Source organism: Bacillus sp. Xin1, assembly GCF_013314535.1.
Classification (GTDB): Bacteria; Bacillota; Bacilli; order Bacillales; family Bacillaceae_G; genus Bacillus_A.
In genome coordinates this window covers 1-57671 of sequence record NZ_JABUAE010000015.1, presented here as the reverse complement: position 1 = coordinate 57671, position 57671 = coordinate 1, and the positions used below count along the sequence as shown (strand labels likewise).

General features: G+C 36.4%; 55 protein-coding genes and 2 pseudogenes (1 of these 57 running past the window's edge). 38 read left to right on the top strand and 19 right to left on the bottom strand.

Annotation, left to right across the window (positions count from 1 at the left end; all coding sequences use genetic code 11):
• Both glpK and glpD read left to right on the top strand, forming a co-directional pair.
• Nucleotides 1-1489, top strand: partial view of a glycerol kinase GlpK gene (gene glpK, locus HRG09_RS14940; RefSeq protein WP_174101541.1) — the 3' portion only. Its footprint begins 2 nt before the window's first position; 1489 of the gene's 1491 nt are visible here — the last part of the coding sequence; the start codon is cut by the window's left edge — 1 of its three bases falls inside, at nt 1; its stop codon occupies nt 1487-1489.
• 132 nt (nt 1490-1621) lie between these two features.
• The gene (glpD, locus tag HRG09_RS14935) at nt 1622-3307 is read left to right on the top strand and encodes an aerobic glycerol-3-phosphate dehydrogenase (protein ID WP_174101540.1); all 1686 of its coding nucleotides are present in this window, start codon (nt 1622-1624) and stop codon (nt 3305-3307) included.
• Between the two features lie 360 nt (nt 3308-3667).
• Here the strand turns inward: glpD and prsA are convergent, their stop codons facing one another.
• Entirely contained in the window at nt 3668-4516 is an 849-nt protein-coding gene (gene prsA, locus HRG09_RS14930; protein WP_174101539.1) for a peptidylprolyl isomerase PrsA, read from the bottom strand.
• Between the two features lie 645 nt (nt 4517-5161).
• Nucleotides 5162-5356 carry a hypothetical protein gene (locus HRG09_RS14925; protein WP_098338972.1) on the bottom strand — a complete coding sequence of 65 codons (195 nt, stop codon included), beginning with the start codon at nt 5354-5356 and terminating at the stop codon, nt 5162-5164.
• A gap of 119 nt (nt 5357-5475) precedes the next feature.
• Here HRG09_RS14925 and HRG09_RS14920 point away from each other — a divergent pair, with 119 nt between their 5' ends.
• A complete protein-coding gene (locus tag HRG09_RS14920; protein ID WP_174101538.1) occupies nt 5476-5811 on the top strand; it encodes a DUF1878 family protein in 336 nt (111 codons plus the stop codon).
• 6 nt (nt 5812-5817) lie between these two features.
• Here HRG09_RS14920 and HRG09_RS14915 read toward each other — a convergent pair whose 3' ends face one another.
• Both HRG09_RS14915 and HRG09_RS14910 read right to left on the bottom strand, forming a co-directional pair.
• On the bottom strand, nt 5818-6375 hold the full coding sequence (locus HRG09_RS14915) for an HTH-type transcriptional regulator Hpr (protein WP_174101537.1): 558 nt from the start codon (nt 6373-6375) through the stop codon (nt 5818-5820).
• Between the two features lie 300 nt (nt 6376-6675).
• Entirely contained in the window at nt 6676-7038 is a 363-nt protein-coding gene (locus HRG09_RS14910; protein WP_174101536.1) for a YtxH domain-containing protein, read from the bottom strand.
• A 79-nt stretch (nt 7039-7117) separates the two neighbouring features.
• Here HRG09_RS14910 and yhzF point away from each other — a divergent pair, with 79 nt between their 5' ends.
• Nucleotides 7118-7309 (top strand): membrane protein YhzF, encoded by a 192-nt coding sequence (gene yhzF, locus HRG09_RS14905; RefSeq protein ID WP_174101535.1) that lies wholly within the window; start codon nt 7118-7120, stop codon nt 7307-7309.
• A 1-nt stretch (nt 7310) separates the two neighbouring features.
• On the opposite strand, the gene HRG09_RS14900 is transcribed toward yhzF, so the two are convergent.
• A complete protein-coding gene (locus tag HRG09_RS14900) occupies nt 7311-7745 on the bottom strand; it encodes an HIT family protein (protein ID WP_174101534.1) in 435 nt (144 codons plus the stop codon).
• A 585-nt stretch (nt 7746-8330) separates the two neighbouring features.
• Here HRG09_RS14900 and ecsA point away from each other — a divergent pair.
• The 6 genes from ecsA (at nt 8331) to HRG09_RS14870 (ending at nt 13557) form a co-directional block, all read left to right on the top strand.
• Nucleotides 8331-9074 (top strand): ABC transporter ATP-binding protein EcsA, encoded by a 744-nt coding sequence (gene ecsA, locus HRG09_RS14895; RefSeq protein WP_174101533.1) that lies wholly within the window; start codon nt 8331-8333, stop codon nt 9072-9074.
• On the top strand, nt 9067-10278 hold the full coding sequence (locus tag HRG09_RS14890; protein ID WP_174101532.1) for an ABC transporter permease: 1212 nt from the start codon (nt 9067-9069) through the stop codon (nt 10276-10278). Before ecsA ends, HRG09_RS14890 begins: the two co-directional genes overlap by 8 nt.
• A 13-nt stretch (nt 10279-10291) precedes the next feature.
• Entirely contained in the window at nt 10292-11011 is a 720-nt protein-coding gene (locus tag HRG09_RS14885) for an EcsC family protein (RefSeq protein WP_174101531.1), read from the top strand.
• A gap of 397 nt (nt 11012-11408) precedes the next feature.
• Complete coding sequence (locus tag HRG09_RS14880) at nt 11409-11591, top strand: hypothetical protein (protein WP_174101530.1); 183 nt, start codon at nt 11409-11411, stop codon at nt 11589-11591.
• A gap of 87 nt (nt 11592-11678) precedes the next feature.
• Nucleotides 11679-12155, top strand: a complete 477-nt coding sequence (locus HRG09_RS14875) for a PH domain-containing protein (protein WP_174101529.1) — start codon at nt 11679-11681, stop codon at nt 12153-12155.
• Nucleotides 12148-13557 (top strand): PH domain-containing protein, encoded by a 1410-nt coding sequence (locus HRG09_RS14870; RefSeq protein WP_174101528.1) that lies wholly within the window; start codon nt 12148-12150, stop codon nt 13555-13557. Before HRG09_RS14875 ends, HRG09_RS14870 begins: the two co-directional genes overlap by 8 nt.
• Nucleotides 13558-13600: 43 nt before the next feature.
• Here the strand turns inward: HRG09_RS14870 and HRG09_RS29680 are convergent, their stop codons facing one another.
• The gene (locus tag HRG09_RS29680) at nt 13601-13726 is read right to left on the bottom strand and encodes a DUF4029 domain-containing protein (protein ID WP_174101605.1); all 126 of its coding nucleotides are present in this window, start codon (nt 13724-13726) and stop codon (nt 13601-13603) included.
• A gap of 576 nt (nt 13727-14302) precedes the next feature.
• On the opposite strand from HRG09_RS29680, the gene HRG09_RS14860 reads away from it, so the two are divergent.
• The 3 genes from HRG09_RS14860 (at nt 14303) to HRG09_RS14850 (ending at nt 17358) form a co-directional block, all read left to right on the top strand.
• Nucleotides 14303-14755, top strand: coding sequence for a VOC family protein (locus tag HRG09_RS14860; RefSeq protein WP_174101527.1), 453 nt, complete (start codon nt 14303-14305; stop codon nt 14753-14755).
• 411 nt (nt 14756-15166) lie between these two features.
• Complete coding sequence (locus HRG09_RS14855) at nt 15167-16615, top strand: transglutaminase domain-containing protein (protein ID WP_174101526.1); 1449 nt, start codon at nt 15167-15169, stop codon at nt 16613-16615.
• 356 nt (nt 16616-16971) lie between these two features.
• On the top strand, nt 16972-17358 hold the full coding sequence (locus HRG09_RS14850) for a VOC family protein (RefSeq protein ID WP_254610090.1): 387 nt from the start codon (nt 16972-16974) through the stop codon (nt 17356-17358).
• 510 nt (nt 17359-17868) lie between these two features.
• Here the strand turns inward: HRG09_RS14850 and HRG09_RS14845 are convergent.
• From HRG09_RS14845 to HRG09_RS14835, 3 genes are all read right to left on the bottom strand, one after another.
• Nucleotides 17869-18045, bottom strand: a complete 177-nt coding sequence (locus tag HRG09_RS14845) for a hypothetical protein (RefSeq protein WP_174101524.1) — start codon at nt 18043-18045, stop codon at nt 17869-17871.
• Nucleotides 18046-18303: 258 nt separating this feature from the next.
• On the bottom strand, nt 18304-19302 hold the full coding sequence (locus HRG09_RS14840; RefSeq protein ID WP_174101523.1) for an HAAS signaling domain-containing protein: 999 nt from the start codon (nt 19300-19302) through the stop codon (nt 18304-18306).
• A complete protein-coding gene (locus HRG09_RS14835; RefSeq protein WP_174101522.1) occupies nt 19289-19633 on the bottom strand; it encodes a PadR family transcriptional regulator in 345 nt (114 codons plus the stop codon). Before HRG09_RS14835 ends, HRG09_RS14840 begins: the two co-directional genes overlap by 14 nt.
• A gap of 273 nt (nt 19634-19906) precedes the next feature.
• Between HRG09_RS14835 and HRG09_RS14830 the strand changes: the two genes are divergently transcribed.
• The 5 genes from HRG09_RS14830 to HRG09_RS14810 all read left to right on the top strand — a co-directional run bounded on the left by HRG09_RS14830 (nt 19907) and on the right by HRG09_RS14810 (nt 25340).
• Complete coding sequence (locus HRG09_RS14830; RefSeq protein ID WP_174101521.1) at nt 19907-20383, top strand: PH domain-containing protein; 477 nt, start codon at nt 19907-19909, stop codon at nt 20381-20383.
• A complete protein-coding gene (locus tag HRG09_RS14825; protein ID WP_174101520.1) occupies nt 20376-21797 on the top strand; it encodes a PH domain-containing protein in 1422 nt (473 codons plus the stop codon). The genes HRG09_RS14830 and HRG09_RS14825 overlap by 8 nt, the downstream gene beginning before the upstream one ends.
• Nucleotides 21798-22031: 234 nt before the next feature.
• Nucleotides 22032-22706, top strand: a complete 675-nt coding sequence (locus HRG09_RS14820) for a response regulator transcription factor (RefSeq protein ID WP_174101519.1) — start codon at nt 22032-22034, stop codon at nt 22704-22706.
• Nucleotides 22703-24037, top strand: coding sequence for a HAMP domain-containing sensor histidine kinase (locus tag HRG09_RS14815; RefSeq protein WP_174101518.1), 1335 nt, complete (start codon nt 22703-22705; stop codon nt 24035-24037). Before HRG09_RS14820 ends, HRG09_RS14815 begins: the two co-directional genes overlap by 4 nt.
• Nucleotides 24038-24215: 178 nt before the next feature.
• Nucleotides 24216-25340: a hypothetical protein gene (locus HRG09_RS14810; RefSeq protein WP_174101517.1), complete on the top strand. Its 1125-nt coding sequence runs from the start codon at nt 24216-24218 to the stop codon at nt 25338-25340.
• Nucleotides 25341-25413: 73 nt separating this feature from the next.
• Here HRG09_RS14810 and HRG09_RS14805 read toward each other — a convergent pair whose 3' ends face one another.
• Nucleotides 25414-25887 (bottom strand): antibiotic biosynthesis monooxygenase family protein, encoded by a 474-nt coding sequence (locus tag HRG09_RS14805; RefSeq protein WP_174101516.1) that lies wholly within the window; start codon nt 25885-25887, stop codon nt 25414-25416.
• Between the two features lie 129 nt (nt 25888-26016).
• Here HRG09_RS14805 and HRG09_RS14800 point away from each other — a divergent pair, with 129 nt between their 5' ends.
• From HRG09_RS14800 to hemY, 4 genes are all read left to right on the top strand, one after another.
• Nucleotides 26017-28134 (top strand): transglycosylase domain-containing protein, encoded by a 2118-nt coding sequence (locus HRG09_RS14800; protein WP_174101515.1) that lies wholly within the window; start codon nt 26017-26019, stop codon nt 28132-28134.
• 176 nt (nt 28135-28310) lie between these two features.
• Nucleotides 28311-29357 (top strand): uroporphyrinogen decarboxylase, encoded by a 1047-nt coding sequence (hemE, locus tag HRG09_RS14795; protein WP_174101514.1) that lies wholly within the window; start codon nt 28311-28313, stop codon nt 29355-29357.
• A 14-nt stretch (nt 29358-29371) separates the two neighbouring features.
• Entirely contained in the window at nt 29372-30307 is a 936-nt protein-coding gene (gene hemH / locus HRG09_RS14790) for a ferrochelatase (RefSeq protein WP_174101513.1), read from the top strand.
• Between the two features lie 24 nt (nt 30308-30331).
• Nucleotides 30332-31753 (top strand): protoporphyrinogen oxidase, encoded by a 1422-nt coding sequence (hemY, locus tag HRG09_RS14785; protein ID WP_174101512.1) that lies wholly within the window; start codon nt 30332-30334, stop codon nt 31751-31753.
• Between the two features lie 314 nt (nt 31754-32067).
• Here hemY and HRG09_RS29520 read toward each other — a convergent pair.
• The 3 genes and pseudogenes from HRG09_RS29520 to HRG09_RS14770 form a co-directional block, all read right to left on the bottom strand.
• Nucleotides 32068-32208 (bottom strand): annotated as a pseudogene (locus tag HRG09_RS29520) (NUDIX domain-containing protein); the annotation flags it as partial.
• 69 nt (nt 32209-32277) lie between these two features.
• Nucleotides 32278-32586: a carboxymuconolactone decarboxylase family protein gene (locus HRG09_RS14775; RefSeq protein WP_174101511.1), complete on the bottom strand. Its 309-nt coding sequence runs from the start codon at nt 32584-32586 to the stop codon at nt 32278-32280.
• Nucleotides 32583-32999 carry a tautomerase family protein gene (locus tag HRG09_RS14770; protein ID WP_174101603.1) on the bottom strand — a complete coding sequence of 139 codons (417 nt, stop codon included), beginning with the start codon at nt 32997-32999 and terminating at the stop codon, nt 32583-32585. Before HRG09_RS14770 ends, HRG09_RS14775 begins: the two co-directional genes overlap by 4 nt.
• Before the next feature lie 112 nt (nt 33000-33111).
• Here HRG09_RS14770 and HRG09_RS14765 point away from each other — a divergent pair, with 112 nt between their 5' ends.
• Complete coding sequence (locus HRG09_RS14765; protein ID WP_174101510.1) at nt 33112-33984, top strand: LysR family transcriptional regulator; 873 nt, start codon at nt 33112-33114, stop codon at nt 33982-33984.
• A 65-nt stretch (nt 33985-34049) separates the two neighbouring features.
• On the opposite strand, the gene HRG09_RS14760 is transcribed toward HRG09_RS14765, so the two are convergent.
• Nucleotides 34050-34883, bottom strand: coding sequence for a LysR family transcriptional regulator (locus HRG09_RS14760; protein WP_174101509.1), 834 nt, complete (start codon nt 34881-34883; stop codon nt 34050-34052).
• A gap of 121 nt (nt 34884-35004) precedes the next feature.
• Here HRG09_RS14760 and HRG09_RS14755 point away from each other — a divergent pair, with 121 nt between their 5' ends.
• The 3 genes from HRG09_RS14755 (at nt 35005) to HRG09_RS14745 (ending at nt 40479) form a co-directional block, all read left to right on the top strand.
• Nucleotides 35005-35745 (top strand): SDR family NAD(P)-dependent oxidoreductase, encoded by a 741-nt coding sequence (locus tag HRG09_RS14755; RefSeq protein ID WP_174101508.1) that lies wholly within the window; start codon nt 35005-35007, stop codon nt 35743-35745.
• Nucleotides 35746-36577: 832 nt separating this feature from the next.
• Entirely contained in the window at nt 36578-37816 is a 1239-nt protein-coding gene (sstT, locus tag HRG09_RS14750) for a serine/threonine transporter SstT (RefSeq protein ID WP_174101507.1), read from the top strand.
• A gap of 296 nt (nt 37817-38112) precedes the next feature.
• Nucleotides 38113-40479, top strand: coding sequence for a DUF6359 domain-containing protein (locus HRG09_RS14745; protein WP_174101506.1), 2367 nt, complete (start codon nt 38113-38115; stop codon nt 40477-40479).
• 228 nt (nt 40480-40707) lie between these two features.
• Here the strand turns inward: HRG09_RS14745 and HRG09_RS14740 are convergent, their stop codons facing one another.
• Both HRG09_RS14740 and HRG09_RS14735 read right to left on the bottom strand, forming a co-directional pair.
• Nucleotides 40708-41565 carry a hypothetical protein gene (locus HRG09_RS14740; RefSeq protein WP_174101505.1) on the bottom strand — a complete coding sequence of 286 codons (858 nt, stop codon included), beginning with the start codon at nt 41563-41565 and terminating at the stop codon, nt 40708-40710.
• Nucleotides 41566-41705: 140 nt separating this feature from the next.
• Complete coding sequence (locus HRG09_RS14735; RefSeq protein ID WP_174101504.1) at nt 41706-42158, bottom strand: hypothetical protein; 453 nt, start codon at nt 42156-42158, stop codon at nt 41706-41708.
• 270 nt (nt 42159-42428) lie between these two features.
• Between HRG09_RS14735 and HRG09_RS14730 the strand changes: the two genes are divergently transcribed.
• From HRG09_RS14730 to HRG09_RS14690, 9 genes and pseudogenes are all read left to right on the top strand, one after another.
• Nucleotides 42429-43001: a TetR/AcrR family transcriptional regulator gene (locus HRG09_RS14730; protein ID WP_174101503.1), complete on the top strand. Its 573-nt coding sequence runs from the start codon at nt 42429-42431 to the stop codon at nt 42999-43001.
• A gap of 291 nt (nt 43002-43292) precedes the next feature.
• The gene (locus HRG09_RS14725; protein ID WP_174101502.1) at nt 43293-45662 is read left to right on the top strand and encodes a YhgE/Pip domain-containing protein; all 2370 of its coding nucleotides are present in this window, start codon (nt 43293-43295) and stop codon (nt 45660-45662) included.
• 250 nt (nt 45663-45912) lie between these two features.
• A complete protein-coding gene (locus tag HRG09_RS14720; RefSeq protein WP_217448044.1) occupies nt 45913-46896 on the top strand; it encodes a LacI family DNA-binding transcriptional regulator in 984 nt (327 codons plus the stop codon).
• Between the two features lie 104 nt (nt 46897-47000).
• Nucleotides 47001-48449: a sucrose-specific PTS transporter subunit IIBC gene (locus HRG09_RS14715; RefSeq protein WP_174101500.1), complete on the top strand. Its 1449-nt coding sequence runs from the start codon at nt 47001-47003 to the stop codon at nt 48447-48449.
• Nucleotides 48450-48513: 64 nt separating this feature from the next.
• Nucleotides 48514-49986: a glycoside hydrolase family 32 protein gene (locus HRG09_RS14710; RefSeq protein ID WP_174101499.1), complete on the top strand. Its 1473-nt coding sequence runs from the start codon at nt 48514-48516 to the stop codon at nt 49984-49986.
• Between the two features lie 17 nt (nt 49987-50003).
• On the top strand, nt 50004-50987 hold the full coding sequence (locus tag HRG09_RS14705; protein WP_174101498.1) for a carbohydrate kinase family protein: 984 nt from the start codon (nt 50004-50006) through the stop codon (nt 50985-50987).
• Nucleotides 50988-51140: 153 nt separating this feature from the next.
• Nucleotides 51141-51442, top strand: a pseudogene (locus HRG09_RS14700) (DUF2087 domain-containing protein).
• Nucleotides 51443-51598: 156 nt separating this feature from the next.
• Nucleotides 51599-52021: a YfmQ family protein gene (locus HRG09_RS14695; protein WP_174101497.1), complete on the top strand. Its 423-nt coding sequence runs from the start codon at nt 51599-51601 to the stop codon at nt 52019-52021.
• Nucleotides 52022-52087: 66 nt separating this feature from the next.
• A complete protein-coding gene (locus HRG09_RS14690) occupies nt 52088-52600 on the top strand; it encodes a P-loop NTPase family protein (protein WP_174101496.1) in 513 nt (170 codons plus the stop codon).
• 85 nt (nt 52601-52685) lie between these two features.
• Here the strand turns inward: HRG09_RS14690 and HRG09_RS14685 are convergent, their stop codons facing one another.
• Together HRG09_RS14685 and HRG09_RS14680 are read right to left on the bottom strand one after the other, a co-directional pair.
• Entirely contained in the window at nt 52686-53210 is a 525-nt protein-coding gene (locus tag HRG09_RS14685; protein WP_174101495.1) for a DinB family protein, read from the bottom strand.
• A gap of 94 nt (nt 53211-53304) precedes the next feature.
• Nucleotides 53305-54246 carry a helix-turn-helix transcriptional regulator gene (locus HRG09_RS14680; RefSeq protein WP_174101494.1) on the bottom strand — a complete coding sequence of 314 codons (942 nt, stop codon included), beginning with the start codon at nt 54244-54246 and terminating at the stop codon, nt 53305-53307.
• A 196-nt stretch (nt 54247-54442) separates the two neighbouring features.
• Between HRG09_RS14680 and HRG09_RS14675 the strand changes: the two genes are divergently transcribed.
• Entirely contained in the window at nt 54443-55456 is a 1014-nt protein-coding gene (locus tag HRG09_RS14675; RefSeq protein WP_174101493.1) for a LacI family DNA-binding transcriptional regulator, read from the top strand.
• 40 nt (nt 55457-55496) lie between these two features.
• Here the strand turns inward: HRG09_RS14675 and yhfH are convergent, their stop codons facing one another.
• A complete protein-coding gene (gene yhfH, locus HRG09_RS14670; protein WP_000567010.1) occupies nt 55497-55625 on the bottom strand; it encodes a protein YhfH in 129 nt (42 codons plus the stop codon).
• Nucleotides 55626-55826: 201 nt separating this feature from the next.
• Between yhfH and HRG09_RS14665 the strand changes: the two genes are divergently transcribed.
• Together HRG09_RS14665 and lplA are read left to right on the top strand one after the other, a co-directional pair.
• Complete coding sequence (locus HRG09_RS14665) at nt 55827-56561, top strand: MBL fold metallo-hydrolase (RefSeq protein WP_174101492.1); 735 nt, start codon at nt 55827-55829, stop codon at nt 56559-56561.
• 9 nt (nt 56562-56570) lie between these two features.
• Complete coding sequence (lplA, locus tag HRG09_RS14660) at nt 56571-57560, top strand: lipoate--protein ligase (RefSeq protein WP_174101491.1); 990 nt, start codon at nt 56571-56573, stop codon at nt 57558-57560.
• Nucleotides 57561-57671 lie beyond the last annotated feature (111 nt).

Here is a 57671-nt window from a genome sequence, read left to right as displayed (position 1 = left end):
GAAAAAATATATTCTTTCATTAGACCAAGGAACTACAAGTTCACGTGCAATCCTTTTTAATAAGGAAGGAAAAATTGTTCATTCAGCTCAAAAAGAGTTTACACAACATTTTCCAAAGCCAGGTTGGGTAGAGCATAACGCGCACGAAATTTGGGGATCTATTTTAGCAGTTATCGCAACTTGTTTAAGTGAAGCGGATGTAAAACCAGAACAAATCGCGGGTATCGGAATTACAAACCAACGTGAAACAACGGTTGTATGGGATAAAGAAACGGGTAAGCCAGTTTATAATGCAATCGTATGGCAATCACGCCAAACAGCTGAAATTTGTGATGAGTTAAAAGAAAAAGGCTATGGCGACATGGTTCGCGAAAAAACAGGTCTTTTAATTGATGCGTACTTCTCTGGTACGAAAGTAAAATGGATTTTAGATAACGTTGAAGGTGCAAGAGAAAAAGCAGAGCGCGGCGAATTATTATTCGGTACAATTGATACATGGCTTGTATGGAAACTATCTGGCGGTAAAGCGCACGTAACAGATTACTCAAATGCATCACGTACATTAATGTTTAATATTCATGACCTAGAGTGGGATGATGAGCTTTTAGACATGTTAACAGTGCCAAAGAGCATGCTTCCAGAAGTACGTCCATCATCTGAAGTATACGGTCATACAATTGATTATCATTTCTTTGGTCAAAATGTACCAATTGCAGGTGTTGCAGGTGATCAACAAGCAGCGTTATTTGGACAGGCTTGCTTCGGTGAAGGGATGGCGAAAAACACATACGGAACTGGTTGCTTCATGTTAATGAATACAGGTGAAAAAGCAGTTGCGTCTGAGCACGGCCTATTAACAACAATTGCATGGGGTTTAAATGGTAAAGTTGAATATGCATTAGAAGGAAGTATTTTCGTAGCAGGTTCAGCAATCCAGTGGTTACGTGACGGCATGCGTATGTTTAAAGATGCAAGTGAAAGTGAAGAGTACGCAAATCGCGTAGAATCAACAGATGGCGTATATGTTGTTCCAGCATTCGTAGGACTTGGAACACCGTACTGGGATAGTGAAGTACGCGGAGCGGTATTTGGTGTAACGCGCGGAACAACGAAAGAGCACTTTATTCGTGCAACGCTAGAGTCGTTAGCATACCAAACGAAAGATGTATTATGCGCAATGGAAGCTGATTCAGGTATTCAGCTGAAAACATTACGTGTAGACGGCGGAGCAGTTAAGAATAACTTCTTAATGCAGTTCCAAAGTGATATGTTAGATGTGCCAGTAGAGCGTCCAGTAGTGAATGAAACAACGGCTTTAGGTGCAGCATATTTAGCTGGTCTTGCAGTTGGGTATTGGGAAAACCAAGATGAAATTAAAGCGCAGTGGAATATGGATCGAAGCTTTACACCAGCAATGGAAGCGGGAACAAGCGAAGAGCTATATGCTGGATGGAAAAAAGCAATTGAAGCAACAAAAGCTTTTAAATAATCATAAACAGTGTTATAATGGTGACAAGTTAATAATTCGGTAGGAGATATGGAGAGACCACAACACGCTATAGAGGAGAAATCTATAGCGGAGTTTGTGGTCTCTTTTTTCGTATAATAGGGAGGAATTACCATGAAATTTTCAAGTAAACAACGTAAAGACGTATTAAACGGAGTAAATAAACAAGAATTAGATGTGATCGTAATTGGTGGAGGGATTACTGGTTCTGGTATTGCATTAGATGGGGCAACACGTGGTTTATCAACGATTGTGTTCGAAATGCAAGACTTTGCAGCAGGTACATCAAGTCGTTCAACGAAACTTGTACACGGTGGTTTACGTTATTTAAAACAACTTGAAGTGAAGATGGTAGCAGAGGTGGGGAAAGAGCGTGCGATTGTATATGAGAACGGTCCCCATGTAACAACACCAGAATGGATGTTATTACCGTTCCATAAGGGCGGCACATTCGGTTCATTTAGTACATCAATCGGTCTTCGTGTATACGATTTCCTAGCAGGTGTAAAACGAAGCGAGCGTAGAAAAATGTTTAGCCGCGAAGAAACAATGAAAAAAGAACCGCTTGTAAAACAAGAAGGTCTAAAGGGCGGCGGTTACTACGTAGAATATCGTACAGATGACGCACGTTTAACAATTGAAGTAATGAAAGAAGCAATTGAGCACGGTGCAAAAGCAGTCAACTATGCAAAAGTAGACGGTTTCTTATATAAAGATGGAAAAGTATGCGGTGTACGCGTTATCGACTTACTAGACGGTGAAGTATACGAAGTATATGGTAAGAAAATTGTAAACGCAGCTGGTCCTTGGGTAGATACACTTCGTGAAAAAGATAATTCGAAAAAAGGAAAAGTACTGCAATTATCGAAAGGTGTTCACTTAGTTATCGATCAAAAACGTTTCCCACTTGGTCAAGCGATCTATTTTGATACACCAGACAAACGTATGGTGTTCGCGATTCCGCGCGGCGGGAAAACATATGTAGGTACGACTGATACGTTCTATGATAAAGACGCAGCAGTACCACAAATGACAACAGAAGATCGCACATACATCATCAATGCGATTAACTATATGTTCCCGACTGTGAAGATTACAGAGAAAGATATTGAATCAAGCTGGGCTGGTGTTCGTCCATTAATTTATGAAGAAGGAAAGAATGCATCTGAAATTTCTCGTAAGGATGAAATTTGGACTTCTGAATCAGGTTTAATTACAATTGCGGGTGGTAAGTTAACAGGATATCGCAAAATGGCTGAAATGGTAGTTGACTATGTAACATCTCTACTACAAAAAGAAGGGCATAGCGCATATCCGAAAAGTGAAACGAAACATATGCCAATTTCAGGCGGTCATGTAGGTGGTTCTAAACAGTTACCAACATTCATTGCGAAAAAAGCACAAGAAGGAACGAAATACGGCTTAACGACGCAACAAGCAGAAGAGTTTGCGAAATTCTATGGCTCTAACGTTGATATTCTCTTTAACTTAGCAAAAGAACTGAAAGCAGATGCAAAAGAGTATAACATGCCGCTAGACGTACTTGTACCGCTTGTATACGCGATGGACTATGAAATGACAGCAAAACCAGTTGACTTCTTCGTACGCCGCAGAGGAGCTGCATTCTTCAACATTCACTGGGTATACGATTGGAAAGAAAACGTAATTGCGTATATGGCAGCAAAATTAGGCTGGAGTAAAGAAGAACAAATGAAATACACAGCTGAACTAGAGAAAGCATTAAGAGACGCTGTCGTGCCTGTAGATCAACAGGAGCAAGCAGCAGCGTTAGCATATTAGTGTATGTATCGTCACGCAATTTGTCGAATGGTCGATATCCTATGTTGAATCGCCGATATATATCAATTTGCGCCGAGATATTGTGAGAAACGATTGATATATTTGCAAAATCGCCGATAAAATTTCATTTGCTATTTTTTAGAGGGATAAGCTTCACTTTCTTAGTGGACATAAAAATAATAATAGCAATTTTTTTATGTTTTTTTATGTTTTTTTTGTTATAATAACATACGGGTTAAGGGAAGTTAAAAAAGCTTCCCTTGTGTTTTAAACTGCATCTAGCTTTTTGCTAGATGCTTATTTTATTTTATACAATAAAATAAGCTGTCAGGTTTCCCCTGACAGCTTATTTCATAACAATTATTTCTTCTCTTTGTCTTCTTTTGGAGCTTCAAAAGTATCTTTTAAGTCTTTATCGTTAACTTTCACGTCAGCTTTTTTCAGTTCTTTCTCTTGAAGCTTAGCCATGAACTCGCCATCTTGCATTTTTTTCGCAACAAGATCTTTTTTGATGTCAGCTTTTGAGTCATCAAATGATTTTTCTTGTTCTTTAATATCGGTTACTTTAATGATGTGGTAACCGAATTGTGATTTTACAGGTTCACTTACTTCATCTTTTTTCATTTTATATGCAGCTTCTTCAAATTCTTTTACCATTTTACCAGGTCCGAAGAAACCTAAGTCGCCGCCTTTTTCTTTTGATCCTGTATCTTCAGAGTATTGCTTTGCAAGTTCTTCAAAAGATTTCCCTTGATTAAGTTCTTCTTTTACTTTTTTCGCAGTTGCTTCATCTTTTACAAGGATGTGGCTCGCTTTAATTTCAGGTTTGTAATTTTCTTTTAGTTCTTTTTCAGTGATAGAGCTTTCAATTGCTTTGTTCATTGCTAATTCAGCACGAACGCTTTCTTTAAATGATTTGTCTGTAAATCCTTGTTGTTTTAGAGCGGCATCAAATTGATCACCAAGTTGCTTCTTATACTCGTCGTATTTTTTGTCAACTTCTTTATCATCGACTTTGTAGTTTGTCACAAGTACTTTTTCTAATACCATACCCGTTAAAATTTGTTTACCAGCTCTGTCTTTCATTTTTTCATAAAATTCGTCTTTTGAAATGTCACCAGCTTTAGAGGTAACAACTTTATCAGCTGATCCACATGCTGATAAAGCAATCAGACTCGTTGCTGCTAAGGCAAGCATAGCTTTCTTCATTCAATAAACACTCCTACTATTATGTATTTTTAATTCATCCCGCACAAATGAACGATTGCCTCATGTGAGGTGATATGTGTTCATAAGAGCCCGATTAAGTCTCACTGGTTTCGCTTTTTTATCAAGTAAAAAGCCTGCTTAACAGGGCTTACCGAGGCTGAGGATGAAATCTAGCTGAAGGTAATTTTATTCTATAGTATAAGCAATATGTACAAAATTTAATATATCATATTTCGACGTCTTTTCCTATTGATAAAGAAAAATTGACCATTTACTTATAAAGATTGTCAGATTAAGGAGAGAGTACCATATTGGGCGCATGTAGCATATATATATATCCAATTTGATTTTCTAACATATAAATTGCGGTTATGAAGAATAGAAGAAGACTTCTTCTCATTTTTCCCTTTTGTTTTCGCATGGCATGGGATTAAAAAGGGCACTGACCGCTTCTATTCATGAGCGGATTTTCTCTTCCACCTAAAAGGAATGGTTTTATGATGGTCTATAGACAAGAGGAGAAGGGATGGGATGAGTGAATGAATTCAACACTTATTATTTTATTGCTTGTACTGTTTATTTTATTGGTTATAGTAGGTATAATTTGCTTATAGAGGAAAAAAGTGAGGAAGGGACTTTCCTTCCTCACTTTCCATGAAATATAATTTCTATATAACTAGAAATTAATAGAATCGTAATACATACATTAATCACTCGAAAAGCGCTCGTTTGGCGTCTCTCGGATAGTTGTTTTCGTACGCAGAGTGTATGCGTCAGGAAATTCGTGTAGAATAGAACAATAAGTGCAAATGTGACAAAAACAATTTCTATAAGAGTCACGAGGAGATACCTCCTTTTGGCCAAAATACATATACTTTCATATATTGTATCATACGATATTTTGTTCGTGTTATAAAATTCAGAAATAGAAGACATTGTGTTAGAAAGTGAGGGAGAAAATGGACGTTGTAAAACGACTAGAGCAAGCTGAATATTATGTAGAACTTCTTTTTCAAATGATCGACGAAGATAAGTGTCCATTTTATTCTTTAATTATAAAGAAAAAAGCTCGTAAAAAGGATATTGAACGTATACTGAATCTTTGTGAACAATTGAACGAACAATACATAGCAGAGAAACAAGAAGGCTTACTTTTATTCGATGCTCTTTTGGAGCAGTTTGAAAAAGCGCTTCCACATCAGCTCGAAGTAAACGAGACTGCGGAAGCGCTTTATAGACAAGGCTTATTTCAGCCAATTATGCAAGAATTTTTACGCATGACAGCGAAAAAATAATTGGTTTTATTTTTTAACTAATTTTTGATCGTGTTCTATAAAATTTTCCTCAATATTTTCTAGTGACTTCTCAAAAATATCGATAAAATCCTGTCCGTAAATGTTTCTTAAAATCGCGATTAATTCGATATTTTCTGGGAACTTACCGTAGAAGTTGCGAAGAGCAAGAGCGCCATTAAAGACCGAATTATTTTCAGGGTCATACTCCTCCATTAATTGCAGCAGCAATTCTTCCCCTTTTGGTGTAATTTCAATATACGTATTTCGCTTATCATCTTCTTTCTTTGAGAATACAAGATAGCCGCGCTCTTCAAGTTTTTTAGAAAAGTTAAATGCCGTCGATACGTGCATCACGCCAAACTTTGCAATCTCAGAAATAGAAGCCCCTTTTAAATGATAAGCAATCGATAAAATATGATGCTCATTAATGTTTAAATCGTATGGTTTAATCCACTGTTGCCAATCTTTTTCTACACATTTCCATAATGCCTTTGATAATTGAGCAATGCGTTGGCTAAAAATCATTGCTTCTTTGACCGAATAATCTTTTTCTCCACTTTTCATGTACTCACCCACTTTTACATTCTTATTCATTAGTATCTATTATGCCAGTAAAATAAAAATTAATAAAGTATTTTTGTGAGAATTGTGAAAATTTTTCGGAAAAATTATAATTTTGTACAAATCATGCATAATTGTGGAAGCGTTTTAGGTGTCGTAACTATAAGTGTCATCTTCACATAGTAATGGATAACATATATTGTAAATGCATAAAAACACGACATATCTATGTGATATGTCGCGAGAAGAGAAATATTTATAAAAAATATTTGTTATATGCAAAAACTAAGAATGGAACATCGTTTACGCTTTTTCTGGAACTGCTTGTTGCAATTTTTCAATTGACTGTTGAATATCTAAAATCTCTTTTTCAATATGACGCTTGTTCTGTGAAATATTTTGTTTCCATGTGGAAAGTGTATCTTGCATGTCATCTTTCAATTCTTGAAAGGCTTCTTTCCCTTCTGAAGCTGTTTCAACAATTTGACGTTTTAATAATTTTGTATCAGCTGCAATATCTGATAACGTCTTTTTCACATCATTTCCTTTTTCTTTTAGTTTACTGCGCATATCTTTACCAGAAGAAGGAGTTGAAAAAAGAACGGCTAGTCCAGCGACAGCACCGCCACAAATTAAACCTGTTACAAAGGATTTAGCTTTTGACATAAAAGGAAACCTCCTTATTTTTTGCTTGTATTCATGATGTACAAAACAGTGCATATGCTTAAGACAAGGGGGGAGAAAAGTGAAACTTGTAACAACAATTTGTTTTATCGTAAGTCTTTTCTTTCTTGTGCGCGCTATGCATTTGCTGTTATTTGTAAAACAAAGCAGATCGTATCCTCCAGCATTTTGGGTGAAAAAACAAGCCATGCAGTATATGTCTTTTGGAGGAATTGGCTTGTTATGTACAATTTTGTTTTATATGCTCCTATAGTCTATTTTACACTATTTGCAATGGTACTTGCGATGTTTTGTAAATTTTCCGTCGTATATTCATTTTGGTGTGATTTCCAAACGGCGCCAAAACCATCGTTTTCACCGTAGCGTGGAATTAAGTGAAGGTGGAAGTGGAATACAGTTTGTCCAGCTTTTTCACCGTTGTTATTTAGAAGGTTAAAGCCGACTGGATTAAATTCAGCTTTAATCGCATTTGCGATTTTCGGAACGACAGAAAAAATGTGTGATGCAATTTCTGGCGTTAAAGCAAAAATATCTTGTTTATGTACCTTTGGAATAACGAGTGTATGTCCTTTTGTTACTTGGCTAATATCTAGAAATGCAAGTACATGTTCATCTTCATATACTTTTGAGCAAGGAATTTGTCCTTCAATAATTTTACAAAAAATACAATTATCGGCTGTGTGATTCATTGTCCTCATCCTTTCAAGTAGGTCTTAGCCGTATTTTACCATACTTACATAGGAGAACAAATACGAAAAACAGGAAGCTGACTCAGCTTCCTGTTTTCTGAAGAGGGATTGAAAAAGCATTTAATTTAATCTACCGTTCGCAGACACCTCATTTATTTAGGAAATATGTGACAATTCGGCTCGTATTCTGCCTTAGACACCCCATTTACAATGAAATGATAATCCTTTATAAAATGAACTTGTTTATTTTATAAAACAGCATATACTCTCCTCGAGACACCCCGTTTCTAAAATGAAACAAATTATCTGGTTTCGTGTAAATTTTCTTTGTCCATTATGGACACCCCATTTCATGATGATTTCGCTAGGCTATGTTCATCAATTAAGTGGTTGCTTTTTCAATGTGTTCCTTCTTCACTAATTATGATGTCCCGTTTCAGAAATGGTATGCAAAGAAATTAAATTTTTTTGAAGAAATTTAGATACTATGTAGTGTCTTTTATTTTTTGGTAAGATGAGTATATACATTTTATTGAAAGATACGCTTTTCTAAGCGGATGAATATAAAGAAGAAAGTGGTGTCATATGGGACAGTTATTACGTGTGGAAAATGTCACAGGAGGATATACAAAGCGGCCGGTGCTACAAGATGTTTCATTTTCTGTTAATAAAGGTGAACTTGTTGGCTTAATCGGTTTAAATGGAGCAGGTAAAAGTACGACGATTAAACATATTATCGGGTTAATGGAACCGAAAAAAGGTACTGTAACAATTAATGGAAAAAGTATTAGAGAAGATATGACTGCATATCGCTCTAGTTTTTCATTCATTCCGGAAACACCTGTATTATATGATGAGTTAACGTTAGAAGAACATTTAAAGTTAACAGCGATGGCATATGGTGTTGATGAGCAGCAATATGAAGAACGTGTTCAGCGACTATTAAAAGAATTTCGAATGACGAATCGTTTGAAATGGTTCCCGGCTCATTTTTCAAAAGGGATGAAGCAGAAAGTAATGATTATGAGTGCGTTTCTTGTTGAACCATCACTGTATATTGTCGATGAACCTTTCGTTGGACTTGATCCATTAGCGATTCAATCGCTCCTTCAAATGATGGACAAGATGAAAAAGAGTGGTGCTGGCATTTTAATGAGTACCCATATTTTAGCGACAGCAGAACGTTACTGTGATTCCTTTATTATTTTACATCAAGGTGAAATCCGTGCGAAAGGAACACTATCTGAGTTGCAGTCACAATTTAACATGCCGGGTGCGACGCTAGACGATATTTATATTGCGTTAACAAAGGAAGAAGATTATGAATAGTAAAGCGTTATGGAAAGAACGATTCAAGTATTTCTTAAAAGAAGTTCGTACATATAGTAAGTATGTTTTTAATGATCATTTAAAATTTATTTTCGTATTTATCATTGGAGCAGGTGCGTATTATTATCAGCAATGGCTGCAAACATTGACGCCGTCATTTCCGACCGCGCTTGTTATGGCGGTGCTACTTGGACTTGTATTAACTGCAGGATCGATTCAAACGTTGTTAAAAGAAGCAGATCTTGTGTACTTGCTTCCAGTTGAAGAAAAGCTAAAACCGTATTTTACGAAGGCGTTTCTTTTTACGTTTATGATTCAGCTATATGTAATCGCAATTGTATCTGCTGCACTTGCTCCGCTCTATTTTCAGCAGATGAAGCAAACAGGCGGGGCTTACATATGGATTGTGGCTGCGCTTGTGTTAGTCAAAGCATGGAATTTATTTGTAGCATGGGAAAAATCATTTTTAACAGATCAAGGCATGCAGCGCGCGGATTGGTTCATTCGCTTTTTATGTAATGGATTATTTGTATACTTCCTTGTCGAGCGCACGTCAGTGATTTACATCGGAGTAATCCTCTTTGTAATGGTGATCTATCTTGCCTTTATGCATCAAAAGGTAAAAGGAAAACCGTTAAACTGGGAATACTTAATTGCAGAAGAAGGCAAGAAAATGATGTTTTTATATCGCATTGCCAACATGTTTGTCGATGTACCAGCATTAAAAGAGCGAGTATCACGCCGAAAATGGCTTGATTTTGTGCTTTCAATAATTGGTGAAAAACGTACATATTTATATTTGTATACACGTACATTTTTAAGATCTGGAAATTACTTTGGTCTATATATTCGCTTGCTTGCGATTGGTGGTGTGATTCTTTACTTTATACCGTTTTTATATGGACGTTTTATTGTAAGTATCGTATTTCTATATTTAATTGGATATCAACTACTAAGCCTTTGGAAACACCATCGTTTAAAGCTTTGGCTTGATTTATATCCGGTGACCCATGAAGAAAAGAAAAAAGATTTTCTGAAACTGCTCAGTGCAATTTTATGTGTTGGCAGTATTGTATTTACAATCATATTTGCTTTCGCAACAAAAGATATCATCATGACTTGTGTTGTACTTGCCATTAGCATAGCTTTTAGTATCGGTTTTGTTTATCAATATGGCGCAAAACGTATCGAACGTTTAAACTGAAAGGAATGAACTTATGACTGTATATGAAGAGAAGGTCATAAAAGAATTGCAGCAGTGGAAACATACAATCATGAAAGATTCTTCTATGATGAATCGTTTTTCAAAAAAGGTACAAACGAAAGTACAGCAGCTAATCCCAGAAAAAGTGCAAAATGTGCTAACGGAAACAATTAAAAAAATGGTGCAAGGTATTAGCGCCGGATCGCATTTTATCAAGCCGAAGCTAAAAGAAACAGACTGGTCCTTGCAAAGAAGAGATGAAGAAGTGCTAAAGAAAATGGATGAGTACAAAAAGATTGCCGCAGCAGAAGGCGCTGGAACAGGAGCGGGCGGCTTTCTTTTAGGACTTGCCGATTTTCCGCTTTTACTCAGCATTAAAATTAAATTTTTATTTGATGCCGCGACTCTATATGGATTTGATACGAGCAAAGAAGAAGAGCGTCTTTTTATCCTGCATGTATTTCAACTTGCTTTCTCAAGTGATGACCATCGCAAGGAAATATGGAAAGCAATTGAAACGTGGGACACAGAGAAAGAAAATCATATGGACTGGGAGAAATTTCAGAAAGAGTACCGCGATTATATCGATTTAGCGAAGATGCTACAGCTTGTGCCAGTAATTGGTGCGCCGGTCGGTGCATATGCCAATTATCAATTGTTGCAACGGCTTGGTGAGGTGACGATGAATTGTTATCGGTTGCGTTTGCTTCAGGAGAAGGGAATACGTATATAAAAGATATAAAACCTTTCTTTTTAGGTGGGAGAGAGCGTCCGACCGAGCATAGAAGCGGTCAGAGCTTTTTTCGCCCCATGCTATGTGAAAACAAAAGGAGAGAACGAGAGGAAGTCTGCTTTTATTTTCATAGCAGCAACTTATATGTTGAAAACTAAATAGACGTGTACATTTGAAGAAAAGCTTTCACGTTTTGTGGAAGCTTTTTCAGAGTGTCGGAAAATGAAAGACAATAGATTCTTGTTTTCGTATCGCTATTTGCCGAATGGTCGATATCCTGTGTCGGATCGCCGATAAAATTTAATTGCTATATGTAGAAAAGAGGTTATTGAAAAATCTTCAAAGAAAATAACTTTTTGTATATATAATGAGTAATGAATAGAGAGGAGCAGAAAGTATGAAGTTCCGAAAAGACTGGTGGCTTGGATTTCTTGGGTTTATTGGTGTTTATAAATTGCCGAATGTAATCGATGCGTTCCAAGGTGATAAGGATTGGACGGCGTTAATTGGACTCATTTGGTTTATTTGGTTCGGTTATTTCATTCCTGAGAAGAAAGATGATGAAAAGAAAGAAATGTAAAGGAACGTTTCCCTTTTCCTGTAAAGTTTTGTAAACTTATAGAATAAGAGAATTTGTATATTAGATTACTAAATTTGGAGTGATTAGATGCAGCCATTGGAAAATGAAATTCATCCTGATATGGTCAAAGTTTGGAAGACTCGTGTTTTAATTGAGCTAGGCATAAGTATATTAGTGATTCTTGCTTATCTTTTTTTCATGATTCGATTTAATTGGTGGGAATGGATTTTTTATACACTGATTGGAATTACGATTGTGTATACACCGTTTGAGTATTTTCTTTTCCAAAAAATACGTCAGCGTTATCATAGCTATCAATTAAATGAAGAAGAATTAGAAATTCAGCACGGTATGTTTACGGTTAAGCGTGTATTAGTTCCAATGATTCGTGTACAGCACGTTACAATTGAACAAGGACCAATTATGAGAAAATATGGTCTAGCAGAATTACAAATTTCAACGGCAGCTACTTCTCATAGTATTCCAGGGTTGAAGATGAGAGAAGCAGAACAGTTGAAGCATCAAATTGGAGAACTTGCGAAGGTGAGTGATGAGGATGTATAAGAGGCAACATCCAATCACGATGTTATTGGAATTAAAGATAACAGACTTTATACCATTTATTATTTTTCTGTTTAGTTTAAAAGGAAAGTTTCCATTTTGGTATTTAGTACCGATCGGCTTTTTAGTGATTTCAATCGTCTCTGTTATTGTCAGTTGGTACTATAAAGTATATTGGATTGAAAATAATGTACTGCACATTAAACAAGGATTATTTGTGAAAAAAGAAAGTTACTTGAATAAAGAGCGTGTACAGACAATTAATACAAGTTCCAGTATGTTATATCAAATATTAGGTTTAACGAAGCTCAAAATTGAAACAGCTGGCGGTGGTAATGAGCCAGAGATAAGTTTAGCTGGTATTAAGGCTGATGAAGCAAAAACATTAATTGCAATGTTAAATGAACAGGCCGATGAACATCAGGAATTGCAAGAGGATACTGTAAATGTTAGTTTGGAAGAAGAGAATAAGACGGAGTATAAGTTGACTTGGAAGGAAATTTTATTAGCTTCTGTGACATCTGGTCAATTTGGTTTGTTGTTCTCTCTATTGTTTTTTGTTTATTCTCAAGTAGATGAGTATATCCCAAAATGGATTGAAAAAAGGGTAGAAACATATGTAATGGATCATGATGTGTATGGCTGGATTTATATGGTCGCGATCTTGCTTGTTATCTCTTGGATTGTGTCCACACTTGCTTACGCTTTAAAGCATGCGAACTTTACCGTGCATCGGAAAAATGATGAAGTTCGCATTTCACAAGGGCTTATAGAAAGAAAAGAACTTGTGTTAAAATTGCACCGTATTCAAGGGATTACGATAAAAGAAGGGATATTTCGTCAACCATTTGGTTACTGTTCTGTTCATGTGGAAGTCATTCAAAACAATGAAAAAGGTGAGGAGAATGTTACACTCCACCCGGTTATTCGAAAAGACCGCGTCGCAGAATTGCTTGCTCACCTGCAGTTGCCATATGAACTAAACCCTAATATTATAGCCTTGCCAAAAACGGCACTTCGTCGCTATTTGTTGGAGAGTTTTATTTTCTTTTGTATACTAGCTGTTCCAATTACAGGCGCGAGTATATATTTTGAAAAATATTTTGTCATTTGGGCGCTGTTATCTCTGTTTGGATTACTGATGTCACTTGGATATGCATCGTTCCGTGCAGGTGGATATAGCGTAGAAGGGGAGCAGTTAACGATTGTGTATCGTGGTCTTGCGAAATATACAGGATTAGTACGAAGAAGACATGTACAGTCAATTGAGAAAACGCAGTCTTACTTTCAGCGCGGGGCACAGTTATGCTCACAAAATTTCTTTAGTGCATCCAAAAATTATAAATTAGAGCATACGCGTTTAGAAGATGCTGAGCGTATGCAGAATTGGTATAAGAATAAGTAGAATATGTGAAAAAAGTAGCACAGACGATATTTTTTCGTTTGTGCTACTTTTCTTTTTCCTGAAACTTTTTCGGTTTTCTTAATAATAGTTCAAAGATATAAAAAATAATATAAATGCATAGCACCTGTAGTACGATATTCCAAAGTTTTGATAGGGAAAAAGAGTAGATTCAAAATGATAGTGAAACGGCAGTGATACCCAGTGCACATCAATCTAACAGAACAGGTTATGCCAAAACGATAAAAATAAGCTTGGTTACCATAAAAGATAAAAAAACTTGTTTACTGAATAAAAAAGTTCTTTACTATATAGTAAAATCCTATGAAAGCTTAATGTAGATTTGAAATAAAGTTACGATGTTTGTAAGAAAGACGCGCAGATTTGAATAAAGTTGCGACGCTTTCTTATTTGATAAACGGAATATAATAATTGAATTGCGCTACAAGAATATAGATTTATAATAAAATTTTATTATAAATATTGGATAAGGTGGTTTGAATTATCTTCTTTTATCATGTCTCTGTATAATAAATACAAGAATACCTTGATGTTAGTTAATTTTATATACTAACCATTTCGACATTCCTCAAAAAACTGCCTATATCACAATTTAGTCCCTTAGTTAAATCCTGTTAATTTTTCGAGAAGCTTTTTTGAAAAGTTTGGTTTAAACATTATTATACATAGAGTATGTATGATAATGTTTAGAAAATGAAGAATTTACTATTAAAAGGAGGGGCTTTAAATGAAGGTTAATAGCTTTTATCCTGTAATAACGACGGATCACGTTGCGGAAAGTGCAAGTTTTTACAAACGTCACTTTGGATTTGAAGCGGTATTTGAATCCGATTGGTATGTCAGTCTGCGAAAGACGGAAAATGAGATTCCATTTGAGCTTGCGGTACTGAACGCTTTCCACGAAACAATTCCCTCACATTCTCGCAAGCTTGTAAATGGGCTGATTCTTAACTTTGAAGTTGATGATGTCGATAAATGGTACGAGAGATTAATCATCCAGGAAAAACTTCCCTTGCACCTTCCACTGCGAAATGAAGAATTCGGTCAACGCCACTTTATCACAAGTGACCCAAATGGAGTGTTGTTAGATATTATAACGATTATTCCTCCTTCAGAAATTCACCAGGAGCAATATGCAGAGAAGGTTTGGGATATAGATGACAGTGAGGGAAAAAGATAAGAAAAAAACAATCCAGTTAACTAGTTTAGATAGTCAATTCATTGACACACAAGAGAATAATAAGAGCCATTTTTCTCCAATCGCTTTTATCCCGCATTAACGAGCAGTAAGACCCCCACCTCAAGATTCAGAGGGGAACGAGGAAGGTAGGTGGGGGATCAACTGCCCGTAAAAGCCCGATTGGTGAAGGCTAATAATCAGTGGGGGATGAAGAAAACCCCCACTGATTAAAGTTTCACTTTATGCAATATCGCATAAAAAATGATTGGAATTTTTGTTATAATAGCATAATTGTAGACTTCAAATCTCGTTTTTTAGTCGATAATATTGAATATTTGTTTTAGTTTTGCAACGCCCCTAGTGTTAAGGCTTAATAGATAAATAGGTCAAGAGAAGGGGAATATTGGATTTATGAAACAGAATATAAAAGTTTTAGCTATGGCAGTTGGTCTAACAGTTATGGGATCAACAGTAGCTACTTATGCAAGCGCTGATACAGGCTGGAAACAAACTGGATCAGTATGGAATTATTATAATGGAAACGGCGTGAAGCAAACAGGTTGGCAGTCGATAAACGGAGCATGGTACTACTTTGGTGGAAGCGGAGTAATGCAAACGGGCTGGCAGCAAGTAAACGGAGCATGGTACTACTTTGGTGGAAGCGGAGCAATGCAAACAGGTTGGCAGCAGGTAAACGGAGCATGGTATTACTTTAACGGAAGCGGAGCGATGCAAACAGGTTGGCAACAGGTAAATGGAGTATGGTACTACTTCAACGGAAGCGGAGCAATGCAAACAGGTTGGCAACAGGTAAATGGAGTATGGTATTACTTCAACGGAAGCGGAGCAATGCAAACAGGCTGGCAGCAGGTAAACGGAGCATGGTACTACTTCAACGGAAGCGGAGCGATGCAAACAGGCTGGCAACAGGTAAATGGAGCATGGTATTACTTCAACGGAAGCGGAGCGATGCAAACGGGCTGGATCCAAGATAATGGTAAAAAATACTACTTGGAAAGTAATGGTGTTTGGAATCCAAATGCTAAATCCACAAATAATGGTTCACGACCTGATGGACAGCTGTTAGACGCATTTCAAAAGGAAATGAAAGTGCATATTAATAATCAAGAAGAAAATATAACGATGACATACAAATCCAAAAACTCTAATATTAATGAGGTTATGGATGCACTTATTAAAGAATACGATAAGGCAGTCGAATCTAACGAATACTTGAATTATGATATTGCGCGTGCGCAATATTCTGTTCGGGGTATTCCAGGGAATTATACGTTTACAGTACAGATTACATACCGTGAATCTAAAGCACAAACGAACCATGTAAAGACACAAGCGAAATCAATCGTTAAGTCTATTGTCAAAGCTGATATGGACGAGCACGAAAAAGTAAAAGCAATTCATGATTATGTCGTAAAACACGTTTCTTATGATACTTCTTTTCAAGCTTATACAGCATATGAAGCTTTAGCAAACCGCTCTGCGGTTTGTCAAGGATATGCATTATTAACGTATCAATTGTTAAAAGAGGCTGGAATAGAAAATCATATTGTAACAGGAACTGGAAATGGACAACCACATGCTTGGAATCAAGTGAAAATTGAAGGGAAGTGGTACCATCTTGATACAACTTTTGATGATCCAATTCCAGATGTGCAAGGACGAGTAGTGTATTCATACTATAACTTGTCTGATGAACAAATCGCTAGAAATCATCAGTGGGATCGTAATAAATTTGCGGCAGCAAAAACAAACTATGCGAATGAATTGGCAAGTAAAATCCAGTCGGGTAGCCCTAAATCAAGGAAATATCAGGAAATTTTAAAAGTTATTAAACATTAAAATGTAAGTTTTGATGCAAATGCTTTAAAACACGTGCTTAGGCATACGGATATTATAAATCTGTAAAGGTGAGGAATATCTGTATGAAAAAGTACATGTATTCACGTAGAGGGTGTTGCAAAACCAAAATAAATATTCAATATTACATATCAATAAAACTAGCTAAATATATAGTAATTCAGTTTTTACGATCTTCCCTGTATCACGATAGAAAGTGTTGAACGATAATCATGTTGTTTTATTTGTTATGAGAATAACAAAGTTAAACATAGAGGAATATTGGAATCAGTAACGAAATGTTCAATGAATGACGACGGTATTGGCTCTTCGATAATATTTTTCAGGAGATGATTGATTTGAAGTTGTTGCAAATAAGACTTTTGGTTAAGGATTTTAAGAAAAGTGCCATGTTTTACAGAGATGTATTGGAATTTCCAGTGAGTTGGTACGAGGAAAATATGGAATATGCTCTTTTCAATAATGGGGAAACGAAAATTGAACTTGTATCTCGCAAAGTGATGGCCGAATTGGTCAGAGAAAGAAATAAACCTTTAGAAGCTGAGCATCAATCAAAATTTTTGCTGCAATGTGAAGTTGAAGATGTCGATAAGACGTATAACCGTTTAAGAGAAAAAGGAATTGAATTTGTTAATGAACCGCATGATCGTAAAGAATGGCGAGCGCGTGTTGCGCATTTTCGGGACCCTGACGATAATTTAATTGAAATATATAAAATGCTGTAATTTGATTTGTCAAAATGGAGTTAGGTTAAACGATATTAAATAATCTTAGTAGCACAGTTCAATTTATTTGAACTGTGCTACTTGTGTTTGAAGTGGGAGATTCCTATATTCAGTATGTTTCAATTCTATGAAAAGAGGACCAGCTAAGAATAGCAGGTCCTCTCCACGATGGCAAAGAATAGTTCTTACTCTACTCTTTAGTTAAAATAATACACGATTATTAATAAAAATTCTAGGTTCTATATATTGAGAAATAAAGAAGGTGGATTCTAATAAAAATTCATTTTATAGAAAAATAAAGCCCTAGTTCCCTAGGGCAATGGGTATAACTGCTCGTTTCCGTCGAGCGATTACATGATATTCTGTAACAGTATGGGATACAACAGTGATTGTTACCAACAAAAGAGTAGCTAGCAAAAGCTAACTGCTCTTTTGTTGGTAATGGAAGAAATGGGGTGTCCACATTATTGACGGAATATTTAGTTTTATCAAAAGGGAGGAGAGAGAAATTTATATTATATATTTGATGAAAAATTCTTTTATTAACAGTACCATTCCCAGAAAAAACAAGACTTCAAGTGAGAACCAGAACATACTTTTTTGTGGATTTTTAAATTCCATCATGACAGAGAAAAATAAATAAATTGCAATGAGCAGGACAATAAAGAGACGGATTATATCAGACATTTATAGCACTCCTAATATTCACTGAGTTTTGTTATACAGTTATTTCCAATGTGATGGGATTTAAAAAGTGTCTTATCAGAATTTAAACAAAATAATTTTTTTAATAGAAGCCGAGGAATGGCATTTGAAGTGCTTATTAATCTGTTGAATGAAATGTACCAAAGAGAGGAATGGCACTTCACCTATAAACTAAGGATCCGACTTTTCAAGGAGGTGCTTGTTGAACTAAGCCCCGTTACATTAGTAGACAAATGTTAATTAATGAATTTTAGCCTTGCGGATACCATCAAATACACAGATTGCTGCAGATAACATAAAGGTGAAAATTCCACCGCCAACGATCCATGAGTCAAGTTGTTTAGTAGTAATAGAGAATAAATCAGCTGTATACGTCATAAAATCTTGGTTCATTATATTTGGATTTGTTACGATCACAATGAATACAATGGTTCCGATAAGCTGGAGAGCTGTATTATATATTGCTATCCCTTTTGTCCATCGTCTCTTGATTAATTTATAAATAGACAATGTGATTTCTAAAACGATCATAACAAGAACGATTGGCCAATATTGAAGCAATACATCCTGATTAAAAGCTGAGGTTACAAAATCGATTCCATGTGTACTACCTCTATACATGCCCACAAGGTGATTTGCGTAAAAATAAACGGTTGCCCAAATAGCAGTCCATAGTAAACTTCCAAATACTTCACACTTCGTAATAGCTTTTTTCTTGGGAATATAAGATATATCTTTCAAATTGTCCGCAGTCCATTTGGTAAACTTTGTTGTGAGTGTTTGGATTCCTTTCGAATGATCTACTCGTTCAATAAGTGCGAAAACGAGTGTAAGCCAGAAAAAGACATGTATACCGACTTCAATGATGCTCCCTATACTAAAACCAATCATATCAAAAACGACATTAATGACTGCTTCTTCGCCATGATAGCCTATAAAATATTTGGCAATGAGTGAGATTAGAGAAATAGTAGCAGCAATTGGTACAATCATTTTTAATAACGTGACATATGTTTCAAAATAGTGAGGGCCAATCAGATGCATTGGTCGATCGCGGTATTTACTAGCTAATATAGCAGGATTCCCTAATGTTTCAAGGACCACTTTTATATTTTCTTCACTGTAATCATCAAGTAACATATCTTCAATAGTTGATCTTAACTCGAGAGCGATATCTTCACGACTTTCTTCAGGCAGTCTTCGAGTCACTTCTTGTATATAAATCTCAATTAGATTCATCATCTTCCTCCTTTAACACCTTTAAGAGTTTTTTAGAATTGTCCATCCATTCCTTTTTTAACTGTAAAAAAATTTCTAAACCATATTCACTTAGAACATAATACTTACGCGGCCTACTTTCAGAGGTATCCCAGCTACTTGTTACTAATTCTTGTTTTTCTAAGCGTCGTAGCAATGGATATAAAGTACTTTGATCAATATGAATACCTGACTGTTCCAACAATTGAACAAGTGAATATCCGTACTGGGGCTTTTGTAATTGACTTAAAACAGCTAACGTCAAAGTTCCTCTTCTAAGCTCTGTCGTTAATGAATTCAATAAAGTATTCATTCATCCACCTCTTTTCTTGGTGTATGTTATACAGTATCTGTTTTATACTATGCGTCACACACCATTATTGTTCCAACATCAATGTAAAAAATAATTTAGTATGAAATACATATTCTCTGAGCGACATCATTGTATTCTACATAGTAAGAAAAATAACAATCTATGAATTTACATAAAATGTTTGTTTTACCTTGTTTTGTGTGATTGTGACATATTACAATGAAAGGGAAATAATATACATATTTCATAGATTTTTTAATTTGGAGTGATGAAATGCAGCCACTAGAAAATGAAATTCATCCGAATATGGTCAAAGTGTGGAAAATCCATGCTTTAATTGGTGCCGGGGTACTTGTAAGTATCGTTTTAGCATATCTTTTTTTAATGATTCAATTTCATTGGTGGGGCTGGTTGTTTGGGGTGTTGGTTACCGTAACGATTGTATATGCACCGCTCGATTATTTTATCTTTCCGGCACTGCGTCAGCGTTATTATAGCTACCGATTAGATGAAGAGGAGATTGAAATTCAAAAAGGGATGTTCGTTGTAAAGCGTGTGCTCGTTCCGATGACTCGCGTTCAGCACGTGACAATTGAGCAAGGGCCGATTATGAGGAAATATGAGCTAGCAGAATTGCAAATTTCAACGGCAGCGACTTCTCATAGTATCCCTGGTTTAACAAAGAGAGAAGCAGAAGAGTTAAAACGAAGAATTGGGGAACTGGCGAAAGTGAGTGATGAGGATGTATAAGAGGCAACATCCGATTACGATCTTATTTGATATAAGAATTTCTAGTTTAATTCCTCTTATTATCATTGTGTTGCTTGATGAAGATGGGGTAGAGCCTTGGTATTGGTTTCCTATTTTCATTGTGGGCTTCGTGTTAATTTTGGCTATCTTTTCGTTTGTGAAATGGTACTTTAAAGTATATTGGATTGAAAATAATATTTTACATATAAAACAAGGAGTATTTGTTAAAAAGGAAAGCTATTTAAATAAAGAGCGTGTGCAAACCATTAGCACAACTTCCAATATCATCTATCAGCTTTTTGAATTGACGAAACTCAAAATTGAAACGGCTGGTGGCGGCAGTGAACCAGAGGTCACATTAGCTGGTATTAAGGAAGAAGAGGCGAAAGAATTAATCGCCTTATTAAATAAAGTAGAAGATGAGAAACCAGTAAAAGAAGAGGAAGGCTTGCGACGAGAAACAAATACAACGGTTTACCAGTTAACAGCGAAAGAAATTTTGCTAGCGTCTATTACGTCTGGTCAGTTTGGTTTGTTATTTTCAGGATTGTTTTTCCTCTATACACAGTTTGATAACGTTCTTCCAAAATGGTTAATAGAAGAAGTTGAAACATATGTGAAAGACAATAGTGTATATAACTTGTTATATATGGTCGCTATTTTGATTGTAATTTCATGGATCATTTCTACAATTGGCTATGCTTTAAAACATGCGAATTTTACCGTGCAGAGAAATGGCAATGAGATTCGTATTTCACAAGGACTATTTGAGAAGAAAGAAATGGTTTTAAAATTGCATCGGATTCAGGCATTGACAATGAAAGAGGGAATTCTTCGTCAACCGTTTGGCTATTGTTCTATGGAAGTAGAAGTGATTCAAAGCATAGATACAAAGAATATGAATGTCATACTGCACCCGCTTATGAAAAAAAAGGATGTACAAGAGCTATTGACATATTTAAAGTTGCCGTATGAAATAGAAGAGGAAATTGTACATTTGCCAAAAGCAGCGCTACGCCGTTATCTGATTATGGGGTGGATGATTTTTGGGGCTATTGCGGCACCAATTATAGGAGCGAGCATGTATTTTCAGCAATATAGCACCCTATTTGTGCTTATCCCATTATTTTTATTCATTACGATTCTTGCATACGGTAAGTATAAGACAGGTGGCTATGCAATAAAAGGTGATCAGGTAACGCTTGTGCACAGGGGGATTGCAAAGTATACAGGATTTATGAAAAAAAGACATGTACAAGCAATGACAAAATCGCAATCATATTTTCAACGGGGAGATCGGTTGTATACATATATTGTAGTCGTAGCTTGCAGCGTGGCAGGGCGTCATTACGAATTGAAGCATGTGTGTGAAGAGGATGTAGCTTGTGTACATGAGTGGTATAAGGAAAAATAAAAGAAAGCTAGATATATCACCCGGGTAGTGGATTGTTTGAAAATTCTATTACTCGGGTTTTTTGTATGCTATGTCACTTTTAAATTATGAAGGGGGGAGATAGGTGAATATTAGAAGTTCAGTGCAGGCATTTATTATCAAAGATAATCAAATTTTCCTGCATGAACTGCCTGTAAAAGCCTGATTGGTGAGGGCTGATTAAAGTTTCACTTTATGGTAGAGGAGAGAAATGCGATGGGATTAACAATTTTACATATAGAAGATGATGAAGAAATTGGATTATGGGTAAGTGAGTTTTTTACTGAACGGGGATATAAAGTAATTTGGTTGAAGTCTGGCCATCATGCATTTGATTACATGGAACAAACGGACGTTGTTATTATGGACATTATGTTTCCAGGGCTTGATGGTTATACAGTTGGGCAGCGAATGAAGCGAAAGTTCCCTGAAATACCAATTATGATGCTCACAGCGAGAGCTTCAATAGAAGATAAACTGCAAGGGCTCGCTTTTGCAGATGATTATATGACGAAGCCGTACCATCCTGATGAACTCGAGGCCCGCATTCATGTTCTCTTAAGGCGACTCGGTGTAGTTTCTCCGGATCATATCCAGTTGAACCATTTAAGTATTGACCGGAAAGCCAACCGTATTTTGAGTTCACAAACGAATAAAGAGATTGTCCTAACTGGTAAACAGTTTCATATCTTTATGTTTCTTCTCAATCACCCAAATCAGATTTTGACTCAAAAGCAAATATATGAAGCTGTGTGGGAAGATTCCTATATAAAAGGGGATCGGACCCTTATGGTCCACATTCGTCATTTGCGTGAAAAAATAGAGATTGATCCCAGTCATCCGCAGATTATCGAAACGATTCGCGGCATCGGGTATCGGTTGAAGTTATGAATATTCGAAAATCGCTTGTTACCAAATATTTGTTATTGATCCTTGCCTCTTTACTCATGTGGCCTATTTTGCCAGCAATCTATTATTTACCTGACATTTTGCTTAAACAAGATGCGATATATGAGCCGCTGGAAATAGAAAAAATGTGGGAACATGAAGCTGAACAACTAAATGAAGCTAATGGGAATACAATCAATGAAAAGCTCGGTAAGATACAAGAACATTATCCGAAAGCTGAGCTGTTTTGGGTCGACAAAGTGGGGAAAACCCATGTGATCAATCAGCGTATCGTAGACATTCCTGATCAATGGACACCTTTGAGCCTCATCAACTATCTCGATAGGAAAAAGAAACAAGATACATTCACTGTGACAGCTACGATTGGTAAAGATGGTGAACAAGGATTTATGATATTTCATATCCCAAAATCTCTTACGACGCTTGCGATTCAGCCAGTAAATGGAGATCTCTTTTTAATCCTTATTATTTTTGTCGTAGGTGTTTCGATTGTAGTGGTATCTTTGTTATTTTTCTTAAGTATTCGCAAAAGACTTGTACAACTTCAAAGTACAATGTCAGATACCGTAAATGATGGAATACCTGATAAGGTTACAGTCAATAACAGTGATGAGATTGGACAATTAGAAAAAGCCTTTAACAGGATGATCGATCAGTTAAAAGCCAGCCGGAAGCGCGAGAAGGAAGAAGAGTATCTACGAAAACAATTAATTGCAAATATCTCTCACGATTTAAGGACGCCTTTAACTGTTATTAGACAGCATGCCTACTCCATTCAGAATAACCCATCATCCTTAAAAGCAACCGCATCGGTACAAATTATCGTCAACAAATTAAACGATGTTGGAAAATTACTTGAAAACCTTCTTACTTACACATTACTTTCAGCTGGAAAGTATCCAGTAGAGAAGACAAACATAGATGTAGTTGAAGAGTTACGTAATGCTGTTGCCGAGTGGTATCCGGTTTTTGAGAAAGAAGGTTTTGAAGTGGATGTCCATTTGGCTGACTGTTTGTTGATTTGGGAGGTGGATCCTCTCTGGCTGCGCAGCATATTGGATAACCTGTTTCAAAATGTCATTAGGCATGCCAATTCTGGCGGATATATTTGTGTAGAAACAATTGATCGTGACGGCGATTTATTTATGGTTATCAGAGATAAAGGACGGGGAATGGAGCACCACTCGGAAGCAAAAGGAGCGGGCATCGGACTATCCATCGTTTCGCTCATGACCAGGGAAATGGATATTTTTTGGGAGGTATCCAGTTCGCCGCAAGGTACATGGCATTATTTAAGGAAAAAATTAAACTAGATTTAAACTTGAGGTCACCTTGATTTTCCATTCACTCAATACAATGGATATCGAGGTGATTTTTTATGGTAGCTAAAAAAGGAAAGGGGCTGTGGGTAAGGTTAGTGACAAATTTGGATGCATGTGTATAAAAGAGTAAATCAGTTTCAAGAAAATAATAGGAAAGGGTGTTTTTTGAGTGGATTCAAAGACTTCGATTGACAAATCTAACATGGATACAAATGATGCATTGCCTTCACGAAAGAAAAGAGAAGGAATGAGCCTAAAGCGGTGGCCATCTTGGATTGGGTATATAGCCATTGCTTGGTCAGCCTTTTATGGATCAATGCATCTTTACTGGTTGCTTGGAGGAGAGGGGTATCCTTTTAAGAATGAAGATGGTATGGATTTGTTTGCTGGCAAGGTTAGTTATCTTCCGTCTCATATTGGAGGTATCATATTTGTTGTTCTTTGTCTCATAGGTATATTGGTTGGATTTTCAATGAGGAAGCTAGTGGAAAAGACTTTCCAACAGCGGCTTATCCTCATCTATGCCTGGGGGTGGGCGGCTGCTTTACTCCTCTTTGTACCGGATGCCAGTTTGATTGCGGCCATGGCCTATGCTTTTTTGTTAAAATTTAAGTTTGACTGGCTAATGTTCAATCAAATTATATGTGTTGTAGGAGCGGTATCTTGGGGATTTTTCGCTGTAGCTTATCGGAGAAAAATACGCCATGCATGTGAATATTGTGGAAGGACGACGGATGGGAAAACATCTCTTCTCATGCGATGGAGTCGATGGATTACCTATCTTGCGGCTCTTGCTCCTATCCCATATGCAATTACGCGCTATGCTTGGGCATTGAAAATCCCGTTAGGAATTGACGCGAAGTTTTTGCAGGACTTTTCCAATGTCAACCCAGCGCATCATATTACTGAATGGGCTTTTGGATCGATATGTATCGCCGGTAGTATTCTTACGCTAGGTTTGATCCAGAAATGGGGTGAAACCTTCCCGCGGTGGTTCCCATTTGTTAACGGTAAAAGGGTGCCAATCCTACTGGCGGTGATTCCAGCATCGTGTGTAGCGATTGCTGTAACCGCTGCTGGCTTCACCTTTACTTTCGCTTTTATCGCGGTTCAACTTCAACTCGTGTCTACAGATAATATTTTGCTGAGTCACATTTGGGGTTCAATAGGGCCAATGCTTTTATGGATTCTCTGGGGGATAGCGCTAGGTCTTGCTTCTATCGCTTATTATTATCGTAGACGAGGTCAATGTAGTTACTGTGGTAGAAATGAAGTGGAAAGTATTTCAAGATAAAAGGGTGATGAGTTCGTGGAAGACAGAGAAAAAAGCTGTAGCTTCTTTTCAATCGAAGTTACAGCTTTTTTGTTTAAGCTAACACATCGAACGTCGTCACAAAAGAAGGTCTTGAAAAAATACTTTTTTGTGGTTCTGTACTTGCTTGTGCATGGCGTTTTTTATGTGCATTTTCAAAAGAACGTGATTCTGTCCAATCTTTAAAGTTTTGCTCTGTTTCCCACATTGTCATAATGACATATGTATCGTTACTTAATGGACGAAGAACGCGGATGGCTTGGAAGCCAGGTTCGCTTTCAATCAGTCCTGCACGATTTTTGAAACGATTTTCAAAAACGGGACGGCCTTCGTCTGTAACGGAAATGTTGTTACAAACAATAAATCCATGTTGGCCTTTAAATTCTCCAACAGCGTCTAGCACGTCATAATGAAGTGCTCCTTCTACCGCTTCTTCTGTATTTTCTTTATAAAACATATCTTTTTCATTATCTTTTGCAGTGAAGTGTGGCTTTTCTAGAGGTGTTTCGTATGAAATAATCGCTTTCATTAGTGATGCCCCCTTTATAAGTTTGATTACATTATAGCAACTCTTCCGAAAAAGTTCGAAGATTATATACATAAAGAGAATCGTTTTTCAAATAATAAATGTACCATCATTTGGAAAGAAGGACGACGAATGAAGAAAATAAAGTGGACTTTAATAAGCGGCGTAGCAGTGTTTGTAGTGGCGATTGTACTCTATAAACTGATTGTGTTAGCTGGTGGTTATATGATGGATGAAAAAAAACTTGTTTTCCACTCTTCATCACGTATCGTTGATCAGCGAGGAAAAGAAATTACAAAATTATATGTAGAAAATAGAGATCTTGTACCGATTGAGCAAATTCCGAAACATGTGCAGCAAGCATTTATCGTTGTAGAGGACTCCAGATTTTATGAGCATCATGGAATTGACTACCCTTCTGTATTTCGCGCGTTGTATAAAGATATTTTAGCGAGAGAAAAAGTAGAGGGAGGTAGCACGATTACGCAACAACTCGTCAAAAATGTTTTTTTAACACATGAAAAAACATTTACGCGCAAATTAAAAGAAGTAGCTATCGCTCTTAAATTAGAACAAACATATACGAAAGACCAGCTTCTTGAAATGTATATGAATCATATTTATTTTGGTCATGGTGCTTATGGAATTCAGGCCGCAGCAAAATTGTATTTTAATAAAGATGTAGAAAAGTTAACAGTAGAAGAAGGTGCGCTGCTTGCGGGGCTTCCAAAAGCACCAAATGGGTATTCTCCGTTTCTGTATCCAGAAAAAAGCAAGGAACGCCGTGATTTAGTATTGTCTCTTCTGCATAAACAAGGGTATTTATCAGCAGAGGAAAGCGTTCGCTATCAAGGGAAAACCATTGCGCTTTATAAAAATTTAGATGAACGGGAACTCGCTTATATGCCGTATGTTGATATGGTTGTAGATGAAGCGGCGCGTTTGTATGGTTTATCGCATCAGGAAGTTCTCCGCGGGGGCTATACATTTGTTGTTTCAATGGATGAGAAAATTCAAAAAGTAGCGTATGATCAATTTCAAGATGCGCGGAATTTTCCAGGGAAAGAGGGCGGAGCACAGGGAGCCTTTTTATTAATGGATCATGCGACAGGAGGCATTAAAGCTGCAATTGGCGGGAGAGAGTATGTGCCAAGAGGATTTAATCGAGTGTTTGCGAAACGTCAACCAGGTTCTGTTTTAAAGCCGCTTATTGTGTACGCACCGGCGCTAGAAACGAAAAAATATAATCCGTATTCTTTATTAACAAATGAACGAGTCTCTTTTGAAGGATATGAGCCGCGAAATTATAATCAACGGTATTCAAAAGAAGTAACGATGTATGATGCGCTCTTGGAATCGGCAAACGTACCAGCTGTATCTTTATTACATGAAATGGGAATCGAAGAAGGGAAGCAATATTTAGAGAAGGGAAATATTCATATTGCAGATGCTGGCTTAAGTGCGGCACTTGGCGGATTAAAAGAAGGCGTTTCTCCATTTGAACTTGTAAAGATGTACCGTGCGTTTTTGGCAAATGGAAAAATTATTGAGCCACATGTGATTGAGAGGGTACTTGATCGGCACGGAAAGGTCATTGGGGAATCACCTAAAAATGAAACGAAAATTTTTTCAAAACAAACAGCATGGTATATGACAAAAATGCTAGAAGGTGTTGTAAGAGAAGGAACTGCAAAAACGGGTGAATATAAAGGTGCGCTAGCAGGAAAAACGGGTACAACGTCACTTCCAAATCAAAGTGAAGGTGCTAGAGATGTTTGGTTTGTTGGATATACGCCAAGTTTAGTAGGCGCCGTATGGATTGGGTATGATCGTACAGATAGAGAACACCAATTATATGATGGAAGTGCGTCTGCAACAGAATTGTTTAAAAAGATTTTAACGAAGGCGCATGTACAAGATAAAACGAAGTTTAAGAAGCCAGAAGGTGTTGAGACGATCGGAAACCCAATTCACCTAAGTAGAATTGAAAATATAGAGGCGAAATTATCGTTTAATCCGTTTGGTTTATTTACTACGAAATTGAGCTGGAAACCACTTCAAGATAAAAGAGTTATATATCGAATTTATAAGGTTGAGAATGGAGTCCATACTCATGTTGGAACAGTAAAAGGGATTGGTGAGTATGAAGACAAGTTTACGAATATATTCGCTAAACCAAGTTTTTATGTTGTCCCGTATAATCCACAAACAAATCGAGAAGGAGAAAAGACAAAAGTAGCTAAACCGTAGTTTTTGCTTGTGATATAATAAGAATGTTGTGAAAATAGTAAGCGGTTTTACGAACGTTTGTGTCAATTTCATGAACAACGTACATAAAGTTATGCATTTTGTTTTTACAAGCTGTATAGTAAAAAAAGATAATAAATAGGATAGGGTTCGTATAGGTAAGGAAGGGAGCAAGGGTCTTGGTAAGAACTATAAATGAGACATTTTTAAAAGCGTGTATGGGGGAACAAACAGAATATGTACCAGCATGGTATATGAGACAAGCAGGTCGTTCACAGCCTGAATATAGAAAGATAAAAGAGAAGTATTCTTTATTTGAAATTACACATAATCCGGAGCTATGTGCGTATGTTACAAAGCTTCCAGTTGATCAATATAATGTAGACGCGGCGATTCTGTATAAAGATATTATGTCACCATTACCAGCAATCGGCGTTGATGTAGAAATTAAATCAGGAATCGGACCGGTGATTGATAACCCAATTCGTTCTTTACAAGACGTAGAAAAACTTGGTGAAATTCATCCGGAAGACGATGTTCCATACATATTAGATACAATTCGGTTATTAACAACAGAAATGTTAGATGTTCCGTTAATTGGTTTTTCAGGGGCACCATTTACATTGGCGAGTTACATGATTGAAGGAGGACCTTCTCGTAACTATCATAAAACAAAGGCATTTATGTATACAGAGCCGAAAGCTTGGTTCGCTTTAATGGATAAGCTTGCAGATATGGTGATTACGTATTTGAAAGCACAAATCAAAGCAGGAGCAAAAGCGGTACAGGTCTTTGATTCTTGGGTTGGAACAGTAAATGTAGCGGATTACCGTACATTTATGAAACCTGCAATGGAGCGTATTTTTACGGAAGTTCGCAGTATGGGTGTTCCGATGATTATGCACGGCGTTGGAGCTGGGCATTTAGCAAATGAATGGAATGAATTGCCTCTTGATGTAGTCGGACTTGATTGGCGCCTGTCAATTGAAGAAGCGCGCGCACGTGGCATTCATAAAGCGGTACAAGGCAATATGGATCCTTCTTTCTTACTTGCGCCATGGGACGTAATCGAGGAGCATGTAAAAGGGATTCTAGATCAAGGAATGAAGCAGCCTGGTTATGTATTTAACTTAGGTCACGGTGTATTCCCAGAAGTAAATCCAGATACATTAAAACGTTTAACAGCGTTTATTCATGATTATTCGAAAGCACAGTTAGCGAAGTAAAGGAGAATACGTGTATGAAAAAGAAAATTGGTTTGCTTGTAATGGCATACGGAACACCGTATAAAGAAGAAGATATTGAACGTTACTATACACATATTCGTAGAGGCAGAAAGCCAAGTCCAGAAATGTTAGAGGATTTAACAGAACGTTACCGCGCAATTGGTGGTATTTCTCCTTTAGCTACTATTACATTAGAACAAGCAAAAAAGCTAGAAAAACGTTTAAATGAAGTGCAAGATCACGTGGAATTCCATATGTATCTTGGTTTAAAACATATTGAACCTTTCATTGAGGATGCTGTAGGGGCTATGCATAATGATGGGATTGAAGAAGCAATTGCTCTTGTTCTTGCTCCGCATTATTCTACGTTCAGCGTAAAATCATATGTCGGCAGAGCGCAAGAAGAAGCAGCTAAGCTTGGAAACTTAACAATTCACGGAATCGATAGCTGGTATAAAGAACCAAAGTTTATCCAGTACTGGGTAGATGAAGTGAAAAAAGTATATAGCACTATGTCAGAAGAGGAACGCGAAAAAGCGGTTTTAATTGTATCTGCTCATAGCCTACCAGAAAAAATTATCGCTTTAGGTGATCCTTATCCAGAACAGTTAAATGAAACAGCTGATTATATTGCGCGTGGTGCGGAAGTTCGAAATTATGCAGTTGGTTGGCAGAGTGCCGGTAATACACCGGACCCATGGATTGGGCCAGACGTACAAGATTTAACGAGAGAATTAAACGAAAAATATGGTTACACTTCATTTGTATATGCACCGGTTGGGTTTGTAGCTGAACATTTAGAAGTACTATATGACAACGATATTGAATGTAAAGTTGTTACAGAAGAAATTGGAGCGAAGTATTATCGTCCGGAAATGCCAAATGCATCAGATGCATTTATTTCTTGTCTAGCAGATGTCGTGTTAAAGAAGCAAACAGAAGTTTCGTAATACCATAGGAGAGGGGGAGCCTTTTTGAAAAAGAAAGTTGTTATCATCGGTGGTGGAATTACAGGTTTAACAGCAGCGTATTACTTACAAAAAGAAATTCGCGAAAAAGGATTGCCGGTTGATACATTGTTAATAGAAGCTTCGGGTAAGCTTGGAGGGAAAATTCAAACCGTTCGAAAAGATGGATTTACAATTGAACGTGGTCCAGATTCTTTCTTAGAAAGAAAAGAGAGTGCGGCTAGACTAGCAAAAGACCTAGGACTTAGAGATCAGCTTGTAAACAACGCAACTGGGCAGTCATTTGTTCTTGTGAACAACCGATTACATAAGATGCCGAGCGGATCCATGATGGGAATTCCAACACAAATTACTCCGTTTCTATTTTCAGGATTGTTCTCTCCGATTGGTAAAGTAAGAGCAGGCTTTGATTTTGTATTGCCACGTTCGAAACCTGTTTCTGATCAATCACTTGGTCAATTTTTCCGTCGTCGTTTAGGAAATGAAGTGGTTGAAAATTTAATCGAACCATTGTTATCTGGAATTTATGCAGGGGATATCGATCAAATGAGCTTAATGGCGACATTCCCGCAGTTTTATCAAGTAGAACAAAAGTATCGTAGTATTTCACTCGGTATGCGTAATGTAGCTCCGAAAAAAGCAAAAGATGCAGCGGTGAAAGGAATCTTTTTAACGTTAAAAACAGGTTTACAATCTATTGTGGAAGAGCTAGAAGATCGACTAGAAGTTGGAACAGTTGTGAAGGGAACTCGCATTGAAAAAGTCACAAAAATGGGCGATGGTTATTCGATTACACTAAGCAATGGAAAGGAAATTGAGGCGGACGCTATCGTAGTCGCTGCGTCTCATAAAGTATTGCCTTCTATGTTTGCACAGTATAAAGAGTTCCGCTTCTTCCGCAATGTTCCATCGACATCCGTTGCGAATGTTGCATTAGCCTTTCCGAAAGAAGCCATCCAGCGTGATATTGATGGAACGGGCTTCGTTGTATCTCGCAATAGTGATTTTTCGATTACAGCATGTACGTGGACACATAAGAAATGGCCGCATACAACGCCGGAAGGGAAAGTACTTCTTCGCTGCTATGTTGGGCGCCCTGGTGACGAAGCAATCGTCGAACAATCCGATGAAGAAATTGTTCAATTTATATTAGAAGACTTGCAAAAAACAATGGATATAACAGCTGATCCAGAATTTACTGTCGTAAGTCGCTGGAAAGATGCCATGCCGCAATATACAGTGGGGCATAAAGAAAGAATGAAGAAGTTAACAACATTTATGGAGCGAGAATTACCTGGTGTATATTTAGCTGGTAGCTCTTATGCTGGCTCCGGCCTTCCTGATTGTATTGATCAAGGGGAAGCGGCAGTAAAGCACGTGTTGTCGTATTTGGGAAAAATAGATGGGGCGGAATTAATTGCGCAATAATGAAACAGGAGCCAGCAGGCTCCTGTTTTTTGTTGTTTTTTGTCGGTTGGTCGATATCCTTTGTCGAATCGCCGATATATGTTGAGAAACGATTGATATATTGAAAAAATCGCCGATATATTCAAAGAAACGATTGATATAATTTCATTTACTGATATAGGTACAAGTTATTATTGTATATTCACTAACTCTTTGTATTCATACTGAATCATTTTATTATCGCGGATGGCACATCTATGTTCAAGGGGCTTCGAGTTATCGATAATTTTTGGTAAGATATGAGGAATAATCTCATCTAATCCATAATTTTCTTCGTCTATAACCGTTTTATTTGGTTCAACTCCGCCTGCTGGTAAATTATAATGGAGTCCATTTTCGTTGTTAAATTCAATTAATAGGATTGAGTCATTTTCGATAATAACTGCTCCAGCTCTTACTCTAATATGGTAATTCATTGGTTATTCCCACCTTTTGAAAAATATACCATATTATTTTACAGTATTTTTAGAGTTTTGTATTCGATTTTAGTTAAGTATTACATTTAGTGCTCCAGCTGCTTTCGGCCATCCAACGTAAAAGGCTAGATGTGTGATTAAAGCGATCATTTCTTGCTGAGTCATTCCATTTTTTTTGGCTAATTGAAGGTGAAACGGTAGTTGTTCGGTATTACCAATACTAATTAAAGCAGAAAGTGTAATGAGACTTCTTTCTTTTGATGTTAAAGTAGAGTCTCTCCATACTTTTTCGAATAATACGTTTTCACTATAATCAACAAAGTCGGGAGCAGTATCTCTCATTTTCTGTGAAACATTGAGTTCGATACGGTCATTCATGATTCTTTTGCCTCCTTCATAGTAACCATTTGAGCTATCCCTTGACCAAATGACCAGTTTTCAGCAGATGTCTCGTTTAGTGTAATAAAAATATCGGTTGTAGAGATGTTTAAATGGTTATAAAAAGCTTCTGAGATGGATTGATACAAATTTCTTTTTTGCTGTATTGTTCTTCCTGGTCCACATGTAATAGAAACATGTATCATTTTGTCTGTTCTTTTCTTCTTCTCTTCTAAGAGATAATATGGATCGTAAAAAAATTGATGAGATGGATAGGGTAAAAACATGTGAAAGTAATCATCTTTTGGGATTTGAAAATGTTCCATTAGTGCAAGGTGAATACCATTACTTACTTTTTTTAACTTTTCTTTATTCGATTGATTTTCTGGATAATAAACAGTAACAAACGGCATTTCTTCTTCACTCCCTTTCATATGGATTTATTGTACTCCTGCAATTTTAATTTTGATAATTGAAAAATTATCATATAATTATCAATAATACCGATAGAGATTAGGTGCGAAAATGGAAATAAAAGAGTTGAAAACATTCAAAATGATTATTCAGGAAGGAACTTTCTCACTTGCAGCCAAAAAGTTAAACTATGCGCAGTCAACTGTAACAACACATATAAAAAAACTAGAGAAGGAACTTGGATTTCTGTTATTTGAAAGAGGATGGGATGCAAGGTTAACAGACGAAGGTACTTTATTTGCAGAGGAAGTAGATCATTTGTTAATGCATTGGGACTATTCAGTATCTCAAGCGCAGCGTATAAGCAATGAGGAGAAGGGAACAGTAAGAGTCGGTCTATTAGACTCAATTGCAGAAAAATTGATTCCTCCACTATTAAAATATTTAAATGCGGAGAAACCATATATACATTGTGATTTTGTTGTAGGAAATACAGCGCTTTTATCACAAATGGTAGACCAAAATAAGATTGATTTTGCTGTTTGTGGAAACAACAAAAATATTTCCGATGTAAAATTCACTCCACTTTACAATGAACAAATCGAATTTATTGTCAATAATCCTCATCATCCATTATTACAAAAAGAGTCAGTAGAAGTATCTGATATCATTGATTATCCTATTTTAATTGGAGAGAATAGTTGCTATTATTATCAATCTGTGAATGCTTTCTTATTAGAAAACAATGTATCCTTTAAAAAAGTCTATAATTGTAGTGCACTACACCTTATTCCACAAATGATTTTTGGAGAGATGATAGGTATTATTCCTAAGGGAACTAATTTAAAAGAGGAAAATATATCGTTTAAGGTTAAAGGGTTTGATCCTGAAATGCCGATAGGATTATGCATTTCTTCTAAAAAAAGAGATTATTTGAGTCATACCAAACAACAGTTGATGAAGCAAATTGAATTGTTGTTTTAAATCATTATTGTATCTAGAAATCTTGAAAAGCCCCTTTCGAAATCAGAAGGGGCTTTGTTTTACACTTATAACTCTCTTAAAAAGCGGCGGAATTTCTTTAACCCTTGTGATTGCTGTTTTCTCCGCTTAATCACGAAATCAATTTTGACTGTTTCAGGCAGTTCTTCATACTGAATTGCTTCTGGCTTTGTCCGGCTATATGCAACATTAGCAGGTACAATCGTAATCCCAAGTCCACTATGAGCAGCTTGCATAATAGATTCAAGCGAATCAAATTCCAGTATCGTCGTCTGATCAAAACTATTCCTATGACAATAATCTAATAACGTCTTTCTATAGATACAATTTGAATCACTGTTTACAAGTAAAGTTTGATTTTCGAGAAGAGTATATTTTGATGAAATAAGAATCATATTTTCAAAATAACTGTACACAGTCTCGAATTGCGATTCATTATATATACCGTTTAAAAAAATCCCATCAAGTTCCCCGTATAAAAGCATTTCTTGTAATTTTACGTTATTATTTGTTTTTATCTTCAAATCAATATTTTGATATGTTGCCAAAAAGGAAGAGAATAGCTGAGGCACTTTCACCGCAGAAATCGTTTGAGATGCTCCTATTGTAAGAGAGTCTCTCCATTTTTCAGGGTTTATTTTGGATTTTGCTTCACTCATTAGGAACATAATTTGATTTGTGTAATCTAGTAACATTTCTCCTTCTTTCGTTAATGTGACGCCTCTATTATTACGTTTGAATAGTTTAACGCCTAATTTATCCTCTAAAGTTTTTATGCGCTGGCTTATATTCGGTTGTACATATCCTAACTTTTCAGCTGCTCTAGATATAGATTGCAGCTCTGCAACATGTTTAAAAATCCATAAGTCATGGCTTTCCAAGAATCGATCCCTCCACATAGATATCATTTAAAATGATACCTACTTCATTATTCAGTATTATACTCCTCAAATGAACGAAGATAAAATGAAATGGAATCAGATATGGTGAGGAGATTATAAAATGAACATAAAAGATAAAGTAGTCATAATAACAGGTGGCGGTACTGGGATTGGAAAGGCTTCTGCTTTGAAGTTAGCGAGTTTAGGCGCTAAAGTTGTGGTGAATTATAGTCGTTCCGAAAAGGGAGCGTTAGAAACTGTTCATGAAATTCAAGAGCGAGGAGGTACGGCAATTGCCATTAAGGCTAATGTAGCAAAAAAAGAAGAAGTGGAGACGATGGTTTCTCAAACTGTTAACCTCTTTGGAACAGTTGATTGTTTAGTAAACAATGCGAGTATAACAGTTCAAATACCGATGGATGACTTAGAGTCCGTAAAGGATCAAGTGTGGGATGACCTTTTTAGTGTAAACGTGAAAGGGATGTTTCATTGTATAAAAGCTGTTGTTCCTTATATGAAAAAGCAAAAATGGGGTGCTATCGTGAATATGGGGAGCGTTGCCGGGATAACGGGACTTGGATCATCTGTACCGTATGCCGCAACAAAATCAGCGATTCATACGATGACAAAATCGCTCGCTATTGCATTAGCACCTGCTATTCGAGTAAATAGCATTTCTCCTGGTGCAGTCGATACGAGGTGGTGGGCAGGCAATGAGGAGACGATGTACCAGCTTGCAGGGAACTTACCACTTCAAAGAATTTCAACACCAGATGATATTGCAGAAGCGATTTTGTTTCAATTGACGCAGGAATCTATTACAGGACAGATATTTACAATTGATAATGGACAGACGCTTTAGTATTACGTGGCATTATGCAGTAAGATTATCAGCTTATTAGAAATTTGTATTCATTTTATATAATTAGAGGAGGATACTATGTCTGATATGAGGATATAGTATCCTCTTTTTTGCAAGCACCACATCGCTATCAAGCTAATGTTGATTTGAAATAAAGTCGCGATGTTTTGAAAAAAGTTGTGAAGCTTTACCCTTTTGGATACTTTTGTCTGAAGGTGGGTTTTTATGTAATTAAAGCACTGCTTTTTCTTTTAGCTATGAAAGCATGATTCATGCAGTGATTGTTGATATGTATTGTTTAGTCTTTTAATAATTTAACAATTAAGATTTTTTAAAAAACAAGGTAAATAATATTGTTATATACGAAAAAAATCATTATAATACTACTTATTGATAAGATAGTTATTTTTATGGAGTGAAATGTGATAAAAGAGGCCATCCATCAAAATAATTATCTGAATTTTTTTTATTATAAAAAACCTTTTGATATATCCCGGAATAGCGTAGAAGGATAAAATCAAAAGCACAACCCTAGGATAGAAATTGACTTTCATAAAAGTCATCTATTATTCAACGGAATCTATGTGGAATAGATTTAAGTTTATCCCGCATTAACGGGCAGTAAGACCCCCACCTCAAGATTCAGAGAGAAACGAGGAAGGTAGGTGGGGGATCAACTGCCCGTAAAAGCCCGATTAGTTCAACTAATAATCAGTGGGGATGAAGAAAACCCCCACTGATTAAAGTTTCACTTTATTGTAGGGTTGTGAGAAATGAATCGCTCTATAGCAGCAATGTTGCAATTTTATCTTCAATTGATGGGGGAGTATTTATGAACAGTATACTGAAAAAGTGGAATCAAGTGAGTCTAGTAAAACAAATCATTGCAGGGTTGCTTATTGGTATTATTCTATCTGTGACAATCCCAGAAGTAGCAAAACCTATTGTAATTTTAGGTACTTTATTTGTAGGTGCTTTGAAAGCAATTGCGCCTGTGTTGGTACTTTTCTTAGTTATGTCGGCCATCGCACAACACAAGAGTGGTCAACAAACGAATATGAAGTCCATTATCTTCCTATACCTTTTGGGAACATTTTTAGCTGGATTAATCGCCGTTGTTGTAAGTTTTATTTTCCCTGTAACCTTAACACTTGCAAAGGGTGCTGAAGGTGTGACTGCTCCCGGCGGTATTGTAGAGGTTCTCAAATCTTTACTGCTGAACATTGTTGATAACCCAGTTAAAGCAATTTATAATGCGAACTATATCGGTATTTTAGCTTGGGCGACACTCCTTGGTTTGGCTTTACGAAATGCCTCTGATACGACAAAAACGATGATTTCAAATTTTTCAGATGCTGTATCCAAAATGGTTACATGGATTATTAAGCTTGCGCCATTAGGAATCATGGGTCTAGTAGTGGATTCTATTACTACAAATGGAATTGAATCATTACTAAGCTATGGGAAATTGCTTGCTGTTTTGATTGGTTGTATGTTCTTTGTAGCGCTGATTGTCAATCCAATCATTGTGTTCGCATTTATACGTCAAAACCCTTACCCGCTTGTTTTTAAGTGCTTAAAGGAAAGTGGTATTACAGCATTCTTTACACGTAGTTCAGCTGCGAATATTCCTGTAAATATGAGATTATGTGAAAATCTAGGTTTGAATAAGGATAGTTATTCAGTATCCATCCCATTAGGCGCAACGATCAATATGGGTGGTGCCGCTGTTACGATTTCTGTTTTGACACTTGCAGCAGTTCATACACTAGGTATTCAAGTAGACTTTCCTACAGCAATCATCCTCAGCGTACTGTCAGCTGTATGTGCTTGTGGTGCTTCAGGGGTTGCTGGTGGATCTTTATTACTGATTCCTCTAGCATGCAGCTTATTTGGAATCTCACCTGATATTGCTATGCAGGTAGTTGGGGTAGGGTTTATTATAGGTGTTTTACAAGACTCTTTTGAAACGGCACTTAACTCATCCACAGACGTACTTTTCACAGCAACAGCTGAATTTAAAGAGTGGCGTAAAGAAGGGAAAAAAATAAATATTCGCAAAGTATCATAAAGAAGAAATTTAGTTCTGGTACAAATGTGATTTTTTAGAAGCATAGAACATCAATAGCATGTTTAGCGATCGGTAATATGCATTACAAGTAAATATATAATTCAACATAAAAGGCAGTGAGCAACGAGCTCCTGTCTTTTATGTTGAAAGTTCGAGTCGTAGTTAAAGAAATCTTTACTCACAGTTACAAAAGGATGAGATTAATTTTTTGTAAAATTTGTCGAATTATAGTTCTTTATAAAGAACAATTTGTTATGATAGTACATGCCGAGAGAATATACAATTAGGGGAGGAAGATGAATTTGAAGAAAGTAGTGAGTATCCTTTTATCGTTGATACTACTGATTTCATTTACTGGTACGGTAACAAAAGCAGAAGAGAAAAGTGTATTATCAGTAAATGATGCGATTCAACTGTTTAAGCAGCAAGGAAAAAGTAAAGGGGTAGTAGAAGGGTATATTGTTGGGTATACAGAAAGCCCTTCTAAGTACACGAAAGATTCAGCGAAGTTTGGGGATACGAATGTTGCCATTGCAGATTCTCCAAATGAGACAGATCCTGAGAAGATTATGCCTGTTCAGTTGCCAAAAGGTGACGTGAGAACAGCAGTAAATGTAAAGGATCATCCTGAAAATGTTGGGAAGAAAGTTCAATTAACAGGGACACTTGAGTTATATTTTAGTAGCCCAGGCTTAAAATCCGTAACAGCATATAAGTTTCAAGGGGAAACAGAAAACCGTGTGAGCGATGTGACTGCATCACCAAATGGTGGAGAAATTGAAAAAGGAACGGCGGTTACATTAGCGACAAATACAGAGGGAGCAACGATTTATTATACATTAGATGGATCAGTTCCAACAGATAAAGGTATTCGTTATAATGAACCAATTGTGTTAAATGAAAACAGCGTTATAAAAGCAATTGCAGTGAAAGAGGGACTTATACCTTCATCAGTTTCTACTTTTTCTTTTACAGTTGTAAAAAGTGAGCAAGTTCGTATTCATGATATTCAAGGGAAATCCCATGTTTCTCCTTATAATGGGAAGACAGTACGAAATGTAGAAGGTGTGGTAACAGCGTTAGATAAGTACGGTTTTTATATGGAAGATCTGCAGCCTGATAACGACCCAGCAACTTCAGAAGGTATTTATGTTTATAAGAAAGATGCAAATGTAGCTGCCGGAGATCTTGTTCAAGTTGATGGAGAAGTGGAAGAGTTCATTGGACCTGGATATGCAGAGAAATTTGAAACAGATTTAGCGATTACGGAAATTAAAGCAAGCCGCGCCCTAGTAAAAGCAAAAAATCAACAATTGCCCCCTGCCATTGTACTAGGTGAAAATGGCGTCAAGATACCAGATCAAATCATTGATAATGATGCATTTGGTGTATTTGATCCAAGTGAAGATGCGATTGATTTTTATGAAAGTGTAGAAGGTATGCGCGTGACAATGCAGACTCCAAAAATTATCGCACCGCAAAAAAATGGAAATCTATATGTAACAGTTGCAAATGGTAGTGACAAAGTCGTAACGAAATATGGAACTCCTCTATTAGATGAGAACCAATTCAATCCAGAGCGTCTTTCTTTAAAAGTATCACGTGATTACGTAGCGAAAGTAGGCGATCAGTTTACAGGAGATATAACAGGTGTAGTTGGATATGATTATGGTGCGTATCGCATTTCGCCAGTAACAGAATTACCATCTATAACAGATGGCGGATTTAAACAAGTAGGGGCAAATATTCAGCCACGCCTTGGAAAGTTAACAGTAGCAACATACAATATCGAAAACTTTTCAGCGAATAAAAAGGAAACGTCTGATGAAAAAGTAAAAGCCCTTGCGTACTCTATTAAATATAATTTAAAAATGCCAGATATTATTGGCGTGCAAGAAATGCAAGATAATAACGGAGCAGTTAATGATGGCACAACAGATGCTTCTTTAAGTGCAAAGCGTATTATTGATGCAGTGCAAGAAATTCGCGGGCCAAAGTATGAATATGTAGAAGTTGCGCCGCAAAACAATCAAGACGGAGGAGCGCCAGGAGCGAATATTCGCGTTGGTTTCTTCTATAATCCGTCACGTGTGAAATTAGCAGATAAGCCCAAGTTATTAGAGACGAATCCAACGCGCATCGGACAAGAAAATCCACTATTTGAAAGTACGCGTAAGCCGTTAGCTGCTGAATTTACATTCCAAGGACAAAATATTGTCGTTGTTTCTAATCACTTAAATTCAAAAATCGGTGATGCGACGCCATTTGGGAAAATTCAACCGCTCGTATTAAAGAGTGAGGAAAAACGAATTCAGTTAGCACAAGAAGTGAACAGTTTTGTAAAAGGAATTCAAAAACGAGATGCAAATGCACCAGTTGTTGTAGTTGGTGATATGAACGACTTTGAATTCTCAAAACCACTGCAAGCATTAAAAGGTGATGTAATGAAAGATATGTTAGAAATGGTTGCAAAAGAAAATCGTTACACATATATTCATGACGGAAACGCACAAGTATTAGATCATATTTTAGTGACAAATAACATTGCACCGCACACAGTTGTAGATCCTGTACATTTAAATTCAAATATTATGAAGGAACATGGCCGCGTAAGTGACCATGATCCAGTACTGGCTCAGATTGATTTGAAAAAAGCTTCTTAACTATATGAATATGGATTGAAAGACCAACATAATTTTAGGTGGGAAAGAGGATCCGCTCATGTACAGAGGCGGTCAGCGCCTTTTTAAGCCCCATGCCATGTAAAAACAGAAGGAGACAATGAGTAAAAGTCTCTTTCTGTTTTCCATAGCCACAATTTATATGTTAGAAAATCAAACTGGATTTATATATAAATATCCCCCAGCATAAAGGCTGAGGGATATTTTATATTACATACCAATTGATTTTTGAATAGATTTTTTACATCTCATTCTTTTTTGAAGACGACGCATATATTTTTTTTGATCTTTATGTACACCTTTTATATACATAAATAAACTAATTCCTAAAAATAGAATGCATTGTATGATTAAAATATAAGGCGATATCCCCTGAAGCGGTTGCTTTGGATCGTATAAATGAATAGGTGCTCCGCCAATTGTAGGGAATACGATATTTAAAATTACATATGGAAGAGAGGCAACAGCAAAAGGGAATAGAATTGCCATGTAATCTTTTCTAGACCATATGGATGCAGAGAGTCCTAATACTGCCATAAGGCCAGCGAATAAAAAATTAATCCCGATATACAGGGAAATATAAGTGATGGGAGAAGAAAAATACAATGAGGCAAACATGCCATTATCTTTTATGATACCTAAGGTAGGTGTAGGACTGCCATCTGGGATTGTCAGCTTACAAAACAACAATGAAAATACGAATGGAAGAATATAAAGAAATCCTCCGATTAGGAAGGTAACGATATATTTCGTGCATACATAGGGAAAAAAGGGAATTTCTTTACTTACAAATGATTTAAATTTATCAGTTTTATCAGAGTTATAGCTTGTGCTAAAAGGGAGTGCTGCTAGTACAGGCATTAACAGTAAATACACATCCATTTCATTATCGCGAAAGCCAATCCATTTATAAGCTGTTGTGAAAAGCTCGTCAGGAGTATCTCCTAAATATTGCATAATATAATAATAATGATAAATGGAAACAAGAGTGAACCAACTAAACAGAAGAGTGAGAGAAATCTTATTGAAAAAGGCCTGTTTTATATGTAAACGAAGTGCACGCATCATGATTGAAAAAGCCTCCACTATTTTTTTATCTATATTCTATATTACTATTAATTGTAAAGATTTTCTTGTTTTTTCATTTGATAATTTCAAAAAGGGAAAATTTGTATGGTTAAAGAGACTATCTGATAAAGAAATGAGTACTATATTCCTTTTTTTGTCTGTTTATTTTCTACTTTCCATTTATCGCGTTTTTTAATCTCTAAAACAACATTCATTCCAGTAGGTTCTTTGTAAAGGATATAACCACGGTCTGATTTTACATATATTGCAGGTTCTCCTATACATTGCTTAGCACAAGCGTTGTTTTGTAATTGGATTAATGATAATTCACTCGGATCAGTTTTGCTCCAATGAATGAGTGCATCTATATTCACTTTACGAAATCCTTGTAAGTCCACACGAAAGCTCTTTTCTATATTGATAGTATCGCTAGTGTAGGTGGCTTCTACTATATTCTTTTTTTCTAATAAATAGCCGTTTCCATAGAGAAACTTTAAATACCCAACCCATGCAATGAGAAGAAACATAAGAAAGAAACTAGCAATTTTTACTTGATGCAGGCGTTTACTTACTATCGTTTCAGACCGTTTCACACAGTTTAATCCTCCTCGTGTTTTTATTTTACGGTATGCTTGTTTGCATGTATTTAGAAGTAAGTTTAGGAAGGGGTGAGAAATGGAGCTAGTTTTTACGAAATCCTTATTTTTAGCATTAATGGTATAATAGATTGCACATGTATCGATTGGAATTTTTCAAATTGGAAATAAATAAAAAGAGAACTTGTAAACAAGGGAAAACCGTGATAATATCAAAAATGTACTAATTGACTATATTATCCAAATGGTCATTTCGGAGGTGGAGATGTGGCAATAGATCGAAAGCGTTCTATTATTGAAGCTGCAACAAAATCCTTTTCAGCATTTGGCTATAAAGCAACAACAATGGATCAAGTTGCAAAATTAGCGAATGTTGGGAAGGGAACAATTTATACTTTTTTCAAAAATAAAGAAGAATTGTTTGGAGAAATTATTTCTAACTTAATTACAGAAATGAAACAAGTAGCAAAAGATGCAATTCGTTCAGATGTTTCATTTTTTGAAAATGTACATAAAGCATTATATAGTATTTTAGAATTCAGAAAAGAACATCAATTGATGATTAAACTCATTCAAGAAGAAAGAGATATGGGCACAAAAGAGGTACAAGAAGGCATGCAGCAAGTAGAGGCTGAAATTGTATCCGTTATTCAATCTTACTTAGAAGTTGCGATTGAAAAGGGCGAGATTAGTGAATGTGATCCGGAAATTACGGCATTTATTATGCTTCGCTTATACGTATCGCTTATTTTTGATTGGGAAAAAAATCATAAACCACTAGATAAAGAACGAATCGCAGAACTTTTTGAACTTTATTTATTAAAAGGATTGTCAAATTAAGATAATCCTTTTATTATAGTTAAATATGACTAAATGAACAAATCGGTCATAAATATTTAAAGGAGGGATTTGAGCAAGAGCAGATTACGTATGCAAAGATGCGAGAAGATAAATATGTTTTCATTGACCAAATGGATTAAATAGTCATTTATAATAAAAAGGTGCATAGTATAGAGAATAAGATAGTGCGAGTTAGGGATAGGTAATATGGATCACATCATATAACCTTTTTATTTACTTAAAAATGACTGATTGAACATTTAGGTCATAATTGGAGAGGGGAGCAAAATAATGAGAGGATTTACACTGCTTGGCAAGGAATTTACGGAAATTATAAAAAGCAAAAAAATCTTAATACCGATTATTGCTGTTTTATTTGTTCCACTTTTATACGCTGGTATGTTTTTATGGGCGTTTTGGGATCCGTATGAGCAGTTGGATGATTTACCAGTTGCGGTAGTGAATCTTGATGAAAGTGTAGTGTACAATGGAAAACCGATTGAAGCCGGTAAAAAACTTGTTGATAATTTGAAAGAAAAAGAGGGCTTCAAATGGGAGTTTGTCAGCGAGAAAACAGCTAAAAAAGGAATGGACGATCGGAAATACTATATGACGATCCGCATTCCAAATGACTTCTCGAAAAATACAACAACACTGTTGGATGCAAACCCTAAAAAATCAAAACTAGAGTACATTCCAAATGAAAGCTTAAACTTCTTATCTTCACAAATCGGTGGATCAGCCATTGAAAAAATTAAAAGCGAAGTATCAGCTTCCGTAACAAAGACTTATGCGGAGACAATGTTTGATTCATTAAAAGATGTTTCTAAAGGCTTTGCTGATGGAAGTGAGGGCGCTGGTAAGATTCATGATGGAACGGGTGAGTTAAAGGATGGGTCTGGAAAAGTAACAGATGGATTAAATACTTTAAATAGTAAGACTGGTGAAATGCAAACTGGGGTTAGAAAATTATTAGATGGTTCCCAGAAAATTGCAGGAGGATTAGGTCAATTTGTAGATCCAAAAGGAGATTTCCAAGGCGGTTTAGGACAATTATCAGGCGGTTCTAAACAGTTAGCAGATGGGCTTGTTCAATTTGAAGAAGGACAAGGAAAGTTAGCTGGTGGAGCAAAAGAAATTCAAAAAGGTATTAATGATTTACATGGTGGTTTAGAAAAATCATCAGCTGGCGTTCAAGAAATGCAAAAGAAATTGCCAGAGTTAACAAAAGGAACTGAGGGTCTTAGCGCAGGTGCTTCTGAGTTAGCGCTGGGTGCAACACAGTGGCAGCAAAAAGCAAATGAGTTAAGTGGTGGTGCTGAGAAAACAGCAAAGGGCGCTCAAGGCGTTGCGGACGGTTTAGTTGCTTTAAATGAACAAATTAAAAATCTACCTGATGGTGAAGCGAAACAAAAATTACAAGCAACTGTTCAACAATTAGAAGCAGGTAGCAAAGATGTGGTAGCAGGTACAAAACAAGTTTCACAAGGTGTGAAAGGACTTGCTGGAAAAACAGATGAAATTCAAGGCGGTGCTACAAAACTTGCCGGTGGCGCAAATGCTATTCATGCTGGTCAGGTAGCGCTTCAAAACGGTGTTGATCAATTACAAAATGGTCAACAGCAACTTGTTGTCGGTGCCGGTAAATTAGCAGAAGGTCAACAGTCGTTTGTAACGAATTTCCAAGTATTTGGTGAGAAATTAGGAGAAGCATCAAAAGGTGCAAGTGATTTAAATAGCGGTTTAAATCAACTGTCTAGAAAAGCAACAGCAGGCCTAGGTCAATTATCTACAGGAGCAAACCAATTGTCAGGTGGCTTAGGTGAATTATCTTCTGGTTCGAAACAAATGGCAGATGGTGTTAACCAACTAGCAGATGGCTCTGGTAAGGTGACAGAGGGTCTTGGCAAGGTAAATGACGGTTCAAAAGAACTAGCAACAAGACTTGGCGAAGGTGCTGAGAAAACAAGTGAAACAAAAGGTGACGAGAACAAATATGACATGTTCGCGAGTCCTGTGAAAGTGGAAACTGAGAAAGTGACAGAGGTTCCAAACTACGGAACAGGCTTTACGCCGTACTTCTTATCTCTTGGTTTATTCGTTGGGGCATTGTTGTTATCTATCGTGTTCCCGTTACGCCAAACAGTTGGTATACCGAAATCAGGATTTAGCTGGTTTATTAGTAAGTTTGGTGTACTACTTGCGGTTGGTGTGATTCAAGCACTTGTGGCAGACGCAGTGTTACTGCTTGGGTTAGGTGTTGAAGTACAAAGTATTCCATACTTCATATTGTTTAGTATTATTACAAGCTTATCGTTTATTGCGTTAGTTCAATTTTTAGTAACAGCTTTCAGCGATGCAGGACGTTTCATTGCGATCTTGACATTGATTTTACAATTAACAACAAGTGCGGGTACATTCCCACTTGAGTTAATTCCAAAACCATTACAAGTATTTAATGCATGGTTACCAATGACATATTCTGTATCCGGATTTAAAGCTGTTGTATCAAGTGGAGATTTCGGGTTTATGTGGCAAAATGCAGGTATATTAATGATCTTTGTTGTTCTATTGTCACTTGGAACAATTGGTTCGTTGACTTGGATGCATAAGCGACAATTTGGACATTTAGCTGAAGCAGAATATAGTCAGGGAGTTTGAGGTCAATTATAGAAATAAGAGGGGCAGTCCTTCATTTGATTTTTTTCATCAAGTGAAGGACTGTTCTGTGTTTATGTAAAAAGGTGTAAGAGTTCCATTTAACTTTCTAAATCGAATCATTCATTTTATACTTATGATAAAAGTAGAACGGCTTATACAGTTTTGAGCGGAAAGATATTGGATTCTATTTATAAAAGATTGGTTTATTAGAAAGTTGACATAGTAAGTGATTAGATATGGAGATGAAATGATGAAAAAGACGATTTTGGATATAGCGCAAATAGCGGGGGTTGCAAAGAGTACAGTTTCCCGTTATTTGAATGGGGGATCTGTCAGCGATGCGACTAAACGAAAAATTGAACGTGCGATTCAAGATACAGGATATGTTCCGAATACATTTGCCCAAAGTTTAAAGGCAAAGAAAACGAATATTATTGGTACAATTGTTCCGCGTTTGGATTCTTATGCGTCATCGCTCACATTAATCGGTATTGATGAAGAGCTAAGAGAGCTGAATTATCAAATGTTAATATCGAATTCCAATCAAGATTTGGAACGAGAAATTGAAAATATTTATACATTGGCTAATCAAAAAGTCGCAGGGATTATTTTATTGGCTACTCAAGTTACCGATCAGCATATAGAGGCGTTTCGTAAAATTGATATACCAGTGATGCTTGTTGGACAACAGCATCAAGAGGTGTATAGTTTCATTCATGATGATTATGGGGCAGCTTATGAAATAGGACAATATATTTTGGCGAAGGGTCATAAAAGAATCGGTTATTTAGGTGTCACAGAGCATGATACTGCAGTTGGTGTAAAACGAAAGCAAGGGTTCAAGCAAGCAGTAGATATAACAGCTGATTGTGAAGTGAAATATTATGAAACAAGCTTTAAAATTGAAGATGCAATTGAAAAGGCTTCTGAAATTATTGAAGAATTTCGTCCATCTGTTTTAGTGTGTGCAACAGATAATATTGCGCTCGGTGCACTAAAAGCAGCCTATATGAACGGGTTGCGAGTACCTGAAGATTTGTCTATTACGGGTTTTGGTGGATACCAAGTAACAGGAGTGATTCATCCTGCTTTAACAACTGTGAAATTTTATTATAAAGAGGTTGGACAAATTGCGGCCCGAAATATTGTGAAACTTGTGAATGAAGAAATGATAGAAAAAATTTCGGTATCAAAATATGAAATAATTGAAAGAGAAAGCGTTGACAATATATAAACGCGAGCATATAATCTAATTGAAACCGGTTCCAAAAAACCGGTTTCAATTAGATTTATTTTTGGAACCGGTTCCAAAAATAATTATAATAAAGGGGGAGCGTTATGAACTACAATAAAATTGCAAAAGAAATTTTAGATGCAATTGGTGGTAAAGAGAATGTATCGGCAGCAGCACACTGTGCAACCCGTTTACGTTTAGTTCTACATGATGAAGAGAAAGTGGATCAAAAGAAACTTGATAGTATGGATGAGGTGAAGGGGACTTTTTCTACGGGTGGACAGTTTCAAGTTATTATCGGTTCAGGAACTGTGAACGAAGTGTATAAAGAATTTGCGAGATTGACAGAGATTTCTGGCATGTCTACAACAGAAGTGAAAGCCGCTGGAACGAAAAAGTTGAATCCACTTCAACGATTTGTGAAAATGCTTTCTGACATTTTTGTTCCTATTATTCCAGCTATCGTAGCAGGTGGTCTATTAATGGGGATTAATAACCTATTAACAGCAAAAGACTTATTTATTGCAGGAAAATCATTAGTAGAAGCAAATCCTCAAATTACAGATTTAGCAGCTCTTATTAATACATTCGCAAATGCAGCATTCGTATTCTTACCAATTTTAATAGGTTTCTCGGCAACACAACGGTTTGGCGGGAATCCTTATCTCGGGGCAGCTCTTGGTATGTTAATGGTCCATCCAGATTTATTGAACGGCTATGGATATGGAGCAGCTTTATTGGCTGACAAAGTACCCGTTTGGCATATACTAGGTTTTAGTATTGAGAAAGTAGGGTATCAAGGCACTGTATTACCAGTTCTCGTGGCATCATTTATTTTAGCAAAAATAGAAACATATTTAAGAAGAGTTATTCCAACGGCACTTGATAACCTTCTTACGCCTTTATTAACGATTTTTGTTACAGGTTTACTAACATTTACGGTAGTAGGACCCATTACACGTTCTGCAGGTAATTTGTTAACAGATGGAATTGTTTGGTTATATGATACAGCTGGATTTATTGGTGGCGGTATTTTTGGATTACTGTATGCACCAATTGTTATTACAGGTATGCATCATAGTTTTATTGCAGTGGAAACACAATTACTCGCTGATGTTGCAAAAACAGGTGGTTCATTCATATTTGTGATTGCGGCAATGTCTAACGTTGCTCAAGGCGCAGCAACTCTTGCAGTTTCTTTAGTTACACGAAATAAAAAAGTGAAAGGAGTTGCCTCAGCAGCAGGGATTTCTGCCCTCTTAGGTATTACAGAACCAGCGATGTTTGGTGTTAATTTAAAATTAAGATATCCGTTTATAGGAGCGATTATTGGTGCAGGAATTGCATCTGTCTTTGTAACCTTTTATAAGGTAAAAGCTATTGCATTAGGAGCTGCTGGGTTGCCTGGTATTATTTCAATTAGACCAGATAGTATTATCCCGTATGTAATTGGAATGGTGATTTCTTTTATAGTGGCTTTTGGTGTAACACTTCTTTTAGCAAAACGAGCAAAGAAGCAGGGAATTGATTCTTCTCAAAAAGATGTAGCCTAATTATAGTAATGAACAGGGGAGAATGGTAGAATTCTCCTCTATTCATTAAGGGAGTTTGATGGAAATGATATGGACAAAAGAACAACGTTATCGTCGAATTGAAGAAGTAAGCGACGAAGAAAGACATAGTTTAAAAGAAAGAGTAAACGATTGTTTGTGGAGACAAACGTTTCATATACAGCCTGAGACAGGTCTACTGAATGATCCAAATGGGTTTTCTTATTATAATGGTGAATATCATCTATTTTATCAGTGGTTTCCGCTCGGACCTGTGCACGGTTTAAAGTATTGGTATCATACGAAATCAACAGATCTTGTTCATTGGGAAAATGTTGGTATAGGGATTAAACCGACAAATGATTATGATAGCCATGGCGCTTATTCGGGAAGTGCAATTGAGCATGAAGGGAAGTTGTATTTACTTTATACAGGTAACACTCGTGATGAAAACTGGGTAAGAAGACCATATCAATGTATTGCCATTATGGATGAATCAGGGGAAATTTCAAAGTTAGAACATCCTGTTATTGATAAAGTGCCAGATGGATATACAGATCATTTTCGGGATCCGAAGGTCTTTAAAAAAGATGAGATGTTTTATACAGTTATTGGAGCACAGCGGAAAAATGGGACAGGGTGTGTTGTAGTGTATTCTTCTCCTGACTTGTTCCATTGGCAGTGCGAAGGGGAAATACAAACTGATTTAAAGGATTTCGGTTATATGTGGGAATGCCCAGACTATTTTGAAGTAGAGGATAGAGGCATTCTATTATTTTCTCCACAAGGTTTAAACGCTAAAGGAGATCATTATGAAAATATTTTTCAAGCTGGTTATATTCTTGGAGACAAATTAGATATAAAACAAATGTTTATGTCGCACGGCTCCTTTCATGAATTAGACAGAGGATTTGATTTTTATGCCCCGCAAACAACAGTTGACTCAGAGGGTAGACGTATTGTAGTTGGATGGATGGGGCTACCAGAAATAAATTATCCAACTGATAAAAATGGTTGGGCGCATTGTTTGACATTACCAAGGGAATTACTTGTTCGTGGAGATAAACTTATTCAGCGTCCAATTAAAGAATTGCAAGTACTTCGTAAACGGGAGTATAAAATAAAGGATAGCATATGTAGCGAACAGAAAATGTACGAAGGATTTACAGGGATAGCATATGAAATGATTTGTGAATTTGAAAATGAGAATGCAACTGAATATGGAATTGTATTGAGAGCGAGTGAAAATGAAGGAACAATCATCAAATATGATGCTGTTCAGAAAAAAGTAATATTAGACCGTACACATTCAGGAAAACCTGTAGGAGAAGAGTATGGAACGACAAGAAAGCACTCGATAGAAGCACAAACAATTAAATTTCATGTATTTGTAGATGTATCTTCTGTTGAAATCTTTATAAATGATGGGGAAGAAGTATTTACTAGCCGGATTTTCCCGAGAGCTGATAGTAATGAAATTCGTTTCTTTGCTAATAAAGGAAGTGTAATGTACCAAGCGACAAGATGGGATTATGAATAAAAGAAGAGGTGGAGTGTATGAAGCGGTTATATGCGATTGGGGAAGTTTTAATTGATTTCATTCCCGTTCAAAAGGGAATGTTTTTAAAAGATGTGGGAGAGTTTCAAAGGGTTCCAGGGGGAGCGCCTGCAAATGTAGCAGCTGCTGTTGCAAAATACGGAGGAAATGCATCTATAATTACCCAATTGGGCTTTGATGCATTCGGCGACTTTCTTTTAGAACAATTGCAGCAAGTAGGTGTAAATACAGAAAAGGTTACGAGAACGAGCGAAGCGAATACAGGTCTTGCTTTCGTCTCATTACGTGAAGATGGTGAACGTGATTTTTCATTTTATCGTAATCCTTCTGCAGACCTACTGTTTAGTGAAAATGAAATAGAGGAAGAATGGTTTGAAGAAGGTGATATTCTTCATTTTTGTTCTGTTGATTTAGTAGAAAGTCCGATGAAATATGCACATGTGAAAGCGATCCGCTCTGCTAAAACAAAAGGAGCGATTATTAGTTTTGATCCCAATGTGCGGCTACCGCTTTGGAAACATGCAGAAGATTGTAGAAAGACGATTTTAGAATTTATCCCAAGTGCACATATCGTAAAAATTTCAGATGAAGAATTAACATTTATTACAGGTATTTGTAATACGAAAGAAGCGATTGCATCTTTATTTATAGGGGATGTAAAAGCTGTAATTTATACAAAAGGATCCCAAGGTGCGGAATTATATATGAAGAATAAACAGTATGAGTTGGCTGGATATCATGTAGTAGTACAGGATACAACAGGTGCAGGGGATGCATTTATTGGTGGCTGTTTATATAAATTATTAGAGAAAGAAGTAAAACAGCACAATGTAGAAGAGGTACTTCATATGCATTGGCAGGAGATACTAGCATTCGCCAATGCTAGTGGAGCCCTTACTACGACAGGAAAAGGAGCGATGTCTTCTATTCCAACGAAAGAAGAGATTAATCAGTTGATTCAAGCTTCACTTTATAAAGTATAAAAAAGAGTCGTATGTACCATTACGGCTCTTTTTGGCATGAAAGATAAGAAAGAGAAAGTGACTTAATTGTATTCTGTAGTATTACAGTTTCCAATCGTATACTTTATAATTTACTCAATAAAGCATGTTTTCCAAAAGGGGAGGGGGAGATCAATGAACGACAGCCAAATAAAATTCAGAGATACAATCATTAGAAACTTTTTTGATGCAAACGGTAAGTTAAAAGCAATGCCTAGTCAAAAGAAGAAAAAATTAGTGATATTTGAGTACCTCATAAGTAAATTGAATCCTGAACAACAATATACAGAAAAAGAAGTAAATACATTTATAAAGCAGTATCATGAAGATTTTGTACGATTAGAAGAGAATTCATCATTCATGGATTTATGGATCGGAATGAAAGTGTATATCGTGTGAATCAACAGAAAGATTGGAGGAAGTGGGAGGATCTATAAGTGAAGATTTAGGTAGGCTTTACGAAAAACACACTAATCCTAGTATGTTTCTTTGATTTTCCAAGTTTCACATAATATACATAAAATAACCATTTACACTATGTTAATATTAGAATGTAATCGCATTCAGTTGAAACGTAATGGAGATGAGAAAAGATGACGACATGGTTTGTTGTTATGTTAGTTATTTTCGGTGCCTTTAAAATAATAGTAGCGAGTATTCCAACTTCTGTTGTGGAATCGTTGATTAGTAGATTTGAATTGCATCCAAAATTAAATGCCGGGGATGTTACGGTAACAATCGATGGAAAGCGCTTAGAAGATGAAGAGAAAATTCAAGTGATCGATCAGTTTAACGAAGCAATATTTTTAGAAAAGTATTATTTTCCCCCACAAAATAGCGGAACGCCAGTAGTTATTCATATGAAGAAGGGCAAAAACGATGTGAGTTATTCTATGTACAGTTATGACGATCACATTGATGTAGTGAAACAATATAAGAAGAAAGTAGTCGCGTATAGTTTGCGTTCTAAAGATCTTCAGGACCGTTTTATGTTAGTAACGGGAGATGCAATGTAGGTTACCAAATATATGATTTGGTAACCTTTTCTTTCTATAAAAAAGACGTTTGAAAAAGGAGTAGCCATGGTACAACTTTCTCATATAAATAAAATTCATATCATCGGAGCTGTTGGAAGTGGAAAAACGACTTTAGCTAGACAAATATGTGACATGAAACATATACCTCATATTGAGTTAGATAATGTTGTGTGGAGGAGAGTGGAAACAGGTGATATAAGGCGATTAGAAGCTGAAAGGGATGCCTATTTACAAAGCCTTATTATGAAAGAATACTGGGTGACTGAAGGTGCACATTACCAGCAATGGATCGCTCCTGCATTAGAAAAAGCAGATGTTATTATTTTTATAGATCCGCCTTATTCTACTCGGCTATATAGGGTAATAAAAAGATGGATTTTTCAATGTCTTAAAATAGAAAAAGCAAATTATAAGCCGTCTTTTTCCATGCTTGTCAAAATGATAAAATGGACAAATTTACATGAAGCACAGGGGCGAAAAGTTATTGAAGAAGCACTTACACAATATGAAAAGAAAGTAATGATTGTAAAAAGTGCGAAACAGATTTCTATTGAATGAAACGAACTTATTTTCTCTATAAAGTTAGGTAACGAAAAAGGCTTCAATTTCATTTGAAGCCTTTTTCGTTATTGAAAGTATCTAGTTATTTAATCGTAATATGTTGCTTTAGCCTTTCCATTTGACGAAGGTGATGGGAAAAATGCATATAAACCAATTGAAACCACTCGACAGCATTTAAATAACCGAACCCTGGGTGCTCCGTCTTATGGTTGCTTGGAATGGAGGAAATCCTTGGTTCTATTTCTTTCATTTTCTCAACGAGTTGTAACAATGCTTGTTGAATTGGCTCTTTATTTGTTGGGTTTTCTGGTGTGTATCCAGGGCGATTAGGCACTTTTATTTGTATGGGAGGGAAAGAACCTAGTGCATATATTTTCTCACCTGTTTCTGTTTTCTTTCCATCTATTGTTGCAGAATGAGTTGAACACTTTTCAATGGCATGTAATTGCATGTTTGAAGCTATAAGTAAATGATTATACATTTGTCCGAGAGACCATTCGTCTTCAGAAGGCTTTTCTCTAAATTGTTCAAGGGAGTATGTTTCTAACTCGTTTGTGTAATATGTTGCTAGGTCCTCGAATTTTTCTAAAATAACATTTGTATTCATCGTGATAACTCCTTTTCTTGTATAAGATTTTGTTCTTAAGAGATACTATAAATGAATGATGTTGACACCATTATGTCAGCAGTGAAAGAAAAAATTACATTTGCATCATTTTCTTTGCTTCTTCACGAATTTTCTTCGAAAGAACAGTCGGTTCTAACACTTTTACTTGGCTTCCCCAGCTCAATATCCAAGAGAATACTTCATCTAGAGTTCTTGATTTCAAAAAAACGTGAAACCCATCATCTTTTTGTTCATAGAAATCTATATAAAAATAGCGGGATTCGATAATTTTATGCGAAATCATAGACGGAAATAGTAAATGGATGGTATGAGTCCGATTATTTTCAGGTTGATAGTTTGGTAAATAGAAGTCTTCAGGTTTCGTAAAGAATTCCTGCTCTTTTTGTAAGTCACTCATACGATCTAAACGAAAATGACGTATTTGCTGCCGAAGTAGACAATAGGAAACAATGTACCAAATTCCTGAAATATTGACTAAACCATACGGATTCACGGTACGTTTTGTTTTGTCAGTTTCATTCGGTTTACGATAAGAAAAAGAAACACATTGCTCTGTTTGAATGGCTTCCTGCAAGAGAAGTAGCTGTTTTTCTAGTTGCTCCGGAGCTTGTTTTTGATGAGGGAAAGTACCGGAAAGAAAACGGAATGTTCCTCTTAATTCCTCTACTCTTTGTTGTTGTTCAGGAAGGAATATGGATTCTAATTTTTCTTTAGCGGTTTCTGCATGTATAGAAAACGTAGAATCAAAATTTTTCTCAACATAATCACTTCCTAACAGGAGGGTTACAGCTTCTTCTGGTGTGAATTGAATAGGTGGTAAGAAATAGCCATCCATTAAAGAATAACCTTGTCCAGGCATTGAAAATATTGGGACGCCTGATTCACTAAGTGCTTGCATATCTCGATATATTGTTCTTTTACAAGTTTCAAATTTTTTAGCTAAGCTCTTGGCTGTGACAAGTTGTTTTCTCTGTAATTCTATGAGAATAGCAAGTAAACGATCTGTTCGATTCATTGTGTATCATCCTTATTTGCGTAATAATCTTGATAATGGAATGTTCGGAACTTGTAATGGGTTTTCCTGCAAATACAGACTTTTTCCTATGAATAATATTAATATAGTAAAATCATGAGAACCTATATTGCAGTTTCCAATAATATACTATATAATCTACTTAAGAAAACGTTTTCACACAAAGGGGGAGAATTTCGTGTCAACGATCGAGGACGTGGCGAAATTAGCGGGGTTATCAAGAACAACGGTTTCTCGGGTGATTAACAACCATCCGTACGTATCAGACGAGAAGAAAAAGAGGGTTCAATTGGCGATGAAGCATTTAGGCTTCGTTCCTAATTCTGCAGCAAGAAGACTTCGTAAACAAAAAACAGAAACAATTGCGGTGCTTGTTCCAAGGATTACAAATCCTTTTTTCAGTAGATTTATTGAAGCAATTGAGATTGCTGCTTCTGAACATAAATATAAACTGATTATTTGTCAAACAAGATACTTACCGGAAAAAGAAATGGAATACTTACAACTGTTATCAACAAAACAAGTTGATGGTATTATTTTATGTTCACTGGAGAATCCATGGGAGAATGTGGAGCCATACCTACAACACGGTCCAATCGTGTTATGTAATGAATATATTGAAGAGGCAAATATTCCAACGGTTAAATTTGATCATGCGCAAGGGGCTTATATCGCTGCGAAGCATGTATTAGAACAAGGGTATCGTAACCTTATTTTTTGCCGCGGGAATGAAACGAAAGTAGTGAGCCAACAGCGAAAAATGGGCTTTTTACGTGCAATCACTGAGAAGAGCAAACAAGTAGAAACAATCGACTTTCTTGAAAACGCTTTCTCTTGGGAAGATGGTAAGAGAATGTTCCATGAAGTACTAAAGGACAAAAAAAATCCTACCGCTATCTTGGCAGGAGGCGATGAAGTCGCAGCTGGAATTATCGCAGAAGCGAAACGCCATGGCTGGAGTATTCCTGATGATTTAGCTGTAGTTGGCTTCGATAATCAAATTTTATCACAGATTACAGAGCCGGGTATTACAACAATTGAACAGCCAATTGATGAAATGGCCCATAAAGTTGTTGATTTAATGATGGATAAAATCCATACGAAAAATTATCGTAAAAAAGAATTGTATGAGTTTGAATTAGAGCTTTTGGTTAAAGGTTCAACGATGAAGAATACGATGTTACTAGCCTAGTAGACGATGTCTGCTAGGTTTTTCTTATGTTTAGAAACTACTATTCTTCGTGAACGCAATCGTCACATTTATTATGATATGCTTCGTGTTGCTCATCAATTTCCTTCCCGCAGTGCGCACACGTTTTTGTTGGCAAATTTCTGAAAAATTCCATCGGTTGATCGATCATGTAAATCCCTCCATTTCCATTTCTTAGTATTATTGTATTAGTACAAATGACGAATGTCAACAACTGTTTTATAACAAAGTGAAAAATAATGAAAAAGTTTAGGAAATGGATTATAGTTAAAACTGTAGAGTGTAAGTAAAAACCTTTCTCATTAGAGGAGGGAGACTGCATTTCTACTCGTTTTAGAAAGGATGGATACATATGAAAATGACTGTTGTTGGCTTTTGGGGTGGCTTTCCAGAAGTGGGAGAAGCAACGTCGGGATATTTGTTTGAACACGATGGTTTTCGTTTACTTGTTGACTGTGGCAGTGGTGTACTAGCACAGCTTCAAAAATATATAACACCGTCTGATATAGATGCAGTTCTGTTATCACATTATCATCACGACCATGTTGCAGATATTGGAGTGTTGCAATATGCAAGATTAATTACAAGCATGACAAAAGGACAATTACCACAATTGCCGATCTATGGGCATGGCTTTGATGTGCAAGGGTTCGCTTCTTTAACACATGAACCATATACGAAAGGGATTGTATACAATCCAGAAGAAACACTTCAAATTGGACCGTTTTCTATTTCATTTTTAAAAACAGTTCATCCAGTTATATGTTATGCGATGCGTATTACGGTGGGAGATCAGGTGATCGTATATAGTGCTGATTCCAGCTACATTCCAGAATTTATTCCCTTTACAAAAGATGCGGATTTATTTATTTGTGAGTGCAATATGTATGCACATCAGGAAGCTGCAAAAGCAGGGCATATGAATAGTACAGAAGTAGCGGACATTGCAAAGCATGCAAATGTAAAGGAACTTTTGTTAACGCACTTGCCGCACACAGGAAATACATCTGATTTAGTAGAAGAAGCAAAACAAATTTTCAGTGGCCCTATTATGCTTGCGCATAGTGGTTACGTTTGGAATTCATGAGGTGATTACATGTTATTTATTGATAATAAAGGGATTACAGATCCTACGATTAACTTAGCAATTGAAGAATATTGCGTGAAAAATTTAGATATTAATGAAACGTACCTACTGTTCTACATTAATGAACCCTCTATTATTATTGGGAAAAACCAAAACACAGTGGAGGAAATTAATGCTGATTATGTAAAAGAAAAAGGGATTCATGTTGTACGCCGCTTATCAGGCGGAGGCGCAGTATATCATGATTTAGGAAACTTAAACTTCAGTTTTATTACGAAAGATGATGGCGATAGTTTCCATAACTTTAAAAAGTTCACAGAGCCTGTTACAAAAGCGCTTGGAAAATTGGGCGTAAATGCAGAACTTAGCGGTCGCAATGACATTTTAGCTGAAGGTAGAAAAATTTCAGGTAACGCACAGTTCTCAACGAAAGGTCGTATGTTCAGTCACGGTACATTATTATTTGATTCTGAAATCGATCATGTTGTATCTGCACTGAAAGTGAAAATGGACAAGATTCAATCAAAAGGAATTAAGTCTATTCGTAGCCGCGTAGCAAATATTACGGAATTTCTAAATGAAAAAATGACAACAGAAGAGTTTAGACAACTTCTTCTTGAGACGATTTTTGAAGGAGAAACAGAAATTCCAACATACGAGTTAACAGAAGAAGATTGGAAAGAAATCTACAAAATTTCGGAAGAACGCTACCGTAACTGGGATTGGAACTACGGTAAATCTCCGAAGTTCAACTTACAACATTCACATCGTTTCCCAGTTGGACAAGTTGATGTTCGATTAGAGGTAACAAAAGGGACAGTAACAGAATGTAAAATATACGGTGATTTCTTCGGCGTTCTAGATGTACATGATATTGAAGAGCGTTTAACGGGTGTTCAGTTTGATAAAGAAGCTTTTGCTGAAGCGTTAGAAGACGTAGATGTAAAACGCTACTTTGGTAATATAACGAAAGAAGATTTCTTAGCATTGTTCTTTTAAGGATGAACTACTTCTCAAATTTTTGAGGAGTAGTTTTTTTGTCGTGATTTGCCGAATGGTCGATATCCTGTGTCGAATCGCTGATATATTTTAATTTGCGCCGATATATGT

Bases quoted from the DNA above. Each gene is read 5' to 3' on its own strand.
- glpD (WP_174101540.1), top strand. From the start codon at position 1,622: ATGAAATTTTCAAGTAAACAACGTAAAGACGTATTAAACGGAGTAAAT.
- prsA (WP_174101539.1), bottom strand. From the start codon at position 4,516: ATGAAGAAAGCTATGCTTGCCTTAGCAGCAACGAGTCTGATTGCTTTA.
- HRG09_RS14920 (WP_174101538.1), top strand. From the start codon at position 5,476: ATGGACGTTGTAAAACGACTAGAGCAAGCTGAATATTATGTAGAACTT.
- HRG09_RS14915 (WP_174101537.1), bottom strand. From the start codon at position 6,375: ATGAAAAGTGGAGAAAAAGATTATTCGGTCAAAGAAGCAATGATTTTT.
- HRG09_RS14910 (WP_174101536.1), bottom strand. From the start codon at position 7,038: ATGTCAAAAGCTAAATCCTTTGTAACAGGTTTAATTTGTGGCGGTGCT.
- HRG09_RS14900 (WP_174101534.1), bottom strand. From the start codon at position 7,745: ATGAATCACACAGCCGATAATTGTATTTTTTGTAAAATTATTGAAGGA.
- ecsA (WP_174101533.1), top strand. From the start codon at position 8,331: ATGGGACAGTTATTACGTGTGGAAAATGTCACAGGAGGATATACAAAG.
- HRG09_RS14890 (WP_174101532.1), top strand. From the start codon at position 9,067: ATGAATAGTAAAGCGTTATGGAAAGAACGATTCAAGTATTTCTTAAAA.
- HRG09_RS14885 (WP_174101531.1), top strand. From the start codon at position 10,292: ATGACTGTATATGAAGAGAAGGTCATAAAAGAATTGCAGCAGTGGAAA.
- HRG09_RS14880 (WP_174101530.1), top strand. From the start codon at position 11,409: ATGAAGTTCCGAAAAGACTGGTGGCTTGGATTTCTTGGGTTTATTGGT.
- HRG09_RS14875 (WP_174101529.1), top strand. From the start codon at position 11,679: ATGCAGCCATTGGAAAATGAAATTCATCCTGATATGGTCAAAGTTTGG.
- HRG09_RS14870 (WP_174101528.1), top strand. From the start codon at position 12,148: ATGTATAAGAGGCAACATCCAATCACGATGTTATTGGAATTAAAGATA.
- HRG09_RS14860 (WP_174101527.1), top strand. From the start codon at position 14,303: ATGAAGGTTAATAGCTTTTATCCTGTAATAACGACGGATCACGTTGCG.
- HRG09_RS14855 (WP_174101526.1), top strand. From the start codon at position 15,167: ATGAAACAGAATATAAAAGTTTTAGCTATGGCAGTTGGTCTAACAGTT.
- HRG09_RS14845 (WP_174101524.1), bottom strand. From the start codon at position 18,045: ATGTCTGATATAATCCGTCTCTTTATTGTCCTGCTCATTGCAATTTAT.
- HRG09_RS14840 (WP_174101523.1), bottom strand. From the start codon at position 19,302: ATGAATCTAATTGAGATTTATATACAAGAAGTGACTCGAAGACTGCCT.
- HRG09_RS14835 (WP_174101522.1), bottom strand. From the start codon at position 19,633: ATGAATACTTTATTGAATTCATTAACGACAGAGCTTAGAAGAGGAACT.
- HRG09_RS14830 (WP_174101521.1), top strand. From the start codon at position 19,907: ATGCAGCCACTAGAAAATGAAATTCATCCGAATATGGTCAAAGTGTGG.
- HRG09_RS14825 (WP_174101520.1), top strand. From the start codon at position 20,376: ATGTATAAGAGGCAACATCCGATTACGATCTTATTTGATATAAGAATT.
- HRG09_RS14820 (WP_174101519.1), top strand. From the start codon at position 22,032: ATGGGATTAACAATTTTACATATAGAAGATGATGAAGAAATTGGATTA.
- HRG09_RS14815 (WP_174101518.1), top strand. From the start codon at position 22,703: ATGAATATTCGAAAATCGCTTGTTACCAAATATTTGTTATTGATCCTT.
- HRG09_RS14805 (WP_174101516.1), bottom strand. From the start codon at position 25,887: ATGAAAGCGATTATTTCATACGAAACACCTCTAGAAAAGCCACACTTC.
- HRG09_RS14800 (WP_174101515.1), top strand. From the start codon at position 26,017: ATGAAGAAAATAAAGTGGACTTTAATAAGCGGCGTAGCAGTGTTTGTA.
- hemH (WP_174101513.1), top strand. From the start codon at position 29,372: ATGAAAAAGAAAATTGGTTTGCTTGTAATGGCATACGGAACACCGTAT.
- HRG09_RS14775 (WP_174101511.1), bottom strand. From the start codon at position 32,586: ATGAATGACCGTATCGAACTCAATGTTTCACAGAAAATGAGAGATACT.
- HRG09_RS14770 (WP_174101603.1), bottom strand. From the start codon at position 32,999: ATGCCGTTTGTTACTGTTTATTATCCAGAAAATCAATCGAATAAAGAA.
- HRG09_RS14765 (WP_174101510.1), top strand. From the start codon at position 33,112: ATGGAAATAAAAGAGTTGAAAACATTCAAAATGATTATTCAGGAAGGA.
- HRG09_RS14755 (WP_174101508.1), top strand. From the start codon at position 35,005: ATGAACATAAAAGATAAAGTAGTCATAATAACAGGTGGCGGTACTGGG.
- sstT (WP_174101507.1), top strand. From the start codon at position 36,578: ATGAACAGTATACTGAAAAAGTGGAATCAAGTGAGTCTAGTAAAACAA.
- HRG09_RS14745 (WP_174101506.1), top strand. From the start codon at position 38,113: ATGAATTTGAAGAAAGTAGTGAGTATCCTTTTATCGTTGATACTACTG.
- HRG09_RS14740 (WP_174101505.1), bottom strand. From the start codon at position 41,565: ATGATGCGTGCACTTCGTTTACATATAAAACAGGCCTTTTTCAATAAG.
- HRG09_RS14725 (WP_174101502.1), top strand. From the start codon at position 43,293: ATGAGAGGATTTACACTGCTTGGCAAGGAATTTACGGAAATTATAAAA.
- HRG09_RS14720 (WP_217448044.1), top strand. From the start codon at position 45,913: ATGAAAAAGACGATTTTGGATATAGCGCAAATAGCGGGGGTTGCAAAG.
- HRG09_RS14715 (WP_174101500.1), top strand. From the start codon at position 47,001: ATGAACTACAATAAAATTGCAAAAGAAATTTTAGATGCAATTGGTGGT.
- HRG09_RS14710 (WP_174101499.1), top strand. From the start codon at position 48,514: ATGATATGGACAAAAGAACAACGTTATCGTCGAATTGAAGAAGTAAGC.
- HRG09_RS14705 (WP_174101498.1), top strand. From the start codon at position 50,004: ATGAAGCGGTTATATGCGATTGGGGAAGTTTTAATTGATTTCATTCCC.
- HRG09_RS14695 (WP_174101497.1), top strand. From the start codon at position 51,599: ATGACGACATGGTTTGTTGTTATGTTAGTTATTTTCGGTGCCTTTAAA.
- HRG09_RS14690 (WP_174101496.1), top strand. From the start codon at position 52,088: ATGGTACAACTTTCTCATATAAATAAAATTCATATCATCGGAGCTGTT.
- HRG09_RS14685 (WP_174101495.1), bottom strand. From the start codon at position 53,210: ATGAATACAAATGTTATTTTAGAAAAATTCGAGGACCTAGCAACATAT.
- HRG09_RS14680 (WP_174101494.1), bottom strand. From the start codon at position 54,246: ATGAATCGAACAGATCGTTTACTTGCTATTCTCATAGAATTACAGAGA.
- yhfH (WP_000567010.1), bottom strand. From the start codon at position 55,625: ATGATCGATCAACCGATGGAATTTTTCAGAAATTTGCCAACAAAAACG.
- HRG09_RS14665 (WP_174101492.1), top strand. From the start codon at position 55,827: ATGAAAATGACTGTTGTTGGCTTTTGGGGTGGCTTTCCAGAAGTGGGA.
- lplA (WP_174101491.1), top strand. From the start codon at position 56,571: ATGTTATTTATTGATAATAAAGGGATTACAGATCCTACGATTAACTTA.